Annotated in this window: 57 protein-coding genes and 3 tRNA genes (1 of these 60 only partly in view); 25 read left to right on the forward strand and 35 right to left on the reverse strand. The window is 69.9% G+C overall.

The window, feature by feature from the left end:
• Positions 1–192: 192 nt before the first annotated feature.
• Complete coding sequence (locus AC1RTC_RS07080) at positions 193–1188, reverse strand: LacI family DNA-binding transcriptional regulator (protein ID WP_493154787.1); 996 nt, start codon at positions 1186–1188, stop codon at positions 193–195.
• Between the two features lie 170 nt (positions 1189–1358).
• Between AC1RTC_RS07080 and AC1RTC_RS07085 the strand changes: the two genes are divergently transcribed.
• The 4 genes from AC1RTC_RS07085 to AC1RTC_RS07100 all read left to right on the forward strand — a co-directional run bounded on the left by AC1RTC_RS07085 (position 1359) and on the right by AC1RTC_RS07100 (position 6416).
• Positions 1359–2486: a glycoside hydrolase family 172 protein gene (locus tag AC1RTC_RS07085; RefSeq protein ID WP_493154788.1), complete on the forward strand. Its 1128-nt coding sequence runs from the start codon at positions 1359–1361 to the stop codon at positions 2484–2486.
• 209 nt (positions 2487–2695) lie between these two features.
• Positions 2696–3748: a DUF4185 domain-containing protein gene (locus AC1RTC_RS07090; protein ID WP_493154789.1), complete on the forward strand. Its 1053-nt coding sequence runs from the start codon at positions 2696–2698 to the stop codon at positions 3746–3748.
• Positions 3738–4859, forward strand: a complete 1122-nt coding sequence (locus AC1RTC_RS07095) for a Gfo/Idh/MocA family protein (RefSeq protein WP_493154790.1) — start codon at positions 3738–3740, stop codon at positions 4857–4859. Before AC1RTC_RS07090 ends, AC1RTC_RS07095 begins: the two co-directional genes overlap by 11 nt.
• Before the next feature lie 48 nt (positions 4860–4907).
• Positions 4908–6416 (forward strand): glycoside hydrolase family 183 protein, encoded by a 1509-nt coding sequence (locus AC1RTC_RS07100; RefSeq protein WP_493154791.1) that lies wholly within the window; start codon positions 4908–4910, stop codon positions 6414–6416.
• Positions 6417–6506: 90 nt separating this feature from the next.
• Here the strand turns inward: AC1RTC_RS07100 and AC1RTC_RS07105 are convergent, their stop codons facing one another.
• The 10 genes from AC1RTC_RS07105 to AC1RTC_RS07150 all read right to left on the reverse strand — a co-directional run bounded on the left by AC1RTC_RS07105 (position 6507) and on the right by AC1RTC_RS07150 (position 16220).
• Positions 6507–8246, reverse strand: coding sequence for an ABC transporter ATP-binding protein (locus AC1RTC_RS07105; RefSeq protein ID WP_493154792.1), 1740 nt, complete (start codon positions 8244–8246; stop codon positions 6507–6509).
• Positions 8243–9958, reverse strand: a complete 1716-nt coding sequence (locus tag AC1RTC_RS07110; RefSeq protein WP_493154793.1) for an ABC transporter ATP-binding protein — start codon at positions 9956–9958, stop codon at positions 8243–8245. Before AC1RTC_RS07110 ends, AC1RTC_RS07105 begins: the two co-directional genes overlap by 4 nt.
• A gap of 19 nt (positions 9959–9977) precedes the next feature.
• Positions 9978–10883 carry a carbohydrate ABC transporter permease gene (locus AC1RTC_RS07115; protein ID WP_493154794.1) on the reverse strand — a complete coding sequence of 302 codons (906 nt, stop codon included), beginning with the start codon at positions 10881–10883 and terminating at the stop codon, positions 9978–9980.
• Positions 10883–11857, reverse strand: coding sequence for a carbohydrate ABC transporter permease (locus AC1RTC_RS07120; RefSeq protein WP_493154795.1), 975 nt, complete (start codon positions 11855–11857; stop codon positions 10883–10885). The genes AC1RTC_RS07115 and AC1RTC_RS07120 overlap by 1 nt, the downstream gene beginning before the upstream one ends.
• A 67-nt stretch (positions 11858–11924) precedes the next feature.
• Complete coding sequence (locus tag AC1RTC_RS07125; RefSeq protein WP_493154796.1) at positions 11925–13262, reverse strand: extracellular solute-binding protein; 1338 nt, start codon at positions 13260–13262, stop codon at positions 11925–11927.
• Positions 13263–13313: 51 nt separating this feature from the next.
• Complete coding sequence (locus tag AC1RTC_RS07130) at positions 13314–14435, reverse strand: glycoside hydrolase family 183 protein (protein WP_493154797.1); 1122 nt, start codon at positions 14433–14435, stop codon at positions 13314–13316.
• A gap of 657 nt (positions 14436–15092) precedes the next feature.
• Positions 15093–15614, reverse strand: coding sequence for a hypothetical protein (locus tag AC1RTC_RS07135; RefSeq protein WP_493154798.1), 522 nt, complete (start codon positions 15612–15614; stop codon positions 15093–15095).
• A gap of 86 nt (positions 15615–15700) precedes the next feature.
• A complete protein-coding gene (locus AC1RTC_RS07140; protein WP_493154799.1) occupies positions 15701–15838 on the reverse strand; it encodes a hypothetical protein in 138 nt (45 codons plus the stop codon).
• A 207-nt stretch (positions 15839–16045) separates the two neighbouring features.
• Positions 16046–16122: transfer RNA gene (locus AC1RTC_RS07145), tRNA-Met, on the reverse strand.
• A gap of 26 nt (positions 16123–16148) precedes the next feature.
• Positions 16149–16220, reverse strand: a tRNA-Thr gene (locus tag AC1RTC_RS07150).
• 308 nt (positions 16221–16528) lie between these two features.
• On the opposite strand from AC1RTC_RS07150, the gene AC1RTC_RS07155 reads away from it, so the two are divergent.
• Positions 16529–18256 (forward strand): glycoside hydrolase family 13 protein, encoded by a 1728-nt coding sequence (locus tag AC1RTC_RS07155; protein WP_493154800.1) that lies wholly within the window; start codon positions 16529–16531, stop codon positions 18254–18256.
• Between the two features lie 4 nt (positions 18257–18260).
• Here the strand turns inward: AC1RTC_RS07155 and AC1RTC_RS07160 are convergent, their stop codons facing one another.
• The 3 genes from AC1RTC_RS07160 to AC1RTC_RS07170 form a co-directional block, all read right to left on the reverse strand.
• The gene (locus AC1RTC_RS07160; RefSeq protein WP_493154801.1) at positions 18261–19121 is read right to left on the reverse strand and encodes a M23 family metallopeptidase; all 861 of its coding nucleotides are present in this window, start codon (positions 19119–19121) and stop codon (positions 18261–18263) included.
• Between the two features lie 193 nt (positions 19122–19314).
• Positions 19315–20115, reverse strand: coding sequence for an inositol monophosphatase family protein (locus AC1RTC_RS07165; protein WP_493154802.1), 801 nt, complete (start codon positions 20113–20115; stop codon positions 19315–19317).
• Positions 20116–20317: 202 nt separating this feature from the next.
• A complete protein-coding gene (locus AC1RTC_RS07170) occupies positions 20318–21808 on the reverse strand; it encodes an MFS transporter (RefSeq protein WP_493154803.1) in 1491 nt (496 codons plus the stop codon).
• Between the two features lie 93 nt (positions 21809–21901).
• On the opposite strand from AC1RTC_RS07170, the gene AC1RTC_RS07175 reads away from it, so the two are divergent.
• Positions 21902–22525: a TetR/AcrR family transcriptional regulator gene (locus tag AC1RTC_RS07175; protein WP_493154804.1), complete on the forward strand. Its 624-nt coding sequence runs from the start codon at positions 21902–21904 to the stop codon at positions 22523–22525.
• A gap of 21 nt (positions 22526–22546) precedes the next feature.
• On the opposite strand, the gene AC1RTC_RS07180 is transcribed toward AC1RTC_RS07175, so the two are convergent.
• Positions 22547–23161, reverse strand: coding sequence for a hypothetical protein (locus tag AC1RTC_RS07180; RefSeq protein WP_493154805.1), 615 nt, complete (start codon positions 23159–23161; stop codon positions 22547–22549).
• Between the two features lie 159 nt (positions 23162–23320).
• Between AC1RTC_RS07180 and AC1RTC_RS07185 the strand changes: the two genes are divergently transcribed.
• Both AC1RTC_RS07185 and AC1RTC_RS07190 read left to right on the forward strand, forming a co-directional pair.
• Positions 23321–23743 (forward strand): Hsp20/alpha crystallin family protein, encoded by a 423-nt coding sequence (locus AC1RTC_RS07185; RefSeq protein WP_493154806.1) that lies wholly within the window; start codon positions 23321–23323, stop codon positions 23741–23743.
• The gene (locus tag AC1RTC_RS07190) at positions 23740–23889 is read left to right on the forward strand and encodes a hypothetical protein (RefSeq protein WP_493154807.1); all 150 of its coding nucleotides are present in this window, start codon (positions 23740–23742) and stop codon (positions 23887–23889) included. Before AC1RTC_RS07185 ends, AC1RTC_RS07190 begins: the two co-directional genes overlap by 4 nt.
• A gap of 297 nt (positions 23890–24186) precedes the next feature.
• On the opposite strand, the gene AC1RTC_RS07195 is transcribed toward AC1RTC_RS07190, so the two are convergent.
• Positions 24187–24268, reverse strand: a tRNA-Tyr gene (locus AC1RTC_RS07195).
• Positions 24269–24388: 120 nt separating this feature from the next.
• Between AC1RTC_RS07195 and AC1RTC_RS07200 the strand changes: the two genes are divergently transcribed.
• From AC1RTC_RS07200 to AC1RTC_RS07210, 3 genes are read left to right on the forward strand one after another with little or no spacing between them, the layout of a single operon-like run.
• Positions 24389–25402, forward strand: coding sequence for a LacI family DNA-binding transcriptional regulator (locus AC1RTC_RS07200; protein ID WP_493154808.1), 1014 nt, complete (start codon positions 24389–24391; stop codon positions 25400–25402).
• Positions 25403–25433: 31 nt separating this feature from the next.
• The gene (locus tag AC1RTC_RS07205) at positions 25434–25751 is read left to right on the forward strand and encodes a toxin-antitoxin system HicB family antitoxin (RefSeq protein ID WP_493154809.1); all 318 of its coding nucleotides are present in this window, start codon (positions 25434–25436) and stop codon (positions 25749–25751) included.
• Positions 25721–26191: a type II toxin-antitoxin system VapC family toxin gene (locus tag AC1RTC_RS07210; protein WP_493154810.1), complete on the forward strand. Its 471-nt coding sequence runs from the start codon at positions 25721–25723 to the stop codon at positions 26189–26191. The genes AC1RTC_RS07205 and AC1RTC_RS07210 overlap by 31 nt, the downstream gene beginning before the upstream one ends.
• Here AC1RTC_RS07210 and AC1RTC_RS07215 read toward each other — a convergent pair.
• Complete coding sequence (locus AC1RTC_RS07215) at positions 26188–26922, reverse strand: lysozyme family protein (RefSeq protein ID WP_493154811.1); 735 nt, start codon at positions 26920–26922, stop codon at positions 26188–26190. The genes AC1RTC_RS07210 and AC1RTC_RS07215 overlap by 4 nt on opposite strands.
• 93 nt (positions 26923–27015) lie before the next feature.
• Between AC1RTC_RS07215 and AC1RTC_RS07220 the strand changes: the two genes are divergently transcribed.
• The 6 genes from AC1RTC_RS07220 (at position 27016) to AC1RTC_RS07245 (ending at position 31408) form a co-directional block, all read left to right on the forward strand.
• Entirely contained in the window at positions 27016–27504 is a 489-nt protein-coding gene (locus AC1RTC_RS07220) for a YajQ family cyclic di-GMP-binding protein (protein ID WP_493154812.1), read from the forward strand.
• A gap of 4 nt (positions 27505–27508) precedes the next feature.
• Entirely contained in the window at positions 27509–28105 is a 597-nt protein-coding gene (locus tag AC1RTC_RS07225) for a hypothetical protein (protein WP_493154813.1), read from the forward strand.
• Entirely contained in the window at positions 28102–28659 is a 558-nt protein-coding gene (locus AC1RTC_RS07230; RefSeq protein WP_493154814.1) for a hypothetical protein, read from the forward strand. The genes AC1RTC_RS07225 and AC1RTC_RS07230 overlap by 4 nt, the downstream gene beginning before the upstream one ends.
• Before the next feature lie 10 nt (positions 28660–28669).
• Positions 28670–30142, forward strand: coding sequence for a cardiolipin synthase (gene cls, locus AC1RTC_RS07235; RefSeq protein WP_493154815.1), 1473 nt, complete (start codon positions 28670–28672; stop codon positions 30140–30142).
• 70 nt (positions 30143–30212) lie between these two features.
• Positions 30213–30824 carry a ClpP family protease gene (locus AC1RTC_RS07240; RefSeq protein WP_493154816.1) on the forward strand — a complete coding sequence of 204 codons (612 nt, stop codon included), beginning with the start codon at positions 30213–30215 and terminating at the stop codon, positions 30822–30824.
• Positions 30821–31408, forward strand: coding sequence for a ClpP family protease (locus AC1RTC_RS07245; RefSeq protein ID WP_493154817.1), 588 nt, complete (start codon positions 30821–30823; stop codon positions 31406–31408). Before AC1RTC_RS07240 ends, AC1RTC_RS07245 begins: the two co-directional genes overlap by 4 nt.
• Positions 31409–31637: 229 nt before the next feature.
• Here the strand turns inward: AC1RTC_RS07245 and AC1RTC_RS07250 are convergent, their stop codons facing one another.
• From AC1RTC_RS07250 to ubiE, 4 genes are all read right to left on the reverse strand, one after another.
• Entirely contained in the window at positions 31638–31952 is a 315-nt protein-coding gene (locus AC1RTC_RS07250) for a helix-turn-helix domain-containing protein (protein ID WP_493154818.1), read from the reverse strand.
• A 156-nt stretch (positions 31953–32108) separates the two neighbouring features.
• The gene (locus AC1RTC_RS07255) at positions 32109–33449 is read right to left on the reverse strand and encodes an FAD-dependent oxidoreductase (protein WP_493154819.1); all 1341 of its coding nucleotides are present in this window, start codon (positions 33447–33449) and stop codon (positions 32109–32111) included.
• Positions 33449–34522, reverse strand: a complete 1074-nt coding sequence (locus AC1RTC_RS07260; RefSeq protein WP_493154820.1) for a polyprenyl synthetase family protein — start codon at positions 34520–34522, stop codon at positions 33449–33451. The genes AC1RTC_RS07255 and AC1RTC_RS07260 overlap by 1 nt, the downstream gene beginning before the upstream one ends.
• A complete protein-coding gene (gene ubiE / locus AC1RTC_RS07265; RefSeq protein WP_493154821.1) occupies positions 34519–35286 on the reverse strand; it encodes a bifunctional demethylmenaquinone methyltransferase/2-methoxy-6-polyprenyl-1,4-benzoquinol methylase UbiE in 768 nt (255 codons plus the stop codon). Before ubiE ends, AC1RTC_RS07260 begins: the two co-directional genes overlap by 4 nt.
• A gap of 66 nt (positions 35287–35352) precedes the next feature.
• On the opposite strand from ubiE, the gene AC1RTC_RS07270 reads away from it, so the two are divergent.
• Positions 35353–36546, forward strand: coding sequence for an isochorismate synthase (locus AC1RTC_RS07270; protein ID WP_493154822.1), 1194 nt, complete (start codon positions 35353–35355; stop codon positions 36544–36546).
• An 81-nt stretch (positions 36547–36627) separates the two neighbouring features.
• On the opposite strand, the gene AC1RTC_RS07275 is transcribed toward AC1RTC_RS07270, so the two are convergent.
• From AC1RTC_RS07275 to AC1RTC_RS07285, 3 genes are read right to left on the reverse strand one after another with little or no spacing between them, the layout of a single operon-like run.
• The gene (locus AC1RTC_RS07275) at positions 36628–37443 is read right to left on the reverse strand and encodes a polyphosphate kinase 2 family protein (RefSeq protein ID WP_493154823.1); all 816 of its coding nucleotides are present in this window, start codon (positions 37441–37443) and stop codon (positions 36628–36630) included.
• Positions 37444–37452: 9 nt separating this feature from the next.
• A complete protein-coding gene (gene menD / locus AC1RTC_RS07280) occupies positions 37453–39126 on the reverse strand; it encodes a 2-succinyl-5-enolpyruvyl-6-hydroxy-3-cyclohexene-1-carboxylic-acid synthase (RefSeq protein ID WP_493154824.1) in 1674 nt (557 codons plus the stop codon).
• A complete protein-coding gene (locus AC1RTC_RS07285) occupies positions 39107–39436 on the reverse strand; it encodes a PLD nuclease N-terminal domain-containing protein (RefSeq protein WP_493154825.1) in 330 nt (109 codons plus the stop codon). The genes menD and AC1RTC_RS07285 overlap by 20 nt, the downstream gene beginning before the upstream one ends.
• 54 nt (positions 39437–39490) lie before the next feature.
• On the opposite strand from AC1RTC_RS07285, the gene AC1RTC_RS07290 reads away from it, so the two are divergent.
• A complete protein-coding gene (locus AC1RTC_RS07290) occupies positions 39491–39727 on the forward strand; it encodes a DUF4229 domain-containing protein (RefSeq protein WP_493154826.1) in 237 nt (78 codons plus the stop codon).
• A gap of 116 nt (positions 39728–39843) precedes the next feature.
• Here AC1RTC_RS07290 and AC1RTC_RS07295 read toward each other — a convergent pair whose 3' ends face one another.
• The 4 genes from AC1RTC_RS07295 to AC1RTC_RS07310 all read right to left on the reverse strand — a co-directional run bounded on the left by AC1RTC_RS07295 (position 39844) and on the right by AC1RTC_RS07310 (position 43424).
• Positions 39844–40848: a 1,4-dihydroxy-2-naphthoate polyprenyltransferase gene (locus AC1RTC_RS07295; RefSeq protein WP_493154827.1), complete on the reverse strand. Its 1005-nt coding sequence runs from the start codon at positions 40846–40848 to the stop codon at positions 39844–39846.
• A 9-nt stretch (positions 40849–40857) separates the two neighbouring features.
• Entirely contained in the window at positions 40858–41949 is a 1092-nt protein-coding gene (locus AC1RTC_RS07300) for an AMP-binding protein (RefSeq protein ID WP_493154828.1), read from the reverse strand.
• A gap of 160 nt (positions 41950–42109) precedes the next feature.
• Positions 42110–42997: a 1,4-dihydroxy-2-naphthoyl-CoA synthase gene (locus tag AC1RTC_RS07305; RefSeq protein ID WP_493154829.1), complete on the reverse strand. Its 888-nt coding sequence runs from the start codon at positions 42995–42997 to the stop codon at positions 42110–42112.
• Between the two features lie 13 nt (positions 42998–43010).
• On the reverse strand, positions 43011–43424 hold the full coding sequence (locus AC1RTC_RS07310) for a hypothetical protein (protein WP_493154830.1): 414 nt from the start codon (positions 43422–43424) through the stop codon (positions 43011–43013).
• A gap of 28 nt (positions 43425–43452) precedes the next feature.
• On the opposite strand from AC1RTC_RS07310, the gene AC1RTC_RS07315 reads away from it, so the two are divergent.
• Complete coding sequence (locus AC1RTC_RS07315; RefSeq protein WP_493154831.1) at positions 43453–44427, forward strand: o-succinylbenzoate synthase; 975 nt, start codon at positions 43453–43455, stop codon at positions 44425–44427.
• 143 nt (positions 44428–44570) lie between these two features.
• On the opposite strand, the gene ccsB is transcribed toward AC1RTC_RS07315, so the two are convergent.
• From ccsB to AC1RTC_RS07345, 6 genes are read right to left on the reverse strand one after another with little or no spacing between them, the layout of a single operon-like run.
• Positions 44571–45515, reverse strand: coding sequence for a c-type cytochrome biogenesis protein CcsB (ccsB, locus tag AC1RTC_RS07320; protein WP_493154832.1), 945 nt, complete (start codon positions 45513–45515; stop codon positions 44571–44573).
• Positions 45512–47119, reverse strand: coding sequence for a cytochrome c biogenesis protein ResB (resB, locus tag AC1RTC_RS07325; RefSeq protein ID WP_493154833.1), 1608 nt, complete (start codon positions 47117–47119; stop codon positions 45512–45514). Before resB ends, ccsB begins: the two co-directional genes overlap by 4 nt.
• Complete coding sequence (locus tag AC1RTC_RS07330) at positions 47097–47831, reverse strand: cytochrome c biogenesis CcdA family protein (RefSeq protein WP_493154834.1); 735 nt, start codon at positions 47829–47831, stop codon at positions 47097–47099. The genes resB and AC1RTC_RS07330 overlap by 23 nt, the downstream gene beginning before the upstream one ends.
• Positions 47832–48413, reverse strand: a complete 582-nt coding sequence (locus AC1RTC_RS07335) for a TlpA family protein disulfide reductase (RefSeq protein ID WP_493154835.1) — start codon at positions 48411–48413, stop codon at positions 47832–47834.
• Positions 48410–49039 (reverse strand): histidine phosphatase family protein, encoded by a 630-nt coding sequence (locus AC1RTC_RS07340; RefSeq protein ID WP_493154836.1) that lies wholly within the window; start codon positions 49037–49039, stop codon positions 48410–48412. Before AC1RTC_RS07340 ends, AC1RTC_RS07335 begins: the two co-directional genes overlap by 4 nt.
• Positions 49029–51275, reverse strand: a complete 2247-nt coding sequence (locus AC1RTC_RS07345) for an LLM class flavin-dependent oxidoreductase (protein WP_493154837.1) — start codon at positions 51273–51275, stop codon at positions 49029–49031. Before AC1RTC_RS07345 ends, AC1RTC_RS07340 begins: the two co-directional genes overlap by 11 nt.
• A gap of 70 nt (positions 51276–51345) precedes the next feature.
• Between AC1RTC_RS07345 and AC1RTC_RS07350 the strand changes: the two genes are divergently transcribed.
• The 4 genes from AC1RTC_RS07350 (at position 51346) to AC1RTC_RS07365 (ending at position 53792) form a co-directional block, all read left to right on the forward strand.
• The gene (locus AC1RTC_RS07350) at positions 51346–51684 is read left to right on the forward strand and encodes a winged helix-turn-helix transcriptional regulator (protein WP_493155232.1); all 339 of its coding nucleotides are present in this window, start codon (positions 51346–51348) and stop codon (positions 51682–51684) included.
• 9 nt (positions 51685–51693) lie between these two features.
• Positions 51694–53022, forward strand: coding sequence for an aspartate--tRNA(Asn) ligase (aspS, locus tag AC1RTC_RS07355; RefSeq protein ID WP_493154838.1), 1329 nt, complete (start codon positions 51694–51696; stop codon positions 53020–53022).
• A 240-nt stretch (positions 53023–53262) separates the two neighbouring features.
• The gene (locus AC1RTC_RS07360; protein WP_493154839.1) at positions 53263–53442 is read left to right on the forward strand and encodes a YegP family protein; all 180 of its coding nucleotides are present in this window, start codon (positions 53263–53265) and stop codon (positions 53440–53442) included.
• A 47-nt stretch (positions 53443–53489) separates the two neighbouring features.
• A complete protein-coding gene (locus AC1RTC_RS07365; RefSeq protein ID WP_493154840.1) occupies positions 53490–53792 on the forward strand; it encodes a hypothetical protein in 303 nt (100 codons plus the stop codon).
• Here AC1RTC_RS07365 and AC1RTC_RS07370 read toward each other — a convergent pair.
• The gene (locus tag AC1RTC_RS07370) at positions 53789–54046 is read right to left on the reverse strand and encodes a glutaredoxin family protein (RefSeq protein WP_493154841.1); all 258 of its coding nucleotides are present in this window, start codon (positions 54044–54046) and stop codon (positions 53789–53791) included. The genes AC1RTC_RS07365 and AC1RTC_RS07370 overlap by 4 nt on opposite strands.
• Before the next feature lie 18 nt (positions 54047–54064).
• Here AC1RTC_RS07370 and AC1RTC_RS07375 point away from each other — a divergent pair, with 18 nt between their 5' ends.
• Positions 54065–54294, forward strand: the 5' portion of a protein-coding gene (locus AC1RTC_RS07375) for an HAD family hydrolase (RefSeq protein WP_493154842.1). Its footprint extends 535 nt past the window's final position; the window shows 230 of its 765 coding nt (coding positions 1–230); the start codon lies at positions 54065–54067; the stop codon falls past the right edge of the window.

Genomic DNA, 54294 nt, shown 5'->3' on the forward strand with positions numbered 1-54294 from the left:
GCGCCGAGCCCCGCGCCCAGCCCATGCGGAGGTTTCGACACCATGCGCCCGCCGAAACCTCCGCATGGAGTCGAATCGACCGCGCGGACCGCGCGGCGAGCGCCCGGAAGCCGAGCCGCCCCCGCGGACCGCGCGGCGAGGGCCCGGACGCCGTACCGCGCGCCGCCGCCGCGCCCGACGCGCCCGGCGGCCTCAGACCGCGGGCGCCACCACGCTCGTCGCCGGGACGATCTCGTTGCGCAGCACCACGGTGCGCGCCGGCTGGGTGTCGCCGTCGATCCGCTCGAGCAGCATGCGCGCCGCCGTGACGCCCATGTGCCGCACCGGCAGCCGCACGATCGAGACGGAGGCCGGCGACAGCGTGGTGAACGGCAGGTCGCCGACGACGGCGACCCCGAACCGCGGCGGCGTGAGCCCCTCCTCAGTGAGCACCTGCAGCGCGCCGACGCCCATGAGGTTGTTGGCGGCAACGACCGCGTCCGGCGGGTTGTCGAGCGCGAGCAGCTCGTGCATGGCGCTGCGACCGCCGTCCACGCGGAACGTGGAGTACCGGAGGTACTCGTCGGGGTTGTCGAACATCCCGGCCTTCGTGACCACCTCGCGCCAGCCGATACTGCGCTCGGAGGCGGTCTCGATGTCCTTCGGGCCGGTGATGCACGCAATGCGGCGGTACCCTGCCTCCACCAGCGTCTGGGCGGCCGAGATGCCCCCGTGCCGGTTGTTCATCATCACGCCGTCGATGTCGAAGCCCGTGCTGCGGTCCACGGCCACGATCGGCCGCCCGCGTGCGATGAGGTGCTGCAGGTCGGTGTGGTCAGAGGCGGGGGCGAGGATGACGCCGGCCATGTTCTCCGAGATCGCGATGTCGAGGTACTTCGCCTCTTTCACCGGATCCTCGTCCGTGTTGCACAGGACCACGGAGTACCCCGCCGCGCGCGCGATGTCCTCCACGCCCCGCGCCATCGACGTGAAGTACGGGTTCTCGATGTCGGGCAGCACCAGGGCGATGACCTCGGAGTTCTGCCGGCGCAGCGTGCGGGCGGTGCGGTTGGGGGTGAAGTTGAGCTCCGTCGCCGCCGCGCGCACGAGGGCTGCCTTCTCCTCGGAGACGCGCTGGCCGTTCACCACGCGGCTCACGGTGGCAGGCGAGACACCGGCGAGTGCTGCGACCTCGTAGATCGTTGCCATACGTTCCGTCCCGCTGTAGCCCGTGAATCGGTTTCGACCGACCCTAGCGGGCCGTGCATCCGGCCGTGTTGACACGCGCCGTGAGGTAAGCCTACATTGATGAAATCGATTGCAACTAGTGCCGGTGGCTCAAGGCTCCGGCACGCACGAGGAAGTGCGGTCCATCCGGCATGACAACCCCTGAACTGAGCGGCATCTCCGCCCTTCGTACCGTGCAGACGCGGTCGATCAGCCCAGAGAACTTCGACGGCTCTGCCGGTGGCGGCGCGAGGGCCACCGAGGGCACCGGCGCGGACAACGCGCGCGACCTCGGCCCCGGCTGGAAGATCAGCCCGAGCGTCGACATCAAGGCCGGCGAGACGTTCGACCTGGCGAACATCGACGGCGCGGGCAAGATCACCCACTTCTGGATCACCACGCACACCGACAACTGGCGCACGCTGCTGTTCCGCGCCTACTGGGACGGCGCCGCGGAGCCCGCGATCGAGGTGCCGTACGGCGACTTCTTCTGCAACGGCTGGGGCGTCTTCACGCAGGTCAACTCGCAGGTGATCGCGGCGAACCCGCACGGCGGATTCAACTCCTACTGGCCGATGCCGTTCCAGAAGGGCGCGAAGCTCACCATCGAGAACACCTCGACCGTCGACGTCCGCGTCTACTACCAGGTGACCTACGAGATCGGCGGCGACTACTCCAACGAGGGCTACCTGCACGCGCAGTGGCGCCGCAGCAACCCCACGGAGTACGCGCAGCCGCACGTGCTCGTCGAGGGCGTGGAGGGGCAGGGGCAGTACGTCGGCACCTACATCGCGTGGGGCGTCAACAGCAACGGCTGGTGGGGCGAGGGCGAGATCAAGTTCTACCTCGACTCCGACGAGGAGTTCCCGACCATCGCGGGCACCGGCACCGAGGACTACTTCGGCGGCGCCTGGAACTTCGACATCCCCGGCAAGGGCTACACCGAGTTCTCCACCCCCTACCTCGGCATGCCGCAGGTCCTCAAGCCCGACGGCCTCTACCTCAGCCAGCAGCGCTTCGGCCTCTACCGCTGGCACCTCGCCGACCCGATCCACTTCGCGGAGCGGCTGCGCGTCGACATCCAGGCTCTGGGCTGGCGCTCGGGATGGCGCTACCTCCCGCTGCGCGACGACATCTCCTCCACGTCCCTCTTCTACCTGGACCGCCCCACGGCCCGCCGGCCCAAGACGCCGTCGGCCGACGACCTGGAGATCCACCTAGGTAGCGCTCCGGTGCCCGACCTGGGCGCAACCCCGCAGCGCTGGCGCACGACCGACTGACCCCCGACGCCGTGCTCCTCACGTCAAGGATCGGCCCCCGCTCGGTCCGACAGGCCGGTGCGCACGGTGAGATCCGGCAATCGGCTGGTCGTCGCCCTACGGAGGGGCCGATTGCCGGATCTCACGGCGGGAGGCTCGTCGCCGCGGCGGCGGTCCTCGTTCTCGCGGGGTGCACGGCCGCGCCGAGCTTCGAGGCTCCGGATGCCGCGATGACCGAGTCCGGCGTCGGCGAGACGTTCCCCGGGGCATCCGTCGCCGACGCAGCCCAGTTCTACGCCTTCGGCGACGGGGACCTCTGGCCCAACTGCTGGGGCGCGGACGACAACATCTACACGGCCCACGGCGACGGCATGGGCTTCGGCAACGAGTTCGCCGACATCGGGGCCGACGTGGTCTCGGGCCAGCCCGATGACCTGAGCGGGGTGACGACGGCGCTCGGCGACGAGGTCGGGCAGGTGTGGTCCGGCGGCAATTTCACGCGCAAGCCCACCGGCATGGCGTGCGTGGACGGCAGCCTGTACCTCGCGGTGCAGGACCTGCGCTCCGACTTCAACGAGGCCCCCGCGGCATCCATCTCCCGCTCTGACGACGGCGGCAAGACCTGGACCTGGGACGAGACCGCCCCGATGTTCGACGGCGGCGTCTTCACCACGATCATGTTCCTCGACTACGGCAAGGACTACGCGAACGCCCCCGACGACTACGTCTACGCGTACGGCCTCGACGGCAACTGGCGCGACTCCTTCGACGACTCCGCGGCCGACCCCGAGGATCTCTACCTCGCGCGCGTGCCGAAGGGCAGCGTCCAGGATCGCGGCGCGTGGGAGTTCTCCACCGGTGCCGGCACCTGGAGCTCCGACATCGACGACAGGGTCGCCGTCCTCCACGACGACCGCCGGCTCTACCCCGGTGCCTCCGACGGCGGCACGGTGGGGGCGCACGACCTGAGCGTCGTCTCGCAGGGCGGGGTCGTCTACGACAAGCCGCTCGACCGCTACCTCTACACCTCGTGGACGGAGCTGACCTTCGAGTTCTACGAGTCCCCGACCCCGTGGGGGCCGTGGAGCCTGTTCCTCTCCCGCGACTTCGGTCCGTACCCGTGGACGAACGCCGCGCACGGCGGCTACGGCGCCACCCTTCCGTCGAAGTTCATCAGCGCTGACGGCCGCACGCTGTGGCTGCAGTCCAACGTGTGCCCCTGCGCCCCGGCCGGGATGTCGGTGTACGACTTCTCGCTGCGGAGGCTCGACCTTGGCCCGTGACCTCATCGACGTGCTGGTCGTCGGCGCGGGGTTCGGGCACGAGTTCCTGCACCTCTACCGCGAGCACCCGCTGGTCGGAGCGGTCGGGCTGTGCGACCTGAGGGCCGACGCGGTGGCCGCGCTCGCGGCATCCCACGGCCTTGATGCGACCTACGCGACGCTCGACGAAGCCCTCGCCACCGGCCGCTGGGACGTCGTGCACATCGCCACCCCGGTGCACCTGCACGTCGAGCAGACGCTCGCGGTGCTCGCCACCGGCAGGGCGTGCGCGAGCGCGGTGCCCATGGCGACGAGCCTCGACGGCATTGCAAGGGTGATGGATGCCGCGGCCGACGGCACCTACATGATGATGGAGACCGCGCTCTACCAGCGGGAGTACCTGCACGCACTGGCACTCCGCGACTCGGGCGCACTCGGCCGGATCGGCTACCTCTCCGGTGCCCACATGCAGGACCTCGACGGGTTCCCGCCGTACTGGATGGGCTACGCGCCGATGCAGTACGCGACCCACATCGTCGCGCCGCTCCTGGGCCTCGCGGGCACGCGGGCGGAGTCGGTCGCGTGCCTCGGCTCCGGCACGCTGCTGCCGTCGCACGCGGGCGACGGGTCGAACCCGTTCCCGATCGAGAGCGCGCTGTTCCGGCTCGGGGGCGACCTCGCCGCCCAGGTCACGATGTCGTTCTTCGAGAACGCGCGCAGCTACACGGAGGGCTTCAACGTGTACGGCGACCTCGGCGCGCTCGAGTGGCCGTCCGTCGAGGGCGGGGCCGCCGTGGTCTACTCGGCCGGGCCGCAGGACGGCGCCTGCCGCGGGCGGCCCGTCGAGCGCACCGAGCTGCACGTGCCCGACCGGGTGGACGGGCTGCCGGAGGAGCTGCGGCGCTTCACGCGCCCTGGCACGTGGACCCCGCCGGGGCTGCCGCCGGTGCGCGTGGAGGCCTGGCACGGCGGGTCCCACCCCCACCTCGTGCACGAGCTCGTCTCCGCCGTGCACGAGGGGCGCTCGCCCGCGATCGACCAGCGGGTCGCCGCATCCATCACCGCACCCGGAATCGTCGCCCACGAGTCTGCCCTGCTCGGCGGCACCCTCCTCGAGATACCGAGGTACTGAAACCGCACCACCGATCAAGGAGAACAACGCATGAGAAGGACACGAGCAATGACGCTCACGGGTGTCGCCACTGCCGCAGTACTCGTGGCAGCCGCACTCGCGAGCGGGGCACCGGCGGTCGCCACCACGACCCACACGCCGGCGACGATGGTCGCCAAGATCACCGGGCCCAACGCGATAACCGACACGCAGGGCCTGTGGGATGTCAAAGCCACCGACCTCGGGATCATGTGGGACAACGGCTTAGGCCAGGTCCTCACTGCGATCGGCGACACCTTCGGCAGCACCTGGACCGGGCCCGGCGGCTCGGGCGGGTCGAACTGGCGCAGCAACATCCTGCTCCGCAGCAACGACACGACCCTCTCTGACGGCATGACGTTCCAGAGCGCGCCGCTGGCGGGCCCCGGCAACGCCAAGCAGCTCATCCCGAGCCAGAAGATCGACAACGTCGAGATCACGGTCATCCCGACCGCCGGCGTCTCCGTCGGCACTCGCCAGTACATGGGCTACATGTCGGTGAAGCACTGGGGCATCCCTGGGGAGTGGACCACCAACCGCTCGGGCATCGCCTACTCCGACGACAACGGCGAGAACTGGACCACCGCGGGCACCCCGACGTGGGAGAACACGGGCGGCACCAACCAGTTCCAGATGCAGGCGTTCGTGCGCAGCGGCGGATACATCTACGTGTACGGAACGCCCAACGGCCGCACCGGCGCCGCGCACGTCGCCCGCGTGCCCGAGGCGCAGCTCCTGACCAAGAGCGCCTACACCTACTGGGACGGCAGCACGTGGGTGGCGACGGAGTCCTCCGCCGCGGTCGTCGCAGCGGCGCCGGTCTCCGAGCTGTCCGTGCAGTACAACGCGGCGAGCGGCAAGTACCTGATGATGTACCTCTCGGCCGAGGACATCATCATGCGCACCGCGACCAGCCCGCAGGGGCCGTGGTCGTCGCCGCAGGTCGTGGTGAGCTCGGCCGACTACCCCGGGCTGTACGGCGGGTTCATGCACCCGTGGAACTCGGGCGGCACGATCTACTTCACGATGTCTCAGTGGAACCCGTACAACGTCTACCTCATGAAGGTCTCGATCGACTCGAGCGGCACCATCACCAAGCCGAACCTGATCAACGACCCGAGCTTCGAGCGGTCGACGACGATGGGTTCCGGATCGACCGGCACGTGGGGATGCTCGCCGAACTGCGGTGTCGACAACGTGGCGGCCGGCGGCTACTCCGGCGACCGCAACGGGTACACGCGCTACAACACCGGATGGCGCAACGTCTGGCAGACGGTGGCGGTCTCGGCCAACACCAACTACCAGGTGACCGGCTGGGTGCGCACGTCGTCCAACAGCGACAACGCCTACCTCGGCGCCCGCACCACCGGGAACGTCGTGCTGAACGAGGCCAACTTCCCGAAGACCAACGGCTGGCAGAAGTTCACCGTGAACTTCAACTCCGGGTCGAACACGGCGGTGCAGGTCTTCGCCGGGGTGTGGACCGACCACGGCGACATCTGGATCCAGCTGGACGACTTCTCGCTCGTCGCCCAGTAGCCGCTAGGCGGGTTGAGTAGGCCGCCCGCGGCCGTATCGAAACCGGCACGTCACACGACCGGTTTCGATACGCGCGCCAGAGCGCGCTACTCAACCCGCCGTCGACCAGCGCTCCCACAGCGCCGCGTAGGCGCCGCCGCGCTGCAGCAGCTCGTCGTGCGACCCGAGCTCGACGATGCGCCCGCGCTCGACCACGGCGATCCGGTCCGCGTCGTGGGCGGTGTGCAGGCGGTGGGCGATCGAGACCACCGTGCGGCCGGCGAGCACCGCGCCGAGCGCGCGCTCGACGGACCGGGCGGCGCGGGCATCCATCACGGACGTCGCCTCGTCGAGCACGAGCGTGTGCGGGTCGATGAGGACGAGTCGCGCGAGGGCGAGCTGCTGGGCCTGCGCAGCGCCGACGGGATGCCCGCCCGAGCCCACCACGGTGAGCACTCCGTCGGGCAGCCCCTGCACCCACGCCCCAGCCCCCGCGACGTCGAGCGCCCGGAGCACGTCCTCGGCGGAGGCGTGGGTGCTGCCCATCCGCACGTTGTCCGCGATGGTGCCGACGAACACGTGGTGCTCCTGCGTCACGAGCGCGACCTCCCGGCGCAGCACGGCGAGCGGCAGCTCCGTGAGGGGCACGCCGCCGACCGTCGCGGTGCCGCTGGTCGGGGCGTCGATGCCGGCGATGATGCGCCCGATGGTCGACTTGCCGGCACCCGAGGGGCCGACGATCGCGAACCGCTCGCCCGGCACGAGCTCGAGGTCGAGGGCGTGCAGCACCTCGGGGCCGTCCGGGTAGTTGTAGCTGACGCCGTCGAGCCGCACGACGGGGCCCGCGGGGCGGGCGTCCCCTTCGACCCGGTCGGGCTCGATGCCCCCGACGCCGAGGATGCGCGCGAGCGACGCGAGGCCCAGCTGCAGCTTGTCGAGCCACTGCACCACCGCGACGATCGGCGCGGTGAGCTGCACCGCGTACAGGGTCACGGTCGTGACCGCGCCCACCGTTGCGAGCCCCTGCGTGACGAGCCACCCGCCCCACAGCAGCGCGAGCGGGATCGGCACCGTGTACGCGAGCGCCGTGACGGGCAGCAGCACGAGCTTCAGCCGCACGATCCGCAGCCGGCGCACCCACAGCTCGCCGAGGGACGCGTCCGTCGCCGCGATCCGCTGGTCGCCGAGCGCCAGCGCGTCGACGGTGCGCGCGCCGTCCATCGTCTCCGACACGGTCCCGAACAGGTCGGAGTATCCCGCGTTGAGGTCGAGGTAGGCCTGGGGCGCGCGCCGCAGGTACCAGCGGGAGACGACGACGATGACCGGGATGCCCACCAGCAGCGCGAGCGCGACGAGCGGTGAGGCGACGAACGTGGCGGCGAAGGTCAGCGTCACGGCGACGACGGAGACCGCCAGCTGCGGTATCGCGAACCGGACCGTCGTGGCTACCGCGTCGATGTCCGACGTCGTGCGCGTGAGGAGGTCGCCCGTCCCGGCCTTCTCGACCACCGAGATCGGAACGGCGGTCACGTCCCGCATGAAGTCGTCCCGCAGTGTCGCGAAGACCTTCTCCCCCAGGACCATGGCGAGCCGGGTCCCGAACCCGGTGAACACGGTCTGCAGCACGACCGCGAGGAGCATGGCCAGGCAGAGCGCGGCGATGGCGGCGGCATCCGTGCCCGTCGTGAAGCCCTGCACGAGGTGGCCGACGACGAAGGGGCCGACCAGCCCCGCGACCGCGGCGAGGGCCGCGAGCACGGTGACGCCGGTGTAGGCGGCGCGGTGGCGGCGCAGGAGGGCGCCGACCACGGTGCGCACGCGCGCGCCGGACGCGACGGGAAGCTGGCTCACGACTCGCCCTCCGCCCTGCGCACGATCGCGAGGTACGCGGGCTCGGTGTCGAGCAGCTCGCGGTGAGAGCCCCGCGCGACGACCCTGCCGCCGTGGAGCAGCAGCACCTCGTCCGCCTCGGCGAGCAGCATGGGGCTCGTGGTCGCGACGATGGTCGAGCGCCCCTCCCGCGCGCGGCGCAGGCGCCCGGCGATGATCGCCTCGGTGTGGCTGTCGACCGCGGAGGTCGGAGTCTCGAGCAGCAGCCACTCGGGGTCGAGCGCGAGGGCGCGGGCGAGACCGACGCGCTGCCGTTGGCCGCCGGAGATCATCCGGCCGCGCTCGCCGATCTGGGTTTCGAGGCCGTGCGGCAGGGCGTCGACGATGTCTCCGGCCGCAGCGGCGTGGATCGAGGTCGCGACCAGGTACTCGGGCGCGCTCGAGTGCGGGTCGATCGCGGAGCGCAGGGAGCCGCGGAAGAGGAACGGATCGGCGTCGACCCGCAGGACGCGGCGGCGCACCTCGGCGAGCGCGAGGGCGTCGACCGCCACGTCGCCCAGTCGCACGCCGCGCGCGTGCGGCGCGGAGTCGTCGAGCCGAGCGAGCCGGTCGAGCAGCGCGGTGACAATTGCGGCGTCGTCGCCCACTACCGCGACCAGCCTGCCCGCCTCGAGGCGCAGCCCGCTGGCCTCGTCCGTCAGCGCGCCGCCGCGGGTCGCTGCCGACCCGCCCGAGCCGGTGAGCGGCTCGACCGCGAGCACCCCGAGGATCCGGCCGGCGCCGACCTGCCCGCGGGTGAAGGTCGAGACGGCCTCCGCGGCGAGCATGATCGGCATCACGAGAAACCCGGCGTACCCGTAGAACGACACGAGCTGCCCCGGCGTGAGGTGCCCGTCGAGCACGAGCAGGGCGCCGGCCCAGGTGAGCGCGACGATGAACGACCCGGGGATGAGCACCTGGATCGCGTCGATCACCCCGAGCGGAGTGGCGAGCCGGATGCCCGTCTCCTTCGTCCGCTCGGAGGCCTCCTGGTACCGCTCGACGAACATGCGCTCGCCGCCCGCTCCGCGCAGCACGCGCAGGCCCGCCACCGTGTCGGCCGCGAGGGACGTCATCCGTCCCGCCGCCGCGCGCTGCTCGGCCTGCCGCGTGCGCAGGGGCCGCACCACCACGAAGAACAGCGCTGACGAGACGGGCACGCCGATGAGCACCAGCAGCCCGAGCGGCACGGAGCTCGCGAGCAGGATGACGCCCACGATGCCGTACGAGAGAAGTGCGGCGATGAACGCCCCGAGGAGGAAGCCGAGGAGCGCGATCGACATCGCGTCGCCCGTCACCGTCGCGCCGATCTCGCCGGTGGAGACGCGCTTGCCGATCGCGTAGCCCGCCCGCGACGCGTGCCGCGAGATGAGCCCGATCGACCGGTAGGCCGCCCGGCTCCAGTTGACGATTCCGCCCCGGTCGCGCAGCCCCTCGATCACGGAGTGCACGGCCTCGAACGCCAGCACGACGCCCACCCACGCGAGCAGCCTCAGCAGGTCCCCGCTGGCCACCCCCTCGTCGATGGTGCGGCCGATCGCCCAGGGCGTGAAGGCGAGCGTGCACAGCCACACCGTGTCGAGGAGCGTGCCGAGCAGGATCGACACCCACTGGTGCCGGGCGAGCCATCCCAGGTACGCGGTCGGCCGGCGCGGGGGCGCGCTGGCAGGGAGCGGTTCGGGGAGGGGGTGCATGGAGGGTCGTGCGGGGGCGCTACTTGATGCCCGAGATGCGCACGCCGTTGACGATGTAGCGCTGGAAGAACAGCACGAGGACGATCGTCGGCAGCGCCGCGATGGTCGAGCCCGCCATCAGCAGTCCCCACTCGTTGCCCCGGTCCGAGCGGAAGTTCCCGAGGAACTGCTGGATCTGCATCAGGTCGGGGCTCGTGATCGTGAGGATCGGCCACACGTACGCGTTCCAGTAGGCCATGTACGAGCCGATGCCGACCACGACGAACACCGCCGCCGACTGCGGGATGAAGATCTTGGTGAAGATCTGCCAGCGGCTCGCCCCGTCGATCAGCGCGGCCTCCTCGACCGCCACCGGCATGTTCAGGTAGAACTGCCGCAGGAAGAACATCTGCACCGCGGAGGCCACGCCCGGGATGATGAGCACCGCGAGCGTGTCGAGCATGCCGAGCTGGGCGACGACCACGAACGAGGTCAGCAGGATCGCCATACCGGGCACGAACATCGGCATGATGCAGAACACCCACCAGAACCGCTTGAACGCGAAGTCGAGGCGCGCGAGCGCGTAGGCCGCCATCGAGTTGATCGCGAGGCTCAGCGCCGTGAAGACGAGCGCGCCGCCGAACGTCACGAGCATCGCCCGGGAGAACTGCGGGTCCTGGATGATCGCGATGTAGTTCTTCGGGTCCCACATGTCGGGGAAGAACTGGAACGGGCTGCGCAGCACCTCGGTCTTGCCCTTGAACCCGGCGATCGCCATCCACGCGAGCGGGAACAGCACGCTGAGCGAGATGAGGATCACGCCGATGAGCTTGAGCAGGCGGTTGCGGTCTCCGCGGCGCAGGCCCCGCCCGGCGGCAGGGGTCGCCACGGAGGCTTCGGGGAGGAGGGACGCGTCGGTAGTGGCCGTCTCGGTAAGGGTCGACATCAGCCGTCCACCGCCTTGTCTGAGTTGATGAGCCGGAAGACGAGGACCGAGATCAGGCCGAGGACCACGAACAGCAGCAGCGCCGTCGTGAGGGAGAAGCTCGTGGCGTACGGCGTGCCCGCCCGGAAGCTGTTGAAGATGAAGAGGTTGGGGGTGGTGGTCGCGTTGACCGGGCCGCCGTTCGTCATGACCAGGGGCAGGTCGAGCATCTGGATCGCGCCGGTGAAGCCCGTCACGAACAGGTACAGCAGGATGTTCTTCAGCAGCGGCAGGGTGATGTACCAGGTGCGCTTGAAGAATCCGGCCCCGTCGAGCTCTGCGGACTCGTAGTAGCTGTCGGGGATGTCGAGCAGCCCCGCGAGCATGATGAGCGTCGTTATCCCGAGCCCCAGCCAGATCGCGGGAACCGCGATCGCGGGCAGCGCGGTTCCGGGGTTGTTGAGCCAGGCGACCGGCCCGGCGTTCAGCAGCGACAGGAACCAGTTGACGACGCCCTGGTCCTGGTACATGAAGAGGAAGAGCACGGATGCCACGACCGTCGACACGACTGCCGGAACGTAGACCGTGACCTTCATGAAGCTCGCCATGCGCTTGCTGAGGGTCTTGATGAAGCTGGCGATGAGCAGGGCGATGACCATGCCGATCGGCACGACCATCGCAGCGAATTGGATGCCGACTCGGAGCGAGTTCCAGAACTTGGGGTCCTGCAGGACGTACATGTAGAACTGCAGCCCGACGAACTCGGAGCCCTTGTAGAAGCTGATCTTGAAGAAGCTGAGGTAGATCGCGTAGATGAGCGGCCAGACCACGAAGATCGCCAGCAGGATCACCATGGGCGCGAGCATCAGGTAGGCCGTGCGGTTCGACCGCAGGTGCTTGGCGGCGCGGGGAGCGCGTGCTCGGCGGCGCTTGAGACCGGGGCTGACTCCGGCCACCTGCCCGGTGATGGTCTCCGTTGGCGCGATTGCAGACACGTTTCGTTCCCTCGATCGAGGCGGTGTCCCGGGCGCTTCAGGCCCGGGACACCACCGGTATCAACTGTTACTTCTTGGGCGCAGTGCCAGCAAGGCCCTGCTTGGCGATGACGTCGTTGATCGCGGCATCCGCTGTCGCCAGCGAGCCTTCAACGGTATCGGTGCCCTTCATCGCGGACTCGATCGCCGTGCCCATCGCGAGCGCGATGTCCCACGGGTAGCCGGGCTCCTGCTTGCCGTAGGCCACGACCTTGTCGGAGATGGTCTTCATGAACGGGTCGGCGCTGGCGTCCGGGTCGCTCGCGAGCGCCTCGTCGACCGAGGTGCGCACGGTGTACTTCGAGTAGCCGGCAGCCTTGAAGAAGTCCGCCATGATGGCCGGGTCTCCCGCGAGCAGGTACTGGATAAAGTCGGCGGCGGCCTGCGGGTTCTTCGACTTGGAGTCGAGGGTGAGCGTCCAGCCGCCGAGCGTCGACGTCGGCTTCGTCTGGTCACCGTCGATCGAGGGGAACGGCGCTACCTGCGTCTTGGCGAGCACGTCGGGGAAGTCGTTCTTCAGCTGGCCGATGACCCACGAGCCGCCGGCCATCATCGCGACCTCGCCGTTGCCGTAGGGCGAGCCGTCGGCGTAGCCGACCTTGGGCTGCTGCGGGATGAGGTTGCCCTGGTAGAGCGCCTTGTAGAAGTCGAGCAGCTTGTCGAAGCACGGGTCGGTGGCGTCGGCCTTCGACCAGTCGTCGTTGATGGGCAGGTGGCCGCAGGCGTTGTACTGCAGGCCCCAGCTCGACCAGCCCAGGTCGGGCGCGGTCGAGGCGATGGTCATGCCCTTCACGTCGCCGTTGGTGAGCTTGGTCGACCAGTCGATGAGCTCGGCCCAGGTGGTGGGCGGCGAGTTCGGGTCGAGGCCGGCCGCGGTCACGAGGTCGGTGTTGTAGTAGAGCACCGTCGAGGGCTCGACGAGCATCGGGTAGGCGTAGTGCTTGCCGTCGATCGTCACGAAGCTCGAGACGTTCTCCTTGATGTCGCTGAAGGACTCGGCAGGCATGTAGTCGTCGAGAGCGGCGAACTGGCCGTTGACGACGCCCGCGGCGATGTTGCCGTAGTTGGTGGTCGCGATGTCGGGCTGCTTGCCGGCGGCCTGCGCGGCCTGGAGCTTCTGGGCCCAGGTGTCGGCGGGGATGACCTGGTAGTCGACGTGCACCTTGTCCTGCGACTTGTTGAACTCGTCGACGTACTTCTTGAACCAGACACCCTGGTAGTCCTCGAACTTCTGCTGCCAGAAGGTGACGTTCGTGGTGCCGCCGTCGGTGGGGGTGCCACCGCCCGCGGAGCAGCCCGTCAGTACCAGGGCGGTACTCACGACTGCGGCAGCGAATGCCACTGCCTTGTTGCGCCTCTTGTGCATGTGCTTCCTCTCGTGATCCGGCTCGTCCTCGAGCCGAGTTCTTGGGGCCGGTCAGTCTTTCGACAGGTCGGCTTTGTACCAGAAAACGTTGTACGGGTCCCAGATGGAGAGCCCGAAGTAGATGGTCCTGCCCCCGTCGGTCGTGTAGTTCGGCGCCATGAAGGGCGCGTACGGGCCGGGCACGTCGCCCGCGCCGACCAGCGTGATGGGGTCGCCCCACGGGCCCCAGGGGTTGATGCCCTCGCGGATGACCGCTCCGTCGCCCTCGCGGAGGTAGGTCATGATCCACCGCCCGAGGTAGTCGTTCCAGACCACGGAGAGCTCCCCCACGGTGTCGTCGAGAACGAGGGATGCGTCATCCGGAGACGACGACCACTGCGGCTTGTCGTCGCCGTCGGTGCCGGTGAAGTACTGCCAGGCGGCGGGGTCCTCCACCTTGGACGCCTCGACCTTCGCGAGCGCGGCGCCCGAGAAGCGGCCGTGGGTGATGCCCCAGAAGTAGATCCAGTCGGCGCCGCCCTCGGTGACGTGGAACGGGCTCACCTGCACGAAGTTGCTGTCGCCGCTCCAGCGGGGCTCGTCGAGCACCTGCCAGGTCTGCCCCTTGTCGGTCGACTTCGCGAGGCCCGCGTCGTTGACCTCCCACTCGCCGGGAACGCCCCAGTGGCGCACGGACATCCAGTGCATGTACATGGAGCCGTTGGCCTCGAAGCCGTGGGTCGGGATGACGGTCATCTCGTCGTTGTCGACCTTCTTCGACGGCAGCAGCTCCGCTGCGAGCCCGAGGTCGTCGACGATCATGCCGTCGAGGGTGATGCCGTCGGTCGGGTCGGTGTCGGTCGTGTAGCCGAGGGTGTTGGAGCGCCAGAACGAGCCGCCCCCGCCGATCTGGTCGGCATCGCGCTCGCCGAAGGTGTCGCCGAACACGAACCACGTCTTGCCGTCGAACTGGAACATCGAGCCGAGGTCGGTGCCGTACACCGCGTACTGGTCGGTCTTGCCGGGCGCGTCAGCACCGGTGACCTGGCCGAGCTGCTCGACGCCGGAGACGCCGGTGAGCACGAAGGGAGCGTCTGCTGGATTCGTCACGACCGCACTGGGAGCCGAGCACCCGGCGAGCACGACCAGCAGCGCCGCCGCGGCGGCGGTTGCTCGTGCCCGGGTGGTGCGCATCCCTGGCTCCCTCCTCATCGAAGAACTTGTAGGCACCAGTACACCTCAAGAAATCGATTCCGTCAAGATGACCGTGAGAGTAGGTGAAAGACCCATGAAACTTCAATGAATCATTGGAAGAAACCGATTGCAAGAAGAGTGCGATCAAAGCTCGGGATGCCGCCACCGCCGCCCTCGACGGCGGCTCTGCGGCCGCCCCCGGCGTCCGCCGCCGGGGCCGCGCGCGCCCCCGCCCGCGTCACAGCCCGAGCCGAGGTCCACGCCGGAGGCCCGCCCCCGGTCCACCCCGCGGCCCACGCCGCTGCTCGCCCCGCTGCCCGCCCGGGGTCCACACCGCGGCCCGCCCCGCTGCCCGCCCGCGGTCCACGCCGCGGCCCGCCCACTGCCGCCCGGGGTCCACGCCGAGGTCCACGCCGAGGTCCACGCCGCAGCCCGCGTTGATCGCGCCGCGGAGTCGAGCGCGCGATAGCGGGGCTGCCTAGCGCGAGGTTGCCCCAATCTGCGCTTCAGGGCTCCACGAACGAGCACTTTGGGGCCACTCACGCGGCTAGCGCACGTCAGCGACGCGGCCCGGCGCGGCCGGCGCCAGCGCGGCCCAGCGCGGCCCAGCGCGGCGCGGCCCGCGGCGCGGCCCGGCCCGACGGCAGGGCAGTACGACTAGCGGCGGCCCTCCGTGCGGCGGAAGAACACGCCCGCGACGATGAGCGCCGCACCGAACAGCAGCGCGACCACGACGGCGACGTTCACGGCGCCGAACGTGCCGATCGTGTTGAGCAGGTAGAAGACGCCGATCACGGTGGCGACCACGAAAGCCAGCGCGGCGCGGTTGGTGATCTCCTTGCCGACGTAGAGGACGATCGCGCCGACGAGCCCGGCGATCGCCGCGACCACGACGGCGAGGGTGACGAGCACTCCCGGAAGCGACAGGCCGAGGCCGGCGATAGCGATGACCGCCCATCCGACCGCGGCGGCGAACAGCGCGATCTTCGCGACCGTGTTGTTCACGGCGCCCAGCGCGAGGATGACGAACGCGACGACCATCGCCGCGCTGGCGAGGAGCGCGAGCCAGGGCAGGCTGACACCGGCCAGGGGAAGGAGTACCAGGAGGATGAACAGCGCACCGGCAACTATCAGGGCGATGCCGGCGGTCGAGCGGCGGGAGCGGGAAATGGCGGCCATGAGTACTCCATCGTTGGGGGTGCGGCCAGCCTAGCGGCGAACGGCAACGGCCCCGGGCATATCGCCCGGGGCCGCCGCGCAGTGACTCAGGATGGCGAGTAGACGGTCACCTCGTCGAGGCTGCACCACTGGGGCGCCACCCCGGTCTGCCACGTGGATCCGGCGGGAGTCTGCACGATCACCATCGCCACGGTCTTCCCGCCACCGCCTGACCGCTCGACCACGAGGTCGAGTTGACGCCGTCTCGCGCGTCGCTGCGCGACGGGCGCGCTCCCGCTTGGCCCATGCGGAGGTTTCGACGCGGTGCGGTCGCGAGAACATCAGCATCGCGTCAAAACCTCCGCGTCGGCGCCAACGAGGGCGGAGTACACCGGCAGGCGCTCGCCAGACACAAAGGTTGGAGGACTCGCGCGGCCAGCGGCCCCGAACAGTGGTAGCTGAGGGGAGGCTCGATCTCCCGACCTCACGATTATGAGTCGTGCGCTCTAACCAACTGAGCTACTCAGCCAAAGCAACCGCTCGAGGCGGCTACAGAGCCCCCTGTGGGAATCGGACCCACTACCTCTTCCTTACCAAGGAAGTGCTCTACCAATGAGCTAAGGGGGCGCACACAAGGCTCAATCGCCTTTTGGCACCGTAAGAGACTAGCATCCGCCAGACACCGCGAATGATGCCGTGGCGCCAATGGATGCAGAACTCGTTTCCTCGGCATCCGCTTCACCTGCGGAGGCCTTCCGCGCGAGCACGTCCGCCCAGAAGTGGGAGAGCTCGCGGGGGCTGGCGCAGTCGACCGTGATGGTTGCCGATCGTGCCGGCCAGGGGCATCCCTTCGTCGTGTTTCCAGAGTATGACGAGCCTGTGACGGTTCGCGGGCGCGGTTCGTGCAAGCGCTTACAGTGCCGTATCGTGTTCGCATGACCCTCGAGAGTGCCCCGGATTCCGTCGTGCCCGCCGAGCTCCCGAAGGCGCTGATCACGGCCACCGGAGACGAGTGGTGGCGCAGTGCCGTCATCTACCAGATCTACCCGCGCTCCTTCGCCGACTCCACCGGCGACGGCGTCGGCGACCTCCCCGGCATCACCCGGCGCCTGCCGGCCCTCGCCGAGCTCGGGGTCGACGCCGTGTGGCTCTCCCCCTTCTTCCGCTCCCCGCAGAAGGATGCCGGCTACGACGTCTCCGACTACTGCGACGTCGACCCGCTCTTCGGAACGCTCGCCGACTTCGACGCACTCCTGGAGACCGCCCACGGGCTGGGCCTCAAGGTCATCGCGGACATGGTGCCCAACCACACCTCCGACCAGCACGAGTGGTTCAAGGCCGCGCTCGCCGCCCCCGAGGGCTCGCCCGAGCGCGACCGCTACATGTTCCGCGACGGCAAGGGGCCGAACGGCGATATCGCCCCGAACAACTGGGAGTCGGTGTTCGGCGGCCCGATGTGGGAGCGCGTCACCCGCCCGGACGGCACCCCCGGCCAGTGGTACCTGCACATCTTCGACAAGTCGCAGCCCGACCTCAACTGGGAGAACCCGTGGGTGCGCGACCAGTTCAAGAGCATCCTGCGCTTCTGGCTCGACCGGGGCGTTGACGGCTTCCGCGTCGACGTCGCCCACGGCATGATCAAGGAGGCCGGCCTCCCCGACTACACGCCCCCGGCGGAGGGCGCGAGCATGGGCGGCACCGACCTCACCCCCGGCATCACCGACGTCACCCCCGACCCGCCCTACTGGGGCCAGCCCGGCGTGCACGACATCTGGCGCGGCTGGCACGAGGTGCTCGCCGAGTACGAGGGGGACCGCGTGCTCTGCGCCGAGGCCTGGGTGGACCCGCTCACGAAGGTCGCCCTCTGGGTCCGGCCCGACGAGATGAGCCAGGCCTTCAACTTCGCCTACATGTTCACCGACTGGAAGGCGAAGCCGCTGCGCCGCGTCATCCAGGAGTCCATCGACGCCTTTGCGGGCGTCGGCGCCCCGAGCACCTGGGTGCTGTCGAACCACGACGTCGTGCGCCACGCCTCGCGCCTCGCGCTCACCGCCGACAGCCCCCAGGGCGCCGGCATCGGCCCCAAGTCGCCCGGCAAGCCGAACACCGCCCTCGGCCTGCGGCGGGCCCGCGCCGCGACATCCCTCATGCTCGCGCTTCCCGGCAGCTCCTACCTCTACCAGGGCGAGGAGCTCGGGCTGCCCGAAGACATGGAACTGCCCGACTCCGCCCGACAGGACCCGACGTGGTTCCGCACCAACGGCGAGAAGTACGGTCGTGACGGATGCCGCGTGCCGATCCCCTGGGAGGCGAAGAGCCCGGCCTACGGCTTCAACCAGACGGGCAAGAGCTGGCTCCCGCAGCCGGCGGACTGGGCGCCCTACGCCCGCGACGCGCAGGAGGGCGTGCCCGGCAGCACCCTCGAGATGTACAAAGCCGCTCTCTCCCTCCGCTCGGAGCACGGCCTCGGCACGGGCGCGCTCGAGTGGATCACCGACTACGGCAAGAAGGTCGTGGCGTTCCGCAACGGCGACGTGACGGTCATCACCAACCTCGGCAAGATCGCGGTGGAGCTGCCGGTCGGGGATATCGTGCTCTCAAGCGAGCCGATCGTGGGCGGCGCACTGCCGACGGACACGACAGTCTGGCTGCTCGCGCAGTAGGCAGCTAGTTGACGGCGTTCGCCTGCAGCCAGGCGAACGGGTCCACCGGCACCTTGTCGATGTGGATCTCGAAGTGCAGGTGCGCGCCGTAGGCGACGCCGGTGTCGCCGACCAGCCCGAGGAAGTCGCCGACCTTCACCTGCTGGCCGAGCACGATGGGGCTGGAGCCCTCGATCATGTGGCCGTAGAGACTCTCGACATCGACACCGCCGAGGTTGTGCTGGAGGACGACGTGCTGGCCGTAGCCGGAGTCGTCGAAGGTGGCCGTGGTCGCGACGCCGTCCGCGATCGCGTAGATCGGGGTGCCAGCGCCCGGCACGAAGTCGACGCCCTTGTGGAAGCCGCCGTCGCGCGGGCCGAAGCCGTCGGTGATCGGCACCGCGTACGGGAACGGCCAGCGGACCGCGCCGGAGGTCACCTCGTAGCCGTAGTCGACCCCCGCGTACTTGAGGGCGAGGGCCTGGGCGTACGAGATGGCCTCGAAGCTATCGCGGACGGGGGCCGCGTCCTGCGCCTCCGCGGACACCTTGAGGCTCTGGGTCTCGACGTCGGCGACTGGGGTGTCGTCGGTGACGGCGGAGGCATCGGTGACGAACAGGTTCGCGGGGATCGACACGGCCACGACGAGCGTTCCGGCGAAGAGCAGCGCGACCACGGAGACGAGCTTCGACGCGAGGCTCGTGCGGCGCTTGCCCTTCTGCTGGAGCGACTTCGACACGGCGCGGCGGGTGGTGCGCGACATCCGGCCCCGGCCCTTCGGCGCGATAGCGCTGCGCTTGGGCAGCTCCGCGGGGCGGGCCTGGCGAAGCTGCTCGCGCTCGCGGAGCTCGCGCCGGGTGAGCGGGGTCGGTTCGAGGTCGGTCATAGGGCGGCAACCGGGAGAGGGGTCACCGCGGTGCGGAACGCTCGCAATGACAAGATCAACTCTCCTCTAAAAAGCAATCGCGGGCGCGCCGGCGATCCGATTCTTCGGGCATCGATACGCGGGCACTAGATACGCGCGCATGCAACGGGTAACACTAGGGTAACGGCTCGTCCCCCGGTTGACCAGCGTCCGGCTAGAGTCCGAGCCGCACGAGCTCCCGTTCGAGGCGCACCGCGAGCTCGGGGTGCGCGGCGAGGATGAAGTCCCGGCTCGGGGCGGCGTCGCCGAGGCCCTTCACCGTCGCACCGGCCTCGCGCGCGATGAGCGCACCGGCAGCGTGGTCCCAGGGACTGAGGGTGCGCTCGTAGTAGGCGTTGGCGCGGCCGCACGCCACGAAGCACAGGTCGAGCGAGGCAGTGCCCATGCGCCGGATGTCGCGGACCGCCGGCAGCAGCTGCGACACGAGTGCGCCCTGCCGGCCGCGCTCGCCCGAGTCGTACGCGAAGCCCGTGGACACCAGCGCCTGCGAGAGTTCCACCGCGGGCGCGACCCGGATCGGCTCGTCGCCCAGGAACGCGCCGCCTCCGGCCGCGGCGGTGAACAGCTCGCCGCTCGCGGGGTTCACCACCGCCGCGGCGAGCGCGGTCCAGGTGAGCGGGTCGGGCTCGCCCTCGACGACGGCGATGCTCACGGCGTAGTGCGGGATGCCGTAGAGGAAGTTCACGGTGCCGTCGATGGGGTCGACCACCCAGGTCAGTCCGCTGGTGCCGGCCTCTGCCCCGCTCTCCTCGCCGAAGAAGCCGTCGGCCGGGCGGGCCTTCGCAAGGGCATCCCGGATCAGTCGCTCAGTCTCGCGGTCGGCCTCGGTGACGATGTCGACGGGGGACGACTTGGATGCCGCGACCTCGACGCCCTCGTGACGGCGCTGCCGTGCGAGCGCTCCGGCCTCGAGTGCGATGCTGCGGGCGAGGTCGAGGAGTTCGTCGTGGGGCACCCCTCAACCCTACGGAGTCGCGCACCCGCGGCGCTCACCTCGCCCGCGGCAAAGGGAAAGCTGGTCACCATCGAACCCGAATCAATGGTGACCAGCTTGAAGCACGAGCAGGCTTACCCGTCCCCCTCGTGTAAGTGAAAGCTTTGCACGATCCAGGGCGACACGCCCAGGGGTAGACCGATCGTGGTTCCATGCGGTATACCTACGCGAGCACGGGCTCCGCCGTCGGCTCCGCGAGGTGCGCGTTCGCGAGCGAGAGGCCCTGGCCCCGGCGGCGGAACAGCAGCGCTGACATCACGGCTCCCAGCGCGAAGAAGCCAGCGCCCCACCAGTACGCGGTCGAGTAGCTCGCGATCGCGGCCTGGGTGCCGATCATCTCGGTCACCGGAGTGTGCGACGCGAGGTAGTCGGTCGCCGCCGTCGCCGCGAGCGTGTTCAGCAGCGCGGTGCCGATCGAGCCGCCGACCTGCTGGCTCGTGTTCACCATCGCCGAGGCGACGCCGGCGAACTGGCGGTCGACCCCGAGGGTGGCGGTCTGCATGGACGCGGGCATGATGGTGCCCATCGCGAAGCCGAGGATCATCAGCGGCGGCAGGATGTCGGCGGCGTACGAGCTCGATGCATCGAGGTGCGTGAGGTAGATCATCCCGATCACGCCCAGCGTCATGCCCGCCGGGACCATGATCTTCGGGCCGAGGCGCGGCACGAGGAAGTTGGTGCCGAGCTGGGCCGCGACGACGAGCATGGCGATCATCGGCAGGAACGAGAGCCCGGTCTGGATGGGCGAGTAGTGCAGCGTCGCCTGCAGGTAGTAGGTGACGAAGAGGAAGATGCCGAACATGCCGGCGCCCGCGATCAGCACCGAGCTGTACGCTGCCCCGCGATTGCGGTCGAGGATGATCGACAGCGGCAGGAGCGGGTGGGCGGCCCTGCGCTGCCACACGACGAAGGCGACGAGCAGTACGGCGGCCGCGGCGAGGAAGCCCCACGTCAGCGGCGAGTCCCAGCCCTCGGTCTCGGCGTTGGAGAACCCGTAGACGAGGCTGAAGAGGGCGCCCGAGACGAGCACGGTGCCGGGGATGTCGAGCTTCGGGCGCGGACCGCTGCGGGCGATCTGCGGCACGAAGATGAGCGCGCCGACGAGGGCGACCGCGGCGATGGCGACGTTGATGTAGAGGTTCCAGCGCCAGTCGAGGGCCTCGGTGAGGAGGCCGCCGAGCAGAAGGCCGACCGCGCCGCCGGCACCGGCGATGGCGCCGAAGACGCCGAACGCGCGGGCCCGCTCCTTCGGGATCACGAAGGTCGTGGTCAGCACGGCGAGGGCGGTGGGGGCGAGCAGGGCGCCGAATGCTCCCTGGAGCGCGCGGGCGGCGACGAGCAGCTCGAAGGATCCGGCCGCGCCGCCGAGTGCGGACGCGACGGCGAACCCGACCAGCCCGATGATGAACGTGCGCTTGCGGCCCATGAGGTCGGAGAGGCGGCCGCCCAGCAGCAGGAGGCTGCCGAAGGCGAGGGAGTACGCGGTGATGATCCACTGGCGCTCGCCGTCGGAGAAGCCGAGGTCGAGCTGGGCGGAGGGGAGGGCGATGTTCACGACGGTGGCGTCGAGCACCACCATGAGCTGGGCGAGGCCCACAACAACGAGGGTTACCCAGCGGCGGCTGTTGGCCGCGGGTGCAGGATTTTCAGACATGACGGAAACTATACGGTACTCTGGAGTTCCGGATATACACAGTTCTGGAATTCACCCGTTGGTAACATGGGAGCAACAGAAAGGGCGGTCGCAATGGCGCAGACTGACCTCGACGCACCCGCGAAGCTCGGTCGCAAGATGGACCGCACCCGCGACCAGGACATCCTGGACGCCACCCTCGACGTCCTCGCCGAGACCGGCTACGACGGCATGACCATCGACATGGTGGCGGCCCGCGCGAAGGCCGGCAAGGCGACGCTCTACCGCCGCTGGCCGTCCAAGCCCGACCTGGTGCTCGACGCCGTCGCGTGCATGAAGGCGAGCGCGATCGACCTCGACTCCCTACCCGACACCGGCACGCTGCGGGGCGACCTCGTGGCGATGATCAAGCCGCCGAGCATCCGCGACGGCGAGCAGAAGCTCAAGGTCATGGCGGGCATCGTCTCCATGATCTCCCGGAGCCCCGAGATGGCGGATGCCGCGCGCGAGGCCCTCGTCGAGCCCCGCGCCGCGGCCAACCGCATCCTCTTCCAGCGCGCCGTCGACCGCGGGGAGATCCCGGCCGACAGCCCCATCGACCTCCTGTGCATGATCGGGCCGGCCATGGTCGCCTACCGCGTGCTGATGCTGCGCATCCCGGTCGACCGTGAGTACCTGATCTCGAACATCGACAACGTGATCCTGCCGGCGGCGGGCGTGCGGGTCACCGCGGGCTGAGTCGAATCGCGGCTGCTCCTCCTACCGCGTCGGCCCGTACGGCGACGGCGGGCACCGCGCGTCGATGAGCTCCCACTCCTCCGCCGACGGCGTGGGCGTCAGCTCGTCGTACGGACTCCACCAGGGCGTGCTCGGGATGTAGCCGTCATCGCGGTTCTCGACCGGGTAGCCCATCAGCTGCAGGCACGGAACCAGCCGGGTGTGCTGGTAGTTCCAGGCCCAGGCTCGCTCGTCCGCGGAGTACATGCCGGCGGCGGCGGGGTCGGAGAGGTCGTACGGGTACTGGAGGTTGCAGATGAAGAGGGCGCGATTCTGGCCGTCCGTCAGGCGGTCTCCGTCGGGACCGTCCCAGGAGCCATTCCTGGAGTTGTACGTCGCGGACCGCACGCCGGTCTTCTCGGTGAAGCACACGAGCGACTTGTCGACGCCGTCGGCGGGGTCGACGTACTCGATGGGCTCCGCCGTCGGCATCGGCGCGTCCCGCGGAGCGGTAAGGGTCCACCACAGCTTCAGGCCGTCCGCGACCCGCTGCTCGGCCTCCGCCTGCGTGAGGCCCTTCGGCGGGGTGTTCAGCGGCGGCGCTGTGCAGCCCGCGAGCGCGAGGACGACCAGGGCCGCGACGAGGATAGCTCGCATGGTTCGAGCCTATGTCGCGTGGGTTCTAGTCCAGCCGACACGTTCACGAGTAGGCGGGGTCGAGCTTCGAGTTCGCTGAAAACCTGTTGGCACTCGAAGGCGGAGAGTGCTAAAACGTTGTCGTGGAAATCCTCCACGTGATTCGAAAGGAGAAAGACAATGTCCAGTCCGTTTGATGTCCTCGCTCAATTCGACCGCCTCGCATCCGGCGCATTCGATACCGCTCGAGCTCCTCGGGTCATGCCGGTGGATCTGTTCCGAGATGGCGACCAGTACATCCTCAGCGCCGACCTGCCCGGCATTGATCCGGAGAGCGTCGACCTTGATGTCGACGGCCAGCTGCTGACGATTCGCGCTGAGCGGCACGCGCCGGCAAGCGAGGAGGTCAAGTGGCTCGCGCACGAGCGCCCTTACGGCAGCTACATGCGCCAGTTCACGCTCGGCGACGGTGTCGACGTCGAGCGGATCGCCGCGAACTACGAGCACGGAGTCCTGTCGGTCATCGTTCCGGTGGCCGAGCGGGCCAAGCCCAGGAAGATCGCGGTCGTCTCGCAGGCGCGCGCCAAGGAGGTGTCCGCATGACGCGACGCCCCAAGTACGCGCTCCCGCTGCCCAACGTCAAGGCGCGTCTCACGCCGGCGCTGAACCTCCGGCGGGGAACGGACTCCACGAATGTACGACGGCCCGGCTCGCAGTTCCTCGGCGGCCCGCCGCTGCGCGCAGCCTGAGGTCCATCTGATCGCCGCGGGTACGTATCGGCGAACACGGGTGATTCAGGCCCACGAGAGCGAGAGAGCCCCGGAGTCATGGAGACTCCGGGGCTTTCGTCCGGGGCAAGTGAGGGATTCGACTCCCCTACTGAGCCGCCAGAAAACCGCGCAGTCTCGCGGACCTGAGCAGTGTTGGGCAGGGCGCGATCTTCTGGACTGCTCAGCGGGGGCCCACGAGAGGCTTCTCGTCCTCCACTACCCACGGAAACAAGAAGTGCCCTCCCAAGAAAGACGGGAGGGCACTTCTAGTTTCCGTGGCAAGTGAGGGATTCGAACCCCCGAAGTTGAAAACGTCTGATTTACAGTCAGATCCCTTTGGCCGCTTGGGTAACTTGCCGGGGCGCTTCCGACCACATGTATTCACCTGACCGAACGCGCTGAACAAGGATACAAGGTTCGGAGCCGCGATGGTGACCAGTCGGCCGCGGATAGAATCGGGCAGTCGAGGAGGATCGTCATGCCGGGTATCAACGAGGTCGCCCAGCTCGCGGGCGTCTCCACGGCAACCGTCTCCCGGGCGCTGAGCGGCAACGGCCACGTGTCGGAGGCCACGCGCCAACGCGTGCACGCCGCCGCGCTCGAGCTCGAGTACGTCGTCTCCTCGAACGCCTCGAGCCTCGCCACCGGCCGCACCAAGAACGTCGGGGTGGTCATCCCGTTCCTCAACCGGTGGTTCTACGGCGCCGTGCTGGAGGGCGCCGAGAGCGCGCTGCTCGGGCACGGCTACGACCTCACCCTGTACAACCTCGGCGGCGGGGGCGAGGAGCGCCGGCTGGTGTTCGAGCACTTCCTGCTGCGCAAGCGGGTGGATGCGGTCATCGCCATCGCCCTCGAGCTCACCGAGTCTGAGGTGGGGCGCCTGCACGACATGGGCAAGCCGATCGTCGGCGTCGGGGGAACCATCCAGGGCGTCCGCACGCTGAGCATCGACGACCCCGGCGTCGCCCGGCTCGCGACAGAGCACCTGCTCTCGCTCGGCCACACGGTGATCGCCCACATTGGCGGCGACAGCGACTCCGAGATGGACTTCCACGTGCCCACCCGTCGCCGGGGCGGGTTCGAGGCGGCGCTGCTCGCGGCCGGCGTGACCCCCGACCCCGAGCTGTTCCAGGCCGCGGACTTCACCCTGCAGGGCGGCTACGCGGCCGCGAAGCAGCTGCTGGGCAACCCGCGCAAGCGGCCGACCGCGGTGTTCGCTGCGTCGGACGAGATGGCGATCGGCACGATCCTCGCCGCGCGCGACCTCGGCCTGTCGGTGCCGGGCGACGTCTCGGTAGTTGGCGTCGACGACCACGAGCTGTCGGAGTTCTTCGGCCTCTCGACCATCGCGCAGTTCCCCGCGCTGCAGGGCCGCATGGCGGTCGACATCCTCATGGACCAGCTAAACCCCGGCCACCGCGAGGTCGACTCCGTGAACACGCCGCTGCCGTTCGAGCTGATCGTGCGGTCGAGCACGTCCCGGCCGTCCTGATATCACTGCACGTAACTGATATCATCGCGGGATGAAGCAGCTCCTGCTCCGCGTCCCTGACGAGCTGCACGCGCAGCTCGTCAGCCAGGCCCGGGCCAAGGGGACTTCCGTCAACGCCCTCGCCAACGACATCCTCGGACTGGGGATCGACCCGGCGCAGCTCTCCCGCACCGATCGCCTGCGTCTCAGGCTCATGCAGGTGGGTGAGATCTCGGGCTCCGGTGTCCTGCCCCCGCCACCGACGCCCGAGCTCCTCGCCGAGCTCGACTCACTCCGCGCCTCCCCTCCGGAGTTGGACGAGATCGACGAGCTCATCGCGTGGCAGCGGGGCTCGGACCGCTCGCCGTGATCGCCTACCTCGACTCCTCCGCCGTCGTCCGCTCCTATCTCACGGACGAAACAGGCAGCGGAGCGCCGCACACGCTCATCCGCGACCCGCAGGTCACCACGATCACGGGCTCCTGGACCAGGATCGAGACCACGAGCGCCTTCGTCCGCGCGGCCCGCACCGGCCGTTTCGTGTTCGAGGAACTGGAGGCAGCGTTCCTCAGGGACGTCGATCCGATCGACGGCAGCCTCTTCGTCCTCGACGCCAACCAGGCAGAACTCGAGCTGATCGCCCTGAAGATCGTCCGCGACTACGGGCTGCGGGCCATGGACGCCTGGCAGCTCGCGTGCGCCCACCTCTCGTTCGGCGCCCTCGCCGAGCCCCACGAGGAGCGCGCCTTCGTCACCCGTGACGCGGAGCAGGCCCGAGTGGCGGCCAGCTGGGGCTACACCGTGCTCTAGCCCGCAGCCTCGTCGAGGTACTGCTGCGCCGCGGACGCCACCTTCCGCAGGTAGTCGCCGCCCGAGTTGTACGCGGCGATGCCCGCGCGCCACCCTTCGGCCGTCGACATCCCTCCGCTCGCCCGGCACATGTGGTTCGCGGCGGCGATCGCGGCATCCGCGATGTTCTGCGGGTCGGGAACGCCGTCCCCGTTGCCGTCCGACGGCCAGCTCTCCCACGTCTGCGGGATGAGCTGCATCGGCCCGATCGCCCGGTCGTAGTCGCTGATCCCGTCGTAGGCACCGTCGTCGGTGTCGGGGATGTGCTCGGTCTCTCCGCCGTCGAGCACGACCCCGTAGATCGGCGGTGTCACGGTGAAGTCGGGCCCGATCGACGAGCCCCCGAACGAGCCGTGGTCACTCTCCACGAGGCCGATGCCCGCGAGCGTGTTCCAGCCGATCCCGCAGTCGGGGTAGACCTCGGCGGCACGGATCGCCCCGCCCGCGTACGCGAGAACAGCCAGCAGCGGGATGCCGGTGGCCGCCGCCGTGCGCTTCGCCCAGTCCGGGTCGACCATGCCGGTGTAGCCGGGGCCGGTCGGGGCGGCGGCGAGCGGCGGCGGGTCCGCCTGCACCGCGGACGGCTCGTTCGGCTCCAGCGGCTCGCGCGGCTGCAGTGCGATCACGCCGACCACCACCAGCGCCAGGGCGGCCACGGCCGCGGCAATGGCGAGGATCACGCGGCGGTTCATCCGCCCATCCCACCACGCCTGGCTGAGGGTTGCACTGGCGGGTCGCGAAAATCGGGAGGGACGCACGCGAACACCGCGAAGTACCATGGGCGCATGGCAGATTCCACTTTCGACATCGTCAGCAAGGTCGACCACATGGAGGCGGAGAACGCCGTCAACCAGGCGCAGAAGGAGATCCTCACGCGCTACGACTTCAAGGGCGTTGGAGCATCCGTGGAGTGGAGCGGCGAGAAGCTGCTGCTCAAGGCCAGCGCCGAGGAGCGCGTGAAGGCGGTCCTCGAGGTTCTGGAGGCCAAGTTCATCAAGCGCGGCATCTCCCTCCGCAGCCTCGACGCCGGCGACCCGTACCCGAGCGGCAAGGAGTACCGCATCGAGGTCAGCCTCAAGAACGGCATCTCGTCGGAGGACGCCAAGAAGGTCGCGAAGATCATCCGCGACGAGGGCCCCAAGAGTGTGAAGAGCCAGATCCAGGGAGACGAGCTCCGGGTCTCCTCCAAGAGCCGAGACGACCTTCAGGCCACGATGGCACTGCTCAAGGGCCAGGACCTCGACATCGCGCTGCAGTTCGTGAACTTCCGGTAGAACAATGTCCGACCCGCTCGCCGACCTGAAACGGCGGGCGTACGCGCGTCCGACGAGCGAGGCGGACGCCGCGGAGGCGCAGGCGGAGCTCGCGAGACTGGCCGTTCCGGAGCACGTGGACGACACCTGGTACACCCCGCCCGCGCAGCACCTGACGGCGGGGCGGCTGAAGGTCGCGCTCGCCGCCCTCGCGGCCCTCTCCGCGCTGGCCGCGGTCGTGAGCACTCCGGCGCCCGGCGGATCACTGGCGGTGTTCGACCGGGCGCAGACCCTCGACGACCTCACGGCACCCGCCTGGGCGATCCTCTCCGGCGTCGAGTCCCCGATCGGCGCCGACGATGGCACGGTCCGCTGGCTCGCCGACTTCGACGGCTCCCGGCTCTACGCCTACCGGACCACGCAGGGCTTCGTCTGCCTCAGCCTCGTGCACGGCGTCGGAACCCGCATCACCTGCACCTCCCCGTTGGAATTCGCCGACAGCGGCCTCCGGCTCGCCTACGGCACGACGTCGATGCAGGGCCCCGCGCTCACCGTGGTGTGGGGGCCCGAGGGCGGGCCGGCGTTCTACGCGGGCCCGCTGGGCGCGACCGCGCAGCCGTGAGCGGACCCGAGAACGAGCTCGATGAGCTGCGGCGGCGGGCGTACGGCCGTCCGGTGAGCGCGGCGGATGCCGCGGAGGCCCAGGCCGCGCTGCAGCTCCTCGCGGACCGCGACCGGATGCCCGAGCCCCCGTCGCCCGTCGAGGCCCCTGCCGTGGCATCCCCGCCCGCCCGCAGCCTGCTGCTGCTCGCCGGAGCGGCCCTCGCGGCCGCCGCCCTCGCGACCGGGATCGCCCTCGCGCCCACGCCCTCCCTCGACGTCTTCGGCGCGCCGCAGCGGGGCGTGCCGGTGTGGCCCGGGGCTCCGGCCGGGGCCGACGACATCCGCTGGCTCGGGAGCCTCGGGCCCTGGGACGTCTTCGGCCTCATCACGACCGGCGGCAATGTGTGCGTGACGGCCTTCGTCGACGGGGAGAGCGGCGGCGGTTCGTGCACGAGCCGGGAGGCCTTCGACACGACCGGAATCGCGCTCGAGACGAGCGTCGGCGCGAAGAGCTTCCTCAGCGTGCAGTGGGGTCCGAAAGGGGGCGCCCGCCTCGACAGTGCCCGTCGATAGACTGCCGAGCATGAGTGCGACGACCAACGACGGGTGGTTCAGCGTCACACTCGCGGTCGTCCTCTTCCTCGTGGATTTCACGATCCGCGTGCTCGCCGTCATCTACGTGCCGCGCAACCGCCGGCCCCAGACCGCGCTCGCCTGGCTGCTGGCCATCTTCTTCATCCCGTACCTCGGCATCCTGCTCTTCCTGCTCGTGGGCAGCGCCCGGCTGCCGCGCCGCCGCCGACGCCGTCAGCGGCAGATCAACGACTACATCCTGGAGACCACCGAGGGCTTCGACCGGGTCGAGCGCGACCCGCCCTGGCCGAAGTGGCTGGAGTCGGTGGTCGAGCTCAACCGCAAGCTCGGCTCCATGCCCCTTGTCGGCGGCAACAGTGCGACGCTCTACGCGGACAACCAGGAGTCTCTCGACGCGATGACGCAGTCGATCCGCGAGGCGACGAAGACCGTGCACGTGGAGTTCTACATCCTGCTGCTCGACGAGGTGACGAAGCCGTTCTTCGACGCCCTCGAGGACGCGCACAAGCGCGGGGTCGTCGTGCGCGTGCTGCTCGACCACCTCGGCAACTTCCAGTACCCGGGCTACCGCCGCACCAAGAGGCGCCTCAACAAGATGGGGATCGAGTGGCACCTGATGCTGCCGTTCCAGCCCCTGAGGGGCCGCATCCGCCGGCCCGACCTGCGCAACCACCGCAAGCTGCTCGTCGTCGACGGCACGATCGCCTACACGGGCTCGCAGAACGTCGTCGAGACCGGCTACCAGCGCAAGAAGAACCACAAGCGCCACCTGCACTGGAAAGACTTCATGGCGCGCTTCGAGGGGCCGGTCGTGGCCGGCATCGACGCGCTGTTCGTGACCGACTGGTACTCCGAGACGGACGAGCTGCTCGAGCGCGAGGCAGCACCCGTGCGCGAGAGCGGCAAGGGCAAGCTCGACTGCCAGGTGGTACCGAGCGGGCCCGGGTTCGCCGGCGAGAACAACCTGCGCATGTTCAACTCGCTCGTGTACGCGGCGCAGGAGAAGATCATCCTGGTCAGCCCCTACTTCGTGCCGGATGACTCGATGCTCTACGCGATCACGACGGCAGCCCAGTCGGGCATCCACGTGGAGCTCTTCGTCTCGGAGATCGGGGACCAGTTCTTCGTCTACCACGCACAGCGCAGCTACTACGAGGCGCTGCTCAAGGCGGGGGTCGTCATCTACCTCTACAAGGCACCGACCATCCTGCACGCGAAGCACATGACCGTCGACGACGAGATCTCGGTGATCGGCTCGAGCAACATGGACATGCGCTCCTTCACCCTCGACCTCGAGGTCTCGGTCATGGTGCGCGGGGAGTCGTTCCTCACGTCGCTGCGCGGCATCGAGGACCAGTACCGGAAGGACAGCCGCGAGCTCACCCTCGAGGAGTGGAACAACCGCAGCTCGTTCTCGGCGACCCTCGACAACATCGCGCGGCTCACGGCGGCGGTTCAGTAGCTGCCCTCGGCAGCGCTGCCCAGAGCAGCATTCGCTGCGGCATCCGGATGCCCGGCCGCAGGCTGTCCGTATGACCGACAAGCCCCAGCCCCAGTTCGACGCCAACGCCCGCGAGCGCCTGCTCCAGCAGCGCGTGCTCGTGCTCGACGGCCCCCTCGACGACGACAACGGAACCCTGCTCGCCACCCAGCTGCTCATGCTCGCGGCGGAGGACGAGCGCGCCGACATCCGCCTCTGGATCCACTCCCCCGGCGGCTCGGTCGCCTCGATGCTCGCCATCCGCGACGTCATGCGGCTGGTGCCGTGCGACGTCGGGACGCTCGCGATCGGGCTCGCGTGCAGCGCCGGGCAGTTCCTGCTCTCGGCGGGCACGCCGGGCAAGCGCCTCGCGCTGCCGCACGCGCGGATCCTCATGCACCAGGGCTCCGCCGGCATCGGCGGCACCGCGGTGGAGGTCGAGGTGCAGGCCGGCGACCTTCGGCACATGCGCGAGACCGTGCTCGGGATCATCGCCTTCGACACCGGCCAGACCTACGACCAGATCTTCGAGGACTCCCTGCACGACCGCTGGTACACCGCCCGCGAGGCCGTCGAGTACGGATTCATCGACCGCGTCGTCGGCTCGTTCGACGATGTCGCCCCCGCCCGCCGCCAGCCGATCGGACTGGGGTCGCGCGCATGAGCGGCTACACGATCCCGAACGTGATCGCGCAGCACCCCCGGGGCGAGCGGATCATGGATGTCTACTCGCACCTTCTGGCGGAGCGCATCGTCTACCTGGGAACCGCGATCGACTCCGGTGTTGCGAACGTGCTGATCGCCCAGCTGCTGCACCTCGAGGCGCAGGGCTCCGAGCAGGAGATCAACCTCTACATCAACTGCGAGGGCGGCGACATGACCTCGATGCTCGCGGTGTACGACACCATGCAGTACATCCAGTCGCCCGTGGCGACCACGTGCGTCGGCCAGGCGGTCGCGGCCGGCGCGGTGCTGCTCGCCGCAGGGACGCGAGGTCGCCGCTCGGTGCTGCCCCACACCCGGGTCGTGCTGCACCAGCCCGCCGCGCGCGGGCAGGGCACCGTACCGGACCTCATCCTCCAGGCCGACGAGGTAGTGCGGGTGCGGGCCGACATCGAGGAGATCCTTGCGGAGCACACCGGCCAGTCGCTGGAGAAGCTGCGCCACGACACCGACCGCGACCGGGTGTTCACCGCCCGCGGCGCCGTCGAGTACGGCCTCGTGGACCAGGTGGTGCTGCGCCGCTAGGCGGTTCGGGCGGCCGCGCCGCCGCGGCTACCCCCTCAGACGTACAGACGCTCACCGTTCGTAGGACGCGAGGACGTTCAGACCTTCACCGTTCGTAGGACGTTCGGGCGGCAGCCCCGCAGCCGCCACCCGCCGGTCTCCGTGTCCTACAAACGGTGAACGTTCTGCGCACGGGCCAAGGCCAAGGGCCGGAACGTGGGCGGGGACGGAGTCGGAGGCGGAATACAAGCTAAGCGGCGAGGAGGAGAGCGCCGCGCCGGTCCTGCGCGCCGCGGAGGTCCTGCGCGCCGCGGAGGTGCTCGGCGACCTCGGTGGTGAGGTCGACGAGGCTCGTGCCGAGTGCCCCGGCGACGGCCGCGATCATCTCGCTCGAGGGCTCCTTGCGGCCGCGCTCGATCTCGGAGAGGTACTGCGGCGAGATCCCGGCACGCGCCGCGGTGTCGGTGAGCGTCTCGCCGCGGCCGGTCCGCGCGGCTCGGAGCTTCTCGCCGAGAACGTCGCGCCAGAGCGGCTCAGGGGCTGGGAACCTCAGGATGTCGGCCATGCCTCATCGTATGGCGGCGGCTTGGGGCATCCCGCGCAATTCTGCTCTGAGCAGAAGCCTCCCGCGGCGCATGCGGAGGTTTCGGCGCCATGCGGATGCGTCGGCGACAGCGTCGTGTCGAAACCTCCGCATGGGCCGGGAGGGGCGCATCGGCGCCTAGCTCTTGTTGGAGATCTGCACCATCTCGTCGCGGTCGACGACCTTGATGCGCGTGCGGCCCTGCGGCTCTCCCAGGGCGAGCTCGTGCTCGTCGAGGTTGTGCCAGCCGTCGAGGTTGGTGAACTCGACGCCGCGCGAGCGCAGGAGCTCGACCACCGACTCCTCAGAAGGGTGGGCGGGGCTCCACCAGCTGGCCTGGCCGTTCATGAGGTTCTTGATGGTCTCCATCGCGTCGCTCTTGGTGTGCCCGATGAGGCCCACCGGTCCGCGCTTGATCCACCCGGTGGCGTAGACGCCGTGCACGGGCTCGTCGTTGTCGTCGATGACCTGGCCCTCTCGGTTCGGGATGACACCGCGCTTCTCGTCGAACGGAATGCCGTCGAGCGGCGACCCGAAATAGCCGACCGCGCGGTACAGCGCCTGCACCGGGACCTCGCGGATCTCGCCCGTGCCGCGCACGCCGCCCTCGCCGTCGGGCTCGGTGCGCTCGTACCGGAACACCGCCCCGTCGTACGACACCGGGTTGGCGTAGAAGTGCAGGTGCAGGCGACGGGATGCCGTGCCGACCTCGCGCGAGCGCCACTGGGTGAGCACCCGGTCGATGACCATGACCTGCTTGTTCGTCTCGATGGCCAGTTTCGAGGCCTCGTCGTAGTCGAAGTCCTCGTCGTAGACGACCATGTCGACGTCGCGCAGCTCGCCGACCTCGCGCAGCTCGAGCGGCGAGAACTTCACCTGAGCGGGGCCGCGGCGGCCGAACACGTGCACGTCCGTCACGGGCGAGGCCTTGAGTCCGTCGTACACATTGGCCGGGATCTCGGTCGGCAGCAGGTCGTCGGCGTGCTTCGCGAGGATGCGCGCGACGTCCAGCGCGACGTTCCCGTTGCCGATGACGGCGACGGAGGACGCCTCGAGGGGCCACTCGCGCGGGAAGTCCGGGTGGCCGTCGTACCAGCTCACGAAGTCGGCGGCGCCGTAGGAGGTGGGCAGGTCGATCCCGGGGATGTCGAGCGCGGCATCCCGGATCGCGCCCGTCGAGAAGATCACGGCGTTGTAGTGCTGTTTGAGGTCGTCGAGGGTGATGTCGCGGCCGAAGTACACGTTGCCGAAGAGGCGGATGTCGCCCGAGTCGAGCACGTCGCGCAGCGCGGTGATGATGCCCTTGATGCGGGGATGATCGGGGGCGACGCCGTAGCGGACCAGTCCATAGGGCGCCGGCAGCTGCTCGAACAGGTCGATCGACACGTCGAACTGCTTCTCGGCCTTGAGCAGGATGTCGGCAGCGTAGATGCCTGCCGGCCCTGCTCCCACGATGGCCAGACGTAGTTTCTCAGTCACTAGTTGGAGCGCTCCACAATCGAGTCGGCGAATCGGGTCAGGGCTTTCTTGACGGGTCCGTCGGGCAGGGGTGCCAGGGCGTCGACAGCCTCGCGGGCCCAGCGGTGGGCCTCCTCGAGGGTCCGAGCGGTCACCGAGTGATCGCGCAGCTCGGCGATCGCGGCGCTCAGGTCGGCCTCGTCGGCCTCCCCGTAGAACGCGGTGGTGACGTCCCGCTCGATCCGCCGCAGCAGGTCGTCGGCGTCGGAGTCGGTCTTCGCGAGCTCGCGCAGGTACAGCAGCGGCAGCGTGGAGACGCCCGCACGCAGGTCGGTGCCGGCGGTCTTGCCGGTGACCTCGGTCTTGTCGGAGAGGTCGATGATGTCGTCGATCAGCTGGAAGGCGACGCCGACCTTCTCGCCGAACGTGCGGACGGGCACGACGTAGTCCTCGGAGGCGTTCGAGAAGATCACGCCCACTTCAGCCGCGGTGGCGATGAGCGAGCCGGTCTTGTCCGCGAGCACCTGGAGGTAGTGGGCCACCGGGTCCTCGTCGTGCCGCGGCCCGATGGTCTCGTGCAGCTGGCCGAGGCACAGGCGCTCGAAGGTGTCGGCCTGCAGGGTGATCGCGCGCTCGCCCAGGCTCGAGACGAGCTTGCTGGCGCGGGCGAACAGCAGGTCACCGGTGAGGATCGCCACCGAGTTGCCCCAGACCGTCTGGGCGGAGGGCACGCCGCGGCGCATCTGCGCCTCGTCCATGACGTCGTCGTGGTACAGCGATGCGAGGTGCGTGATCTCGACGGCCTGGGCAGCAGTGATCACGTGCGGGTTGTTGCCCTCACCGAGCTGGGCCGCGAGGAGCGTCAGAACGGGGCGGACGCGCTTGCCGCCCGCGTCGAGGAGGTAGCGGCTCGTGGCATCCGCCACCTCGTCCGCGTAGTGCATCTGGGCGAGCAGGCCGGCCTCGACGGTCTCGAGCCCCTCCTCGATCGCCGCCGCGAAGCGGCGCTCGTCGCTCGACGCGAACAGCTTCTCGCCGAGGCCCAGTGAGGAGCTCAGGCTGGTGCGTCGAGCAAGGGGAGCAGCCGCGCTCACGAGCCGACTACTTTGATCGGCCTCGTCGCGTTGCCCTGGCGCTTGGCCACCGACGCGAGCACTGTCGCGTCGACGGGCTTCCGGCCTCGGTGCAGGGCGACGATGCCGCCGGTGAGGTTGCGGTACGCCACGCGCGTGAAGCCGACTCCGCGGATCCACTGGCTCAGCTCGCCCTGGTCGGGCCACTCCTTGATCGACTCCGCGAGGTACGTGTACGCGGCGGGGTTCGAGCTCATGCGGTCCGCAATGAGGGGCATTGCGTACTGCAGGTACGCCCAGTAGCCGGCGCGGAAGATGGCGATTGGCGGCTTGGAGAACTCGCACACCACGACGCGGCCGCCCGGCTTGAGCACGCGGTACATCTCGGCGAGCGCCACCTTCGGCTCGTTGACGTTGCGGAGCCCGAAGCTGATCGAGACGGCGTCGAAGTGGTTGTCGGGGAAGGGCAGCTTCTCAGCGTCGCCCTCGACGAACTCGATCTTCTTGTGCTTGCGGCGCCCCTCGGCGACCATGCCCGCGGAGAAGTCGAGCGCGATGACCTCGGCGCCGGAGCGGGCGAGGGCGGCCGAGCTGGTGCCCGTGCCGGCGGCCACATCGAGGATGCGCTCCCCGGCCACCGGGGCGACCGCGCGCACCATGGCGGCCCGCCACAGCACCGCGTTACCGGCCGACAGCACGTTGTTCATGCGGTCGTAGTGCTTCGCGACGTCGTCGAACATGCCGGCGACCTCATCCGGCTGCTTGTTCATATCCGCCTTGCTCACAAGGCAAGTCTACGGTTCTCGTCCACAGGGAGGGTTCGGAGCCGAAGGTAGGGTAGGAGGGTGGACGTGAGCACCAAAGCCTCAGCGGACCACGGCTCACTTCTGGAGCAGCTCGACTCCCGCAGTCCGCTCGCGTTCCTCCGCAACGGCGACGGCATCATCGGGCTCGGCGAGGCGCTGCGCCTCGAGTTCACGGGCCCCAGTCGCATCGCGGATGCCGCGGCCGCCTGGCGCGACCTCTCTGCCCGGTCGACGGTCTCCGACGACGTGCGCCTGCCGGGCTCGGGGCTGATCGCGTTCGGCAGTTTCGCGTTCGCGGACTCCTCCGCGGCCACGAGCGTGCTGATCGTCCCGGCAGTAGTGCTCGGCCGCCGCGACGGGGTCAGCTGGACGACCCGCATCGGGGATGCCCCGGCCCCCGCCCCCGCAGGGCGGCAGTTCTCCGCGGCCTTCGAGCCGGGGGCGCAGTCCGCCGACGGGTACCGCGCGGCAGTGGCGGCGGCGGTCGAGCGCATTCGCGCCGGCGAGCCGCGCAAGGCTGTGCTGGCGCGCGACCTGGTGGCGGGCATCCCGGCCGATGCGGACCTCAGGCTCCCTCTCACGCGACTCGCCGAGGCCTACCCGGACACGTACACCTTCGCTGTCGCCGGGCTCCTCGGCGCGAGCCCCGAGACGCTGGTCCGCTCGAGCGGCGGCACCGTGAGCGCCCGCGTCCTGGCGGGCAGCGCTGCGCGGGGGGCGGATGCCACGGCAGACGCCACCGCGGCCTCCACCCTCAGCGCCTCCCGCAAGGACGTCGAGGAGCACTCCTTCGCGATCCGCAGCGTGCTCGACGCGCTCGGTCCGCTCAGCTCGGCGCTCACCGCCCGCCCGCCGTACGCGCTGCGCCTGCCGAACCTGTGGCACCTCGCCAGCGACGTCACGGGCACCCTCCGCGGCGGCTCCTCCGCCCTCGACCTCGTGGCGGCGCTCCACCCCACGGCCGCGGTCGCCGGCTCCCCCACCGCGGCCGCGCTCGACCTGATCGCCGAGCTCGAGCCCTTCGACCGCGGACGGTACGCCGGACCGGTCGGCTGGGTCGACGCCCACGGCGACGGGGAGTGGGCGATCGCCCTGCGGTGCGCCCAGGTGGACGGCGAGACGGTAACCGCCTATGCCGGTGCGGGCATCGTGGCGGGCTCCGACCCGGCCCGGGAGCTCGCGGAGACGGCGCTCAAGCTGCGGCCGATCGTGGAGGCGTTCGCCCCGAAGGCGGGTTGAGTAGGCCGCCCGCGGCCGTATCGAAACCCCCTGTCGAGCACCCGGTTTCGATACAGGCGCCAGAGCGCCTTACTCAACCCGCTACGTGGCCGCGAGCCGCTCCTTCTCGGCGGCGACGTCGTAGTCCACAGCGGGATACTCGGGCTTCAAGCCGCGCAGTGCATCGAGCAGCAGCCCCTGCACCGCCCAGCGGGCGTACCACTTGTGGTTCGCGGGCACCACGTACCAGGGGGCATCCGGAGTCGATGTGCGCGTCAGCGCGATCTGGTACGCCTCCTGGTACGCGGCCCAGTGCTGGCGCTCGTCGATGTCGCCCGGGTTGAACTTCCAGTTCTTCTCGGGGTTGTCGAGGCGCTCCTGCAGGCGGGCCTTCTGCTCGTCGGCGGAGATGTGCAGCATGACCTTGATGATCGTCGTGTCAGTGAGCGAGGCCTCGAAGTCGCGGATGATGCCGTAGCGCTCCTCAATGGCCTCCGGCGTCGAGAAGCCGCGCACGCGGTGGATCAGCACGTCCTCGTAGTGCGAGCGGTCGAAGACGCCGATCTGGCCCGGCAGCGGCAGCTCCTTGCGCACCCGCCAGAGGAAGTCGTGCTTCTTCTCCTCGTCCGTGGGCGCCTTGAACGCGTGCAGGTGCACGCCCTGCGGGTCGACTCCGCCGACGACGTGCCGGATGATCCCGCCCTTGCCCGCGGTGTCCATCGCCTGCAGCACCAGCAGCACGCTGCGCCTTCCCTCGAACTTGCTCTCCGCGAAGAGCTTCTCCTGCAGCGAGCCGAGCTCGTCGACGTTCTTGGCAAGCTGCTTCTCGGCGTGCTTGCGGTCCTCCGCGCCGGGCGTGGAATCAGGGTCGACCTTCGCGAGGTCGAAACCCTCGCCGACGGGAGATAGCGCTGTCATCCCCTCAACCTAGCGACCGAGCGGCACTTCCACGATGGTCGGCCCCAGGGATGCCGTGAGCGCCTGGTCGAGCTGGCCGCGGGTGTCGACGCGCACGTAGTCCCAGCCGTAGGCCGCGGCGAGCTGCTCGACGGATACCTCCTGCGGGGTGAGGAGCACCCGCTCGAAGGCCGCCGTGCTCGTGTCATCGCCCGCGGTCTGCGCCACCTCGAGCCCGTCGAAGATCGTGCCGCCGTGGTCGTTGCCCACGATCACCTGGATGCGCGGCCGCGGCTCCCCGGTGCCGAACAGCAGGGCGCCCACGTCGTGCAGCAGGGCGAGGTCGCCGAGCAGCACCCGCGTGGTGCCCCTTGACTCGCCGGCCTGCGACGCGAGCGCGATGCCGATGGCCGTGGCGATCGTCCCGTCGATGCCCGCGAGGCCCCGGTTGGCGTGCACGCTGATCTTCTTGCCGGTGACGGTGCGGTCCAGTTCGCGAATGAGCCGGGATGCCCCGAGCACGAGCCGGTCGTGCGGCCAGGTCGCACGCCAGACCGCCTCGGCGAGGGCCGTGCGGGTCACGGCGGCCCGGACCGCGGCGAGCTCGGCCCTGGCGTGCTCGCCAGCGGGAGCCGAGGTATCCGGAGCCACATCGTCCGACTGGGCGAGCGCGCGCGACGCCGCCACCCAGCGCCCCGGCCACTCCCGCGGGCCGGGCGCCCCGTCGACCGTCACGGCGTCGGCGAAGGCCGCCACGCGGTGGCCGGGGTTGTAGTCGTCGGCGGACGCCCCGCGCACGACGAGCACCTCGACCCCGTCGCGCTGCAGCAGCACCGGGATCTCGCGGCTGAGCGTGGGGTGCCCGAACACGATCGCTCGCTCGACGGCGCCGCCGAACTCCGGCTCGTGCAGCAGCTCGCGGTAGGCGACGACGAGGTTCGGGCCGAAGCGGGCTCCGCTCGCGACCTCGGCGAGCAGGGGGGCGCCGAGCTCGCGCGCGACCTCCTCGGCGCGCGGGCCCGCGCCGGTACCGGCGATGACGACGGTGTGCGGGGAGTGGGTGAGCACCAGCGGGTTGAGTAGGCCGCCCGCGGCCGTATCGAAGCCCTGGTCCCAGCGGGTTTCGACGGGCTCCACCGGCGACAGCCTCACCGCCGCCGACAACGGCTCCCGGAACGCGAGGTTCAGGTGCACGGGACCGCCGGACGCCGCCGCGAAGGCCGCCCGCGCGAGTTCTGCCGCGGCATCCTGCTCGCCGTCCTCGCCCGTCGGCGCGCCGACGTCCCAGGTGCGCTGCACGGCCGCGCCGAAGATGCCGGGCTGCTCGGTGGTCTGGTTGGAGCCGATGCCGCGCAGCTCGTCCGGGCGGTCACCGCTGAGCACGATGAGCGGCACTCGGGAGTGATGAGCCTCGAGGACTGCCGGGTGCAGGTTGGCGACGGCGGTGCCGGAGGTCGCGATGATCGGCACGGGCAGGCCGGTCTCGACGGCGAGGCCGAGCGCGAGGAATCCCGCGACCCGTTCGTCGATGCGCACGCGCAGTCTGACGAGTCCGAGGCGCTCGTACTCGGCGGCGGCGAGGGCGAGGGCCTGCGAGCGCGAGCCGGGGCTCAGCACGATGTCGCGGACGCCCTTGTCGATGAGACCGCCGAGGAGGGCCACCGCGAAATCAGTGGCCGGCGACTCAGTCTTTGGGCGGGTCATCGTCGAGTTCGGCGAGCTCCTGCTCGAGACGGCGGATGCGCTCGTCCTGCTCCTCGTCGCGCCGCAGGTTCGCGAGGAACGCGGGGTCGTCGTCGGGCGCGACGGTGCGGCGCTGGCCGCCGCGGTCGCCGCGCTCCTTGCCGAAGATGAACCAGAGAAGCGCGCCGACGATCGGGAGGACGATGACGAGCCCCCAGCCGAGCTTCGGGAACGCGCGGACCCGGGAGTTCTCGGTGAGGACCAGGTCGACGATCGCGAAGACGTACAACCCGATCACGATGAAGGGGACGATCACGAACAGGCGGGCCATGGGCCAATTGTAGGCGCGCATCCTGCACGCAGCCCGCGTGCCTACACTGGCAGGGTGAAACCCTGGCTTGCCTACAGCCTCGTGCGTCTCGGCGTCTTCGCCCTCGCGTTCGCTGTGCTCATGATCGCGAACGTACCGTGGTGGCTCTCGGCGATCATCGCCGCCGTCATCGGGCTGTGCGTCGGGTACATCTTCTTCGGCCGTCTGCGCGACGCCGTGGCGCTCGACATCGTCGAGCGGCGGGCGCGCCCTGCGGGCGACGCCGACAGCGCCGCCGAGGACGCTGGTTGAGTAAGGCGCTCTAGCGCCTGTATCGAAACCCCCAGAAGGGTTTCGATACGGCCGCGGGCGGCCTACTCAACCCGCCGGCGGCTAGAAGGCGGGCGGACTACTCAACCCGCCGGCGGCTAGAAGGCGACCGCCCAGCCCAGGCCGAGGCCGAACAGCAGCGCAGTGAGGGTGGTCAGTCGCAGCGCGATAATCAGCTCGCCCGGCGTCTTGGCGCTGATCGTGATGCCGACCGCGGGAATCGCTGCAAGCAGCGCGAAGTACACGAGGTAGGCGTTCGCATAGAACAGCGTGAAGAACGCGAGGATGCCGAACGGCAGCAGCACGAGCACCCCGTAGACGATGCGCGAGGGGCGGTCGCCCAGGATCACGGCGAGCGTGCGCTTGCCCGCGAGCTTGTCCTGCTCGCGGTCGCGGATGTTGTTGACCATGAGCACAGCGCACGCGATGAGGCCGATGGCGACGCCGGAGAGCCAGCCCTCGAGGGTCACCGTCCCGGCGAGCGCGAACTCGGTGCCGGCGGTCGCGACGAGGCCGAAGAACACGAACACGAACAGCTCGCCGAGACCGGCGTAGCCGTAGGGCCGCTTGCCGCCCGTGTAGAACCACGCGGCCACGATCGCGACGGCGCCGACGGCGAGCAGCCACCACTGCTGCGTGCGGACCACGATGGCGACGCCCGCGAGCGCCGCGAGGCCGAAGAACACGAGGGCGACGACCAGGACGGTGCGCGGCTTGACCGCTCCCGACGCGGTGAGGCGCTTGGGGCCCACGCGGTACCTGTCCGTGCCGCGGACGCCGTCCGAGTAGTCGTTGGCGAAGTTGACGCCGATCTGCAGGAACAGCGCGACCGCGAGGCAGAGCAGGGCGCGCAGCCAGTGCCAGCCGGTGTCCTCCGGCTCGTGCGTGAGCACGTAGGCCGCGGCGGTGCCCAGCGCGACCGGCGCGATCGCGAGCGGGAGCGTCTGCAGCCGCGCGCCGCCGATCCAGCCGCCGAGCGTCGCCTTGGGGATCGGCGCCGCACCGGGCGGTCGGCCGCCGGGGCGGCCGCTCTTCTTGGCGCCCGGCTTCTTGGGCGCGGGAACGGACTTCGGGTCGATGCGCTGCTGCTTCGGTGATGCCACGGCAGGAGTCTACTGGCGCACGATCTCGGCGAGGCTGAGCCTGTCGGGCTTGCCCGACGAGAGCAGCGGGATGCCCGCCACCACGACCACGCGCGAGGGCGCCGCCGCGCGCCCCAGGGCGGCCCCTACCGCCTGCCGCACGTCGTCGAGCCCCACGGGCACCTCGGTCACGACGACGGGAGTCTCCCCCCATTCCGGATGCGGCGCGGCCACCACCACCGCGCCGGAGAGGCCGGGCATCCCGCGCACTGCGCTCTCGACCTCGGCAAGGGAGACCTTCACGCCCCCCGAGACGATCACGTCGTCGACGCGCCCGGTGACGCTCAGCACGCCGTCGAGGATGCGGCCGCTGTCGTCGGTGCGGTACCAGCGCTTGCCGTCGTGCTCGACGAAGGCGGCGGCGGTGCGCTCCGGGTCGTCGAGGTAGCCGTGGGCGAGCACGCTGCCCGAGAGCTCCACCCGCCCGTCGACGATGCGCGCCTCGGTGTTGCCGATGGGCACGCCGTCCCACACGCAGCCGCCGCTCGTCTCGCTCGAGCCGTAGGTGCGCGTGATGTTGAGGCCGAGCTCGAGGGCGCGGGCCGCGAGCGAGGCCGGCATCGCCTGGCCGCCGATGAGGATGCGGTCGAGGCGGGCCAGCGGCTCGATGTCCTCGAGCTCGACGAGGCGGGCCAGCTGGGCCGGGACGAGCGAGGTGTACTTCACACCCGCGAGCGAGCGGACGAAGCGGTCCGCGTCCCAGCCGCCCTCGTCGGCGATGAAGTCGGAGTCGCTCGCGATCGCGCGCACGACGACGTTGATGCCCGCGATGTAGTGCAGCGGGAGGGCGAGCGCCCAGTCGCCCGGGCCGCCGAGGGCGGAGTCTGCTGCGGCGGCGCTCGCGAGGAGGGCATCCGCCCCCAGGGCCACGCGCTTGGGGCGCGCCGTCGACCCGCTCGTCTCGACCACGAGCGCCACACGCTGCTCGACGGTCGCCGGCGCGCCGGTGGGCGTGCCCTCGTACGGGAACACGGCCGGCCCGTCCGCGGTGAGCGCCGCCCGCAGCGCGGTCGCGACGGCCACCGTGTCCCGCGAGTCGACCACGAGCAGCTCGCGCGTCACGCGGGCTCCCCGCGGCGCCTCGGCGTCCGCGCGGTCGCCCCCGCCCCGCGCGAGGCCCGCACCCCGGCGGTGACCTCCGGCACTGTGACATCCGGCAATCGGCGGTTCAGGGATGCCGCGAACAGCAGATAGCCGGATCTCACTGCGGCGCCGGCCCGCACTAGTACTGCCAGGGGTAGGGCGCCCAGTCGGGGGCGCGCTTCTCGAGGAACGCGTCCCGGCCCTCGACGGCCTCGTCGGTGCCGTAGGCGAGCCGGGTTGCCTCACCGGCGAAGACCTGCTGCCCGACCATCCCGTCGTCGACCGCGTTGAAGGCGAACTTGAGCATGCGGATGGCGGTCGGCGACTTGCCGAGGATCTCCTCGGCCCACTCGTACGCGACCTTCTCGAGGTCGGCGTGCGGGACTGCGGCGTTGATCGCCCCCGTTTCGAGGGCGCGGGTGGCGTCGTACTCGCGGGCGAGGAAGAAGACCTCGCGCGCGAACTTCTGGCCGACCTGGCGGGCGAAGTAGGCGCTGCCGTAGCCGGCGTCGAAGGAGCCCACGTCGGCATCCGTCTGCTTGAACCTGCCGTGCTCGAGCGAGGCGATCGACAGGTCGCACACGACGTGCAGGGAGTGCCCGCCGCCGGCAGCCCAGCCCGGGATGACCGCGATGACGACCTTCGGCATGAAGCGGATGAGGCGCTGAACCTCGAGGATGTGGAGCCGCCCGGTCGACGCGGAGCCGTCGGCGTACTGATACCCGTCGCGGCCGCGGATCCGCTGGTCGCCGCCGGAGCAGAAGGCCCAGCCGCCGTCCTTCTCGCTCGGGCCGTTGCCGGTGAGGAGCACGACGCCGACGCGGGGGTTCTGCCGGGCGTCGTCGAGCGCGCGGTACAGCTCGTCCACGGTGTGCGGGCGGAACGCGTTGCGCACCTCGGGCCGGTCGAACGCGATTCGCGCCACCCGCCCCGAGACGTCGAGGTGGTACGTGATGTCGGTAAGCCCGCCGAAGCCCTCGACCTCGCGCCACAGGGAAGCGTCGAACAGTTCGGAGACAGGGGCCATGCCCCAAGCCTAGCTAGCCGGTCTGGAGGCCGGACAGGAACCGCAGCACCGTGAGCAGCACCCAGGGGTTGGCGAGCACGGCCACGGCGATGGCCGGAACTGCCCACACCCTGCCGTGCCCGATGATGACGGCCGTCACGCCCACCACGACGGCGAGCACGGAGAGCCCGATCGCGACGTAGCCGAGGTAGGTGCCGGTCGGGAAGTCCCCCGCGGTGGCGACGGCGATCGCCGCGGCGTGGACCCCGACCGTGCCGAGGGCCAGGACGGCAGCGACGATCCCGACGTACGGGCTGCGCCGGCGCGCCGGTTCCTCGACGACCTCGGCGGGCTCCTCCTCCGGGGCCTCGGGCTCCTCCTCGATGGGCTGCACGAAGATGGGGACGACTTTGAGCGGAACGCGCTCGACATCACCCGGACTGGTCACCGAATCACCCTAACGCCACACTGGTCCCATGCTCCCTTCCCTCACGGACCTGCTCGGCTCGGCCAGAGTGGTCGCGCTGCCGCTCGTCTCGCGGTTCCGGCGGGTGGACGTGCGCGAGGCGCTCCTGCTCGAGGGGCCGTCCGGGTGGACGGAGTTCTCCCCGTTCACGGAGTACGGCGACGCCGAGGCGAGCGCCTGGCTGGCCGCGGCGATCGACTTCGGCTGGGGCATCCTGCCGCCGCTCGTGCGCGACTCGGTCGCCGTCAACGCGACCCTGCCCGCGGTCGGGCCCGACCAGGTCGCGGCGGTGCTCGACCGGTTCCCGGGCTGCCGCACCGTGAAGGTCAAGGTCGCGGAGCCGGGACAGGGGCTGCCGGATGACGTGGCCCGCGTCGCGGCGGCGAGGCAGTACCTCGGCGCGTCGGGGCGGGTGCGGGTCGACGCGAACGGCGGATGGTCCGTCGACGAGGCCGAGCGCGCCGTCCACGCCCTCGCCCCCTACGACCTCGAGTACGTCGAGCAGCCGTGCTCGACCGTGGACGAGCTCGCCCAGCTGCGCGAGCGCGTGGCGTACATGGGCATCCCGATCGCCGCCGACGAGAGCGTGCGGAAGGCCGCCGACCCGCTCGCCGTCGCGCGAGCCGGGGCGGCAGACCTTCTCGTGATCAAGGCCCAGCCGCTCGGGGGCATCACCTCTGCGCTCGCGATCGTGGCGGAGGCGGGGCTGCCGGTCGTGGTGTCGAGCGCCCTCGACACGTCGGTGGGCATCTCGATGGGGCTGCACCTGGCGGCCGCGATCGCCGAGCTCGAGTACGACTGCGGCCTCGCGACGGCGTCGCTGCTCGCCGACGACGTGACCCTGCAGCCGCTGATCCCGGTGAACGGCGCTCTGCCGGTTCGGCGGGTGGACGTGTCGCACGAGCTCCTCGGCGAGCACGCGGCATCCCCGGAGCGGTCGGCCTGGTGGCTCGACCGCCTGGCGCGCTGCTACGAGCTGCTGTAGGGCGGGTTGAGTAAGGCGCTCTGGCGCCTGTATCGAAACCGGGTTGCGGGGGGGGTGAGGTTTCGATACGGCCCTAGGGGGCCTACTCAACCCACCGGGTTTCGATACGGCCCTAGGGGGCCTACTCAACCCACGCCCCTCGCCTACAGGCCGCTGTACGCGTGCAGCCCCTTGAAGAACAGGTTCACGATCGTGAAGTTGAACACGACCGCGCTGAAGCCGATGATCGCGAGCCAGGCGGAGCGCGAGCCGCGCCAGCCGCGCGTCGCGCGGGCGTGGATGTAGCCGGCGAAGATCGTCCAGATGATGAACGTCCAGACCTCCTTCGTGTCCCAGCCCCAGTAGCGGCCCCACGCGCGGTTCGCCCAGATGGCGCCGGCGATGAGGGTGAAGGTCCAGAACACGAAGCCGACCACGATCATGCGGTACGCCATGTTCTCGAGCTTCTCCGCCGACGGGAGCGTGTCGAGGAAGCGCAGGGAGACGGCCTTGCCCGCCTCGCGCCGGGCCTGCAGCAGCTGCACGACCGACAGCGCCGCGCCGAGCGCGAAGAACCCGGTGCCGAGGGATGCCACGAACACATGGATCACGAGCCACGCCGACTGAAGCGACGGCGGCAGCGGCACGACGTCCACGTAGAAGTTGACCGTGGCGACACCGAGCGCGATGAGCACGAACCCCGTGACGAAGGCGCCGATGAAGCGGACGTCCTGCCAGAACTGCACGACCAGGAAGACGCCGATGATGATCGCGGTGGCGGTGAGCGTGAACTCGAACATGTTGGCCCACGGCACTCGGCCGGCGGCGACTCCGCGGAACACGGCCGCCCCGACGTGCAGCACCCACGCGATGACCGTGAGGGCCATCGCCGCGCGCAGGTAGCGGGGGGTCTTGGCCGCCGCGGGAGCCTCGACCTTCTCGAGCACCGCGGTCGAGCCGGAGCTGGCCTCGCTCACGACCGCGGCCGCCGGAGCCACGACGGCCACGCGGCGGGAGAGATCGAGTGTGAACATGATGAACGCCAGCGCGTAGATCGCCATGGCGGAGTACACGGCGACTGTGGAGAACTGCACGAGGGTGTCGGTCACGGTCCCACCTTAAGCCCGAGTTGATCGATGTGACGGTCCGCGAACTCGGCTACCGCGGCGTCAAGACCAGGGTCGTCGCCGCGCGCGAGGCCGGCGTACTCGAGGGCGAGAGTGCCGTCCTCGTGGGGGGCCGCCTTCACCCAGAGGCGTCGGCGCGGGATGAACAGGCTCGTGACAAGGCCGCCGACGACCAGCACGGCGAACAGCAGCACCCAGAGCTGGGCGGGGTCGTGATGGACGTCGAGCGACACGAAGCGCGGCACCGAGGTGAGCTCGATGCTGCCGAGGCCGTCGGGCAGGTCGGCCTTGTCGCCGGGCCGGAGCTTGATGGCCGGCGTACCCGAGTCGCCGCCGACGATCTGCGTGAGGTTGTCGAGCGTGAGCGTGTACGCGTTCGTGCCCTGGCCGTTGTCGAGGCCGAGGTCGCCGGTGTACATGAAGAGGCTCAGCACCGGGTTGATCGTGTCCGGGTAGCTCGAGATGAGGGTGCCGTCGGCCATCGGCGCCGCGGTCGGGTAGAAGAAGCCGATCATGCCGACCTGCTGCGCGAGGCCGTCCGGGATCTTGATGATGCAGTTGCTGCGCAGGTTCGCGTCCTGCGGGAGGCAGGCGGTCGGCTGGGAGAAGATCACGTTGCCGTCGGGGTCGCGCACGGTCACTACCGGGGCGTACCCGTTGCCGAGCAGGTACACGTCCGTGCCGCCGATGTTGAGCGGCTCGTTCACCTTGATGGTCGCCTTGTGCGGCTCTCCCCCGCGGACGGTCGTGGTGACGTTGGCGACGAAGTCGGTGGCCTGGCCGAGGGCGTCGAGGTTCTGCTCCTCGTAGGTGGGCACGAAGGTGTCGAGCGCGATCGAGTACGGCTCGAGCGCGGAATCCGTGAAGAACCTGCCCGGGTTGAACGAGTCGTAGCTCGCGAGGGTGTTCGTCATGGCGTAGCCCTCGACCACGACGCGCTGGCCGGTGTAGCCGAAGCCGCCGCCGATGCCGACGGTCACCAGCACCCCGATGAGCGCGGTGTGGAACACGAGGTTGCCGGTCTCGCGCAGGTAGCCGCGCTCGGCGGAGACGGAGTCCCCGTACACCTCGGTGCGGTAGCCCTGCTTGCGCAGCAGGTCCCGCGCGACGAGCACGGCGGCCGCGGCATCCCCCGTCGCCGACCGCTCGGTGAAGCCCTCGAGGCGCTGCAGTCGCGCTGGCGTCTTCGGCGGGCGCGCGCGCAGGGCGTCGAAGTGGTGCTTCGTGCGCGGGATCACGCAGCCGATGAGCGAGATGAACAGCAGCAGGTAGATCGCCGAGAACCACACCGACGAGTAGGTGGTGAAGACCCCGAGCTTGTCGAGGATCGGCGCGATCTCCGGGTTGTTCGCCTTGTACTGGATCACGCCGTTCGGGTCGGAGCTCACCTGCGGCACGAGTGAGCCCGGGATCGCCGCGATGGCGAGCAGCAGCAGGAGGAACAGCGCGGTGCGCATGCTCGTGAGCTGGCGCCAGAAGAACCGCAGGTAGCCGACGGGGCCGAGCTTCGGCTGCTGGATCGTTTCCGGGGCGTCGTAGTGGCCCTGCGGGCGCGACGAGTCGCTAGAGGGCGGGAGCGAACTCATTCACCACCCCCAGGAAGCTCGACAGGATCGCGCTCCAGAGGCCCGTGACCATGAGGACGCCCATCGCGATGAGCAGTGCGCCCCCCACGATGTTGAACACACGGATGTGCTTGCGGACCCACGCCACCGAGCTTCCCACCCACCCGAAGCCGAGGGCGACGAGCAGGAACGGGATGCCCAGGCCGAGGCAGTAGAAGAGGCCCACGATCGCGGCCCGGCCGGGGTCGCCCTGGTAGCTCGCGAGGGCGGTCATGGCGACGAGGGTGGGGCCGAGGCACGGGGTCCAGCCGATGGCGAACACCGCGCCGAGGATGGGCGCGCCCGCGAGGCCGGCGCGCGGCCGCCAGGAGGGCTTGAGCTGCCGCTGCAGGAAGGTGACCTGGCCGATGAAGACGAAGCCGAGCACGATGATGACCACGCCGCCGATGCGCTCGATGATCGAGCCGTACTGCAGGAAGAAGACGCCCACGGTGGCGCTCAGCACGGAGATGCCGAGGAACACGACACTGAACCCGAGCACGAACAGGGCGGCACCGAGGGTCGTGCGGCCGCGCTTGAGGTCGGCCGGGTCGGAGACCCCGGTGACGTAGCCGAGGTACCCGGGCACGAGCGGCAGCACGCATGGCGAGAGGAACGCGAGCAGGCCCGCGCCGAACGCAATGGGCAGCGCGAGCGCCAGCGCGCCCTCGCCGACGATGTCGCCGGGGTTCACCTAGTCGTCCTCGGCGAGGACTTTGTCGATCATCGCGGTGAGGATGCTCTTGTCCTGGATCAGCCCGCTGATGCGGCCCGCGACCCGGCCCTGGCGGTCGATGATGAGCGTCGTCGGCACGGCGTTCGGCGCGACGGCACCCTGGCCGGCGAAGGCGAGCTGCACCGAGTTGGTCTGCGCGTCGATGATCGAGGGGTACCCGATGCCGAACTTCTTCTCGAAGTTGATCGCGTTCTCGGCGGTGTCGGAGACGTTGACGCCCAGGAACGGCACCTCCGTGTAGTCCTCGCTGACCGCCTTCAGGTCGGGCGCCTCGAGGCGGCAGGGCGGGCATCCCGCGTACCAGAAGTTGATGACGTAGACGTCCCCCTCGTAGTCGGCGTTGGCCACGTCGTCGCCCGCGTCCGTGGTGCCGGAGTACTCGATGGCCTCCCCGCGCTGGTCGGCGGGGATCTCCGTGTACGCGCCGTCGCCCGACACGTAGCCCTGGCCGGAGCCCTCGGCGTACTGGTCGGCGAGCGGGTCGTTCGAGCATCCCGCGAGCGCGAGGATCACGACGGCGATGGCGAGTAGGCGCTTCACACTGCTCCCGAGTCGATGGCGGTCGCCAGCAACTCTTTCGCAGGTTCCTGATAGTCGACCTCGACGAAGCGGTCGCCCGTCACAGCGAGGGTCGTGATGCTCGAGAGCGTGCAGCGGCGGTTGCTCGGGTTGTGCGGCAGCCGCAGGTCCTTCACGGAGCGCGCGACCATCACGATCGGCATCTGGTGGCTCACCATCACCACCTCGCCCCCGTCGGCCTTGGCCCACGCGTCGCCGATGGCGGCGAGCATCCGGGCCTCGACGCTGCGGTAGGGCTCGCCCCAGCTCGGGCGCATCGGGTTGCGCAGCTGCACCCAGGCCCGCGGGCTCCGGATGGCACGGCGCACCGATGTGCCCTCGAACCAGTTGTGCGGCTCGATGATCCGCTCCTCGGTCACGATCGGCAGCCCGAACTGCTCGGCCCACGGCGCCGCGGACTCCTGCGCGCGCTGCAGCGGGCTCGCGTAGAGCGCCGTGACCGGGTGGCCCTTCAGCGACTCCGCGGCGGCCGCGGCCATCGCGTGCCCCAGCTCGCTCAGGTGGAACCCCGGGATGCGCCCGTAGAGGATCTCCTCGGGGTTGAATACCTCGCCGTGGCGGACGAGGCGGATGAGGTCAGCTGGCACCCGTCGATTCTACGTGCTGTAGAACGACATTGAAGTTGTCGCGGAACAGGTTGCCCGGGTCGAGCTCGTCCTTCAGCTTCCGGAGGCGGGCGAGGGTCGCCGGCGGGAAGGCGTCGCCGATGCGCTCCGGGCGCGGATCGGTGTCGAAGCTCAGGTACATCCCGCTGAAGTGCTCCCCCATCTCGTCCCACAGCCCGTCGAGCGGGGTGCGGCGGCTGCCGATCACCGACACGGCGAAGTTCGCGGAGCGGCCGGCGTAGGCCGTGGCATCCGGGGCCACATCGCTCACCGCGCCGCCGACGGAGCGGATCGAGAGCACGTAGGCGGCGCCGGTCGACATGAATCCCGCGAGCGCCTCGGCGAACTCGGGCGTGATGTGCTCCACGAGTGCCGAGCGGCTGACCGGATCTCCCTGCCCGCGGTGGTCGCCGGGCTGGACGTTGTCCATGATGCTCGCGTACGGCACGAGCTGCACCGACTGCTGCAGGAGCGGCCCGGCGTTCGCGAGCGGCTGGAGCCTGTCGATGATCGTGTCCGGGTCGCTCGAGTCGACGACCGTCATGGTCTGCGCCACGGTGGGCTGGCCCGGGGCGGGGTTGCCCATCATGAGGAAGCTCGTGAGGTCGCGCGGTGCCTCCTCGACCGCGGCCGCCCAGCGCTCGAGGAACCCGGCGGTGTCGCTCGCGTCGAACGCGAGCTGCGCCCAGCCGACGTCGCCCACCTCGTCGACCTCGAACTCGAAGCTCACGACGATGCCGAAGTTGGCGCCCGCGCCGCGGAGCGCCCAGAACAGCTCGGGGTTCTCCTCGTCGCTCGCCGTGACCACCGAGCCGTCGGCCAGCACCACCCGCGCCGCGCGCAGGTGGTCGATCGTCAGCCCGTGCTCGCGGCCGAGGAACCCGACGCCGCCCGCGGTCGCGAGCCCGCCGACGCCCACCCCTCCGTAGTCGCCGGAGCTGAGCGCCCAGCCGTGCTCGGCGAGGGCCACGGCCACGTCGGCCCAGCGGGCGCCGGGCTCGATCCGCACTCGGCGCGCCCTCTCGTCGAGAACCTCGATCGCGTTGAGGGCCTTCAGGTCGATGACGATGCCGCCGTCGTTGGTCGAGCGGCCGCTGAACCCGTGGCCGCCGCTGCGCACGCCCAGGGCGATTGCGGGATGCTCGCGCGCGAAGCCGACCGCCTCGACGACCTGCTCCACGCTCGTCGGGCGGAGGACGATGCCGGGGTTGCCGCCGCGGATGTAGTTGTTGCGCACCCTCGAGAACCCGGAGTCGCCGGGCTCGACGGCGGTCGCGGCCAGCGAGGCGGGCACCGCGTCGTAGTCGATGCCGTCCCGGCGCTTGGCGAGCGCGATGCTGTTGCGCACCCGGCCCTCGCTGGTGCCCTTCTCGGCGCGCTCGGCCGCCACGCGCTCCCGCAGCTCGGGGATCACGTCCTCCGCGAACCGCTGCATCGCCGCGGGGTCGTCGAGGCCCAGGATGAACGTGCCCGTGCCGTTCTCCATCGCGAGGTCGAACAACTGGTCGACCGGCAGCTCGGGGACGTTCAGCAGCCGGCGGATCTCCCGCGGGTCGCGACCGGCGGCCTCCGCAGCCTCGTCGATGGCCGCGTTCCCCCGCTCGAGGTCGCCCGGCTTGAGGTAGGCCAGGGAGGGCAGCCACCCGTCGCCCTTCGTGCCGATGAGGCGCAGCATCCGGGGCTTCAGCGCACCCACCCAGATCGGGATGTCGTGCGCCGGGGCGGGCCCGCGCTTGGCGCCGTTCACGCGGTAGAACTCGCCGTCGACGCGCAGCGGTGCGCGCTCGCCGGCGTCCCACACGCCGCGCATGATGTCGATCGCCTCGGAGAGCGCGTCGACGCCCTGGCCCGGGGTGAGGCGGCGGCCGCCGATGGACTCGATCGCGTCCCAGAAGCCGCCGGCGCCGAGGCCCATCTCGAATCGGCCGCCCGAGAGCAGGTCCAGACTGGCGGCCGCGCGCGCGAGGACCGCGGGCTGGCCGCGCAGCGGGAGGTTGTGCACGTTCGCCGCGACGTGGATGCGCTCGGTCTTCGCCGCCACCCAGGAGAGGAGCGTCCACGTGTCGTGGAAGGAGGCCTGGTACGGGTGGTCCTGGAAGGTCGCGAGGTCGTAGCCGAGCTGCTCTGCGAGCACCGCGCGCTGCACGGGCGCCTGCGCGGGCGAGTTGGTTGGCGTGATGAAGACGCCGAAGGCAAGGGGATGACCGTAATCAGGCATGGCTCCAGCCTCCTCTCCTGCCCCCGAAGTGACAAACCACTCGTAAGCGGCTTACTATCAGTAAGTGACTATGACGACCTGGCAGCACATCGACGACGACCAGTGCCGGCGCTTTGCCTCCTCGGTGGAGCTGATCGGCAAGCGCTGGAGCTCGGGCATCCTGCTCGCCGTCGCCCAGGGCGCCACCCGGTTCAGCGAGATCACCGCGACGGTGACCGGCCTCTCCGACCGCCTCGCGGCGCAGCGGCTCAAGGAGCTGGAGCGCGACCTGCTCATCGAGCGCCACGTGATCGCGACCACGCCCGTGCAGGTGCGCTACGCGATCACCCAGCGCGGACAGGACCTGCTCGACTCCCTCCAGCCGCTCGTCGGCTGGGGCCAGAAGTACGGAACACCCGCAGACAACTAAACTTCAGGGATGCCTGAACGCACCCTGATCAAGAACCTTGCCGCCGCGACCGACGGACCCGTCTCCGTGTCCGGCTGGGTGGATACCGTGCGCGACCAGAAGAAGGTGCAGTTCGTCGTGCTGCGCGACGAGTCGGGCGCTGTGCAGCTCGTGAACCCCCGCCCGTCGGACGACGAGGGCAACATCATCCCGTCCGAGCTCAGCGACACCATCTCCGGCCTCGCGCAGGGCACGTTCCTCACCGCGACCGGCGAGCTCAAGCACGACGAGCGCGTCAAGCTCGGCGGCGTCGAGATAAAGCTCGACGCCCTCGTGATCGCCGCCGCGGCGAACCCCGAGACGCCGATCGCGGACGACACCGGCGTGGACAAGCGCATGGACTGGCGCTTCCTCGACCTGCGCCAGCCGAAGAACAACCTCATCTTCCGCATCCAGACCACGCTCGAGCACGCCTGGCGCACCTACTGGGTGGAGAACGACTTCATCGAGCTGCACACCCCCAAGCTCATGGCGAGTGCGAGCGAGTCGAAGGCCGAGCTGTTCGAGGTCGACTACTTCGAGGGCAAGGCGTACCTCTCGCAGAGCCCGCAGTTCTTCAAGCAGATGGCGCAGCCCGCCGGCTTCGGCAAGATCTTCGAGGTCGGGCCCGCCTTCCGCGCCGACCCGAGCTTCACGAGCCGCCACGCGACGGAGTTCACCTCGGTCGACTCGGAGATCAGTTGGATCGACTCCCACGAGGACGTCATGAAGCTGCACGAGGAGCTGCTCGTGGCCGGGTTCCAGGCCGTCAAGGACAAGCACGGCGCGGAGATCGAGGCCCTGTTCGGCGTGGAGGTCACCGTGCCCACGACGCCGTTCCCGCGCATCCCCCTCGCCGAGGCGAAGCGCATCATCGCCGAGCGCGGCTACACCGTGCCCCGCACGGACGACGACATGGACCCGGAGGGCGAGCGCCAGATCGCCGCCTACGTCAAGGAGGAGTTCGGCCACGAGTTCGTCTTCCTCACGGACTACGCGTCGAGCATCCGGCCGTTCTACCACATGCGCCACGAGGGCGACCCGTCGCTGACGAACAGCTACGACCTCATCTTCAACGGCGTCGAGATCTCGACGGGGGCGCAGCGCGAGCACCGCGTCGACATCCTCATCGAGCAGGCCAAGGACAAGGGCCTCGACCCGGAGGAGCTCGACTTCTACCTCGACTTCTTCCGCTACGGCGTGCCGCCGCACGGCGGATTCGGCATGGGACTGAGCCGTGTGCTCATGCTGATGCTGCACCTGTCGAACATCCGGGAGTCCACGTACCTCTTCCGCGGCCCGACGCGCCTTCTGCCGTAGTCCGCCGCTCCCGCCCCTCCTCCCGCCCGCTCCCGCCCGCCCCTCCCGCCCCTCCCTGGGAGCACCTCCCCGCGACGGTGCCGCCGAGAGTGCGATTCGACGGGGTGTGACTGCCGCACGACCCCGTCAAACTGCACTCTCGCGGAGTTGGAGTAAGCCTTGCGGCGGCTCAATCTCGGGGCGCTACCATAAGCCATCGCTACTCGGCGAAAACTATCCACAGAGGAAGTTGGCACGACTATGGCTGGCAAATTTGTTATCACGAAGGACAAGGCGGGCGAGTTCCGCTTCGTGCTCAAGGCGGGCAACGGCGAGGTAATCGCCCAGTCGGAGGGCTACAAGTCGAAGGCCAGTGCTGAAAACGGCATCGCCTCCGTGAAGACGAACGCCCCGGGTGCGCCCATCGTCGACGAGTCCTAGGAATTCGCCCTTAGCGCTCGTTTACCTTGATGGGGCAGGATGACCCCATGTCCAAGAAAATCGACGCAGCGCTCAAGGATCTCAAGAAAGCGCTCAACGAGCACGCCGATGCGGTCGGCGGCAGCGCGGTATCCCTCAAGAAGGCCCAGCGGGCCGGTGCGAAGGTCGCTGCTGCCGCCACCGCCTACGCGGAGGCAGTCCACGCCAAGAGCGGCATGGGCAACCCCTTCGACGACATGGTGCAGCCCGGCCTCGAGGGCGCGACGCTCGCGTCTCTCGCCGCCGAGCGGGACGCCATCGCCAAGCACCTCACGGGCCCCATCCCGATCCAGAGCGCCAAAGCCCTCTAGCTCGCGAGGATCGCGGCCTTGAGCCGCTCGGCGTCGAGCCGCCAGATGGCGTGCACGCGCCCGTTCACCATGAGCACCGGAATCTCGTCCCAGTACTTCTCGTTGAGCTCGGCGTCATCGTGGATCGAGAGCTCTTCAAGCGAGACGGATGCCGCTTCCCCCAGGTCATCGAGCACCGATGCGATCACCGCGCGGGCGTCGTCGCAGAGGTGGCAGTCGGGCTTGCCGATGAGAGTCAGCCTCGTAGTGGACACGACCATAGACTAAACGGGATGCCCGAAGCAGCGCCGCCACCCCCCAGCGATCGTCCGATCGTCGCCTTCTTCGACGTCGACAACACGCTCATGCGCGGGGCCAGCGTCTACTACGTCGGCCGAGAGGCGTTCCGCCGCGGGCTCATCTCCTGGCGCGATATCGCCCTGTTCGGCTGGCACCAGTTCCGCTTCCTCGCCGTCGGCGAGAACCGGCAGCACCTCTCCACGGCGAAGGACCGCGCGCTCGG

This window comes from Rhodoglobus sp. GW821-FHT12B09 (genome assembly GCF_058809925.1).

Excerpts from the sequence above, each read along its gene's own strand:
- AC1RTC_RS07250 (WP_493154818.1), bottom strand. The coding sequence starts at position 31,952 with ATGGCCGACATCCTGAGGTTCCCAGCCCCTGAGCCGCTCTGGCGCGAC.
- AC1RTC_RS07080 (WP_493154787.1), bottom strand. The coding sequence starts at position 1,188 with ATGGCAACGATCTACGAGGTCGCAGCACTCGCCGGTGTCTCGCCTGCC.
- AC1RTC_RS07155 (WP_493154800.1), top strand. The coding sequence starts at position 16,529 with ATGACCCTCGAGAGTGCCCCGGATTCCGTCGTGCCCGCCGAGCTCCCG.
- AC1RTC_RS07180 (WP_493154805.1), bottom strand. The coding sequence starts at position 23,161 with ATGCGAGCTATCCTCGTCGCGGCCCTGGTCGTCCTCGCGCTCGCGGGC.
- AC1RTC_RS07345 (WP_493154837.1), bottom strand. The coding sequence starts at position 51,275 with ATGCCTGATTACGGTCATCCCCTTGCCTTCGGCGTCTTCATCACGCCA.
- AC1RTC_RS07185 (WP_493154806.1), top strand. The coding sequence starts at position 23,321 with ATGTCCAGTCCGTTTGATGTCCTCGCTCAATTCGACCGCCTCGCATCC.
- AC1RTC_RS07115 (WP_493154794.1), bottom strand. The coding sequence starts at position 10,883 with ATGTCGACCCTTACCGAGACGGCCACTACCGACGCGTCCCTCCTCCCC.
- AC1RTC_RS07085 (WP_493154788.1), top strand. The coding sequence starts at position 1,359 with ATGACAACCCCTGAACTGAGCGGCATCTCCGCCCTTCGTACCGTGCAG.
- aspS (WP_493154838.1), top strand. The coding sequence starts at position 51,694 with ATGCCTGAACGCACCCTGATCAAGAACCTTGCCGCCGCGACCGACGGA.
- AC1RTC_RS07190 (WP_493154807.1), top strand. The coding sequence starts at position 23,740 with ATGACGCGACGCCCCAAGTACGCGCTCCCGCTGCCCAACGTCAAGGCG.
- AC1RTC_RS07240 (WP_493154816.1), top strand. The coding sequence starts at position 30,213 with ATGACCGACAAGCCCCAGCCCCAGTTCGACGCCAACGCCCGCGAGCGC.
- AC1RTC_RS07220 (WP_493154812.1), top strand. The coding sequence starts at position 27,016 with ATGGCAGATTCCACTTTCGACATCGTCAGCAAGGTCGACCACATGGAG.
- AC1RTC_RS07160 (WP_493154801.1), bottom strand. The coding sequence starts at position 19,121 with ATGACCGACCTCGAACCGACCCCGCTCACCCGGCGCGAGCTCCGCGAG.
- AC1RTC_RS07365 (WP_493154840.1), top strand. The coding sequence starts at position 53,490 with ATGTCCAAGAAAATCGACGCAGCGCTCAAGGATCTCAAGAAAGCGCTC.
- AC1RTC_RS07110 (WP_493154793.1), bottom strand. The coding sequence starts at position 9,958 with ATGCACCCCCTCCCCGAACCGCTCCCTGCCAGCGCGCCCCCGCGCCGG.
- AC1RTC_RS07360 (WP_493154839.1), top strand. The coding sequence starts at position 53,263 with ATGGCTGGCAAATTTGTTATCACGAAGGACAAGGCGGGCGAGTTCCGC.
- AC1RTC_RS07225 (WP_493154813.1), top strand. The coding sequence starts at position 27,509 with ATGTCCGACCCGCTCGCCGACCTGAAACGGCGGGCGTACGCGCGTCCG.
- AC1RTC_RS07135 (WP_493154798.1), bottom strand. The coding sequence starts at position 15,614 with ATGGCCGCCATTTCCCGCTCCCGCCGCTCGACCGCCGGCATCGCCCTG.
- AC1RTC_RS07305 (WP_493154829.1), bottom strand. The coding sequence starts at position 42,997 with ATGGCCCCTGTCTCCGAACTGTTCGACGCTTCCCTGTGGCGCGAGGTC.
- AC1RTC_RS07100 (WP_493154791.1), top strand. The coding sequence starts at position 4,908 with ATGACGCTCACGGGTGTCGCCACTGCCGCAGTACTCGTGGCAGCCGCA.
- AC1RTC_RS07350 (WP_493155232.1), top strand. The coding sequence starts at position 51,346 with ATGACGACCTGGCAGCACATCGACGACGACCAGTGCCGGCGCTTTGCC.
- cls (WP_493154815.1), top strand. The coding sequence starts at position 28,670 with ATGAGTGCGACGACCAACGACGGGTGGTTCAGCGTCACACTCGCGGTC.
- AC1RTC_RS07215 (WP_493154811.1), bottom strand. The coding sequence starts at position 26,922 with ATGAACCGCCGCGTGATCCTCGCCATTGCCGCGGCCGTGGCCGCCCTG.
- AC1RTC_RS07170 (WP_493154803.1), bottom strand. The coding sequence starts at position 21,808 with ATGTCTGAAAATCCTGCACCCGCGGCCAACAGCCGCCGCTGGGTAACC.
- AC1RTC_RS07200 (WP_493154808.1), top strand. The coding sequence starts at position 24,389 with ATGCCGGGTATCAACGAGGTCGCCCAGCTCGCGGGCGTCTCCACGGCA.
- AC1RTC_RS07130 (WP_493154797.1), bottom strand. The coding sequence starts at position 14,435 with ATGCGCACCACCCGGGCACGAGCAACCGCCGCCGCGGCGGCGCTGCTG.
- AC1RTC_RS07315 (WP_493154831.1), top strand. The coding sequence starts at position 43,453 with ATGCTCCCTTCCCTCACGGACCTGCTCGGCTCGGCCAGAGTGGTCGCG.
- AC1RTC_RS07125 (WP_493154796.1), bottom strand. The coding sequence starts at position 13,262 with ATGCACAAGAGGCGCAACAAGGCAGTGGCATTCGCTGCCGCAGTCGTG.
- AC1RTC_RS07245 (WP_493154817.1), top strand. The coding sequence starts at position 30,821 with ATGAGCGGCTACACGATCCCGAACGTGATCGCGCAGCACCCCCGGGGC.
- resB (WP_493154833.1), bottom strand. The coding sequence starts at position 47,119 with ATGAGTTCGCTCCCGCCCTCTAGCGACTCGTCGCGCCCGCAGGGCCAC.
- menD (WP_493154824.1), bottom strand. The coding sequence starts at position 39,126 with ATGACCCGCCCAAAGACTGAGTCGCCGGCCACTGATTTCGCGGTGGCC.
- AC1RTC_RS07275 (WP_493154823.1), bottom strand. The coding sequence starts at position 37,443 with ATGACAGCGCTATCTCCCGTCGGCGAGGGTTTCGACCTCGCGAAGGTC.
- AC1RTC_RS07090 (WP_493154789.1), top strand. The coding sequence starts at position 2,696 with ATGACCGAGTCCGGCGTCGGCGAGACGTTCCCCGGGGCATCCGTCGCC.
- AC1RTC_RS07175 (WP_493154804.1), top strand. The coding sequence starts at position 21,902 with ATGGCGCAGACTGACCTCGACGCACCCGCGAAGCTCGGTCGCAAGATG.
- AC1RTC_RS07205 (WP_493154809.1), top strand. The coding sequence starts at position 25,434 with ATGAAGCAGCTCCTGCTCCGCGTCCCTGACGAGCTGCACGCGCAGCTC.
- AC1RTC_RS07285 (WP_493154825.1), bottom strand. The coding sequence starts at position 39,436 with ATGGCCCGCCTGTTCGTGATCGTCCCCTTCATCGTGATCGGGTTGTAC.